Source organism: Ralstonia mannitolilytica, assembly GCF_905397375.1.
Lineage (GTDB): Bacteria > Pseudomonadota > Gammaproteobacteria > Burkholderiales > Burkholderiaceae > Ralstonia > Ralstonia mannitolilytica.
The window spans coordinates 1-48,645 of record NZ_CAJPVG010000018.1 but is presented as its reverse complement, the minus strand read 5'-3'; the positions used below and the strand labels follow the sequence as shown (position 1 = coordinate 48,645).

The window sequence follows — 48,645 nt, the reverse complement described above, 5'->3', positions numbered from 1 at the left end:
AACCACCCGGAAACCCGCACCACTTCTACTTCTCCACCGCTTCACACGCCCCGCCGTCGCTTTCGTTTCGGCGCTGCGTCGTGCAGCGAGGGGCGAATATTAGGGGGGTTTTCCGAACTCTGCAAGCCCTTTCTTCCTGTGTGGTCTTTCCGCACTTTTTTGCCGGCCTACGGCGCCCGGTGATCGCGCACCCAACGTAGTGACTTGGCGGCGCGTTTGCGGGCGGCAGCGGCGCGCTTGTGAAAGGTGCTCACTATGGAGGCGGGCGGCGCGGCCCTCACCAACCGCGCCATGCGCCCGAGGGCAACTTCAGCGTCGTGAACTTCGCCCAAGGCATCCTGCAGCTTGCGCAACTGCGCGCGATAGCGCTTGGGCGCGCAAACGCCCAGTGCGGGATAAAACGCCTCATAGAGATAGCGCCACTGCTTGGCTGCAATCCGGGCGCGGTGCAGGCGCGGCGCCGAGGCCCGGTTTGGCCGGCGACCGCGGCGGATCAGCTTCTTTCTTAGCGCCGAAGCGCGCGACCGGGCGAAACGCGGCTGGGAACCGGCCCCGCCGTCCCGCTTGAACGCAGCCACCGCGCACTCGAGGTCCACCAGCGCCTGCGGCACATCCTGGGCGGCAAGCTCAGCCCGCAGCGACTCCCAATCCCGGCGACGGGCCTCCCGGGATTTCCGCTCGGCCTCGTCCAGCCATGCTCGGGCGGCCTCATCGTCAGCGGCCAGACCATGCCGGGCGGCGGGCAGCCAGTCGGAGAGCAGCACATCCCATTCGCGCACGGGGCCGGTCGATGCGGCCAGCGCGCGCAGACGGGGCTTCCACTGGGTCATGAAGCGGCACGGCAGCACCGGGCCGAAGGTCACCCACGCCGAGCGAAGCCGCCTCAGCGTGACGCGAAACTGGTGCAGGTCCTCGTCCGTGGGGTTCGGCGCGGCGAGCCGGGACAGGGTGCCCCGCAACGAAGCGACGTGCTCATCGACGATGTGGGCGAAGATCGGACGAATTGCCGCATGTGAGTGCTTGCTCACGGTACGTCTGCCTGGGTGGACGCAACGACAGGACAGGCCGCACCGCAGGGTGCGCGCCTTGTCATTCCACTGTAGTCGACCGGGCAAAAACTGGGGACGGGCGATGCTGAGTCAGCGCGCCTCGCTGGCGACGACGACGTCGACTTCTGCGGCGCGGAAGACTTCGGCCATCGGTTCGGGCACCGGCACGTCGGTGAAGAACTTGTCGATCTGCGAGACGTGGCCGAGGCGGACCACGGCGCGCCTGCCAAACTTGGAGTGGTCGGCGGCAAGCCAGACTTCGCGCGACTGCTCGATGATGGCTTGGGCAACGCGCACTTCGCGGTAATCGTAGTCGAGCAGCGTGCCGTCTTCGTCGATGCTGGAGACGCCGATGATGCCGATGTCGACGCGGAACTGCTTCATGAAATCGATCGTGGCCTCGCCGACGATGCCGCGGTCGCGGTTGCGCACGAGGCCGCCGGCGACGATGACCTCCGCATCCGGGCTGCCCGAGAGGATGGACGCCACATTCAGGTTGTTGGTGATGACACGCAGGCCTTTGCGGCCGACCAGTGCCTTGGAGATCTCTTCCGTGGTCGTGCCGATGTTGATGATGAGCGAGCGGCCGGGCTCGACATGGCGCGCAACGACATCGGCGATGCGGCGCTTGGCCTCGATGTGCAGCACCTGGCGCTGGTCGTAGTCGATGTTTTCGACCGACGACGGCAGACCGACACCGCCGTGGTAGCGCGCAAGCAGGCGCTCGTCTTCGAGCTGGCGGATGTCGCGGCGGATGGTCTGCGTGGTGACGCCAAGCACGCGGGCAAGCGTCTCGACGGAGGCATCGCCGTGCTGGCGGACGTATTCGAGGATCTGGCGGTGTCGCGGAAGCATCAAGTCACGAAATGAACACAAACGAACATATGTGAGCGGATTAGGCGATTCCCTATGTTGCTTTATTTTCGCCCTTCACTAAACTATCCGCCAACGCGTCACTATTCGCAAGGAAAGGCGCGAAAATCAACAGATTCCAACCCATGCAACTCACTGACGCGTCGCATCTGGACTGTGATCTGCTGGTGGTCGGAGGCGGCATCAACGGGGTCGGCATTGCGCGCGATGCCGTGGGCCGTGGGCTTTCGGTGGTCCTGTGCGAAAAGGACGATCTGGCTCAGCACACCTCTTCGGCTTCCACCAAGCTGATTCACGGGGGGCTGCGTTACCTCGAATATTACGAATTCAGCCTGGTGCGCAAGGCGCTGCAGGAGCGCGAGGTGCTGCTGCGCATGGCGCCGCACATCATGTGGCCGCTGCGGTTCGTGATGCCGCACGACGCGGCGCAGCGCCCGGCGTGGATGATCCGCGCGGGCCTCTTCTTATATGACCATCTCGCGCGACGGCGTTTTCTGCCCGGCTCGGAGTCGATCAGGCTTGGGCAGCATCCGGCGGGCAAGCCGCTCAAGCCCGGTTACACGCGCGGTTTCGTCTATTCCGATGGCTGGGTGGACGACGCCCGCCTCGTCGTGCTGAACGCGCGGGACGCCGCAGACCGCGGCGCGCACATCCTCACGCGCACGCGCTGCCTGAATGCCGAGCGGCGCGCCGACGGCTGGCATGCGTCTCTGGCGGGGCCGGAGGGCATCCGCTCGGTGCGCGCCAAGGCGATCGTCAACGCGGCGGGGCCTTGGGCGGCGGAGTTCGCCCGCTCGGCGCACGCCTTGCCCAGCACGCGCGGCCTGCGCCTGATCAAGGGCAGCCACATCGTCGTGCGGCGGATGTTCGACCACCCGTTCGCCTATATCTTTCAGAACCCCGACGGGCGGATCGTCTTTGCGATCCCGTACCAGAACGACTTCACGCTGATCGGCACGACGGACCTGGAATACAAGGGCCCGCTGGACCAGGTCGCCATCGATGCCGATGAAATCCAATACCTGTGCGAGATGGCCAACCGCTATTTCGAGCAGCAACTGACACCGGCCGACGTGGTCTGGACGTACTCGGGTGTGCGACCGCTGCTCGATGACAGCGCCGCCAACGCGTCGGCCATCACGCGCGACTACCTCGTCGAATGCGAGACCGGCGCCGACGGTAGCAGCGCTCCGCTCATCAACGTGTGGGGCGGCAAGATCACTACTTACCGCAAGCTGGCCGAGGAGGCGCTGGACCAACTGGCGCCGCACCTGCCAGCCGCCGGCAATCCGTCGTGGACCGCCACGGCCTCGCTGCCGGGCGGCGACCTGGAAGCGCCAGGGCAGCTGGTGGCCGAGTACACCTTCACGGACTTCGTGACGCGCTTGCAGAAACGTTTGCCATGGCTGCCCATGCAGCTGGCCACGCGCTATGCACACCAGTACGGAACGCGCGTGAACACGCTGCTGGCGGGCGCCACGCGGCTCGAAGAGCTGGGCACGGAAGTCACGCCGGGCCTGTATGAAGCGGAAATCCGGTACCTGATCGAACACGAATGGGCCCGCACGGCGCAGGACATCCTGTGGCGGCGGACGAAACTCGGGCTGCACGCCGGCGAAGCCGACCGCAGCCGCCTGGAAGGCTGGTTGGCGCGGCATCTGCCGGAAAGCGACGCAGCGCCGGTCGCGCAACGGACGCCCTGAAGCCGCGGGGCCGGGGCGCCCGACGCAAGCAACCAAGAAATCAAAGCAGTAAGACGGGAGACATCAATTGATTCTGGAACTGGACCAGGTCACGGCTGTGGTCGGGGCACAGACCCATCTGTACCCGACCAGCCTGCGGCTGGCACCCGGCGCGATCAACGTGCTGCTCGGGCCGACGCAGGCTGGCAAGACCACGCTGATGCGCATCATGGCCGGACTGGACCGGCCAACCACCGGCCGCGTCCTCGTGGACGGCCAGGACGTGACCGGCGTGGGCGTACGCGATCGCAATCTGGCGATGGTGTACCAGCAATTCATCAACTACCCGGCGATGACGGTGTACGACAACATCGCCTCGCCGCTGCGCCTGCAGGGCATCAACAAGGGCGAGATCGATACGCGCGTGCGTGCCGTCGCCTCCAAGCTCCACATCGACCACCTGCTGCAGCGCCTGCCCGCCGAACTGTCGGGTGGGCAACAGCAGCGTTGCGCGCTGGCGCGGGCCCTGGTCAAGCGGGCGCCGCTGGTGCTCCTGGACGAACCGCTCGTCAACCTCGATTACAAGCTGCGCGAAGAACTGCGGGCCGAGCTGGCCTCGCTCTTTGCCGACGGTGGCACAACGGTGGTGTACGCCACCACCGAGCCGCAGGAGGCGCTGCTCCTGGGCGGCCACACCATCGTCATGCACGAGGGCCGTGTGCTCCAGGACGGCCCGACGCTGGAGATGTACGAGGTGCCGGTCTCCGTGGATGCCGCCGCGATCTTCAACGACCCGCCGATGAACGTGCTGGACGCCACCGTGGCCGAAGGCAACCACATCCGCTTGCCGCAAGGCATCGATGTGCGCTGGACGCGCCCGCTGCCGATGCCGGCCGGCGCGCGCTGCCGTATCGGCCTGCGTCCGAGCCACATCCGCCTGTCGCCGCGCAACGGTGGCGCGGTCGCCCTGCCGGGCACGGTGGAACTGGCCGAGCTGTCGGGGTCCGAAACGTATCTGCACGTACGGGCGCAGGCCGTCGGCCAATCGAACACCATCGGCCTGGTCGCGCAGTTGCCGGGGGTGCATCAGTTCGAACTGGGCGCGGCGCTGGACGTGTTTGTCGATCCGGCCGAACTGTTCCTGTTCGACGAAGCGGGCAAGCTGGTGAGCGCGCCCAAGCAGGGAGGCGCACATGGCACGCATTGAATTCCGCAACCTGGGGCACAGCTACCGCCCCAATCCGCAAAGCCTGTCGGACTACGCGCTGCAGCCGATGAACATGACGTGGCGCGACGGCGGTGCCTATGCATTGCTCGGCCCGTCGGGCTGCGGCAAGTCGACACTGCTGAACATCATCTCGGGGCTGCTGACGCCGTCCGAAGGCCAGGTGCTCTTCGACGACCGCGACGTCACGCACGCCAGTCCGCGCGAGCGCAACATCGCGCAGGTGTTCCAGTTCCCGGTCATCTACGACACGATGACCGTGTTCGACAACCTCGCCTTCCCGCTGCGCAATCGCAAGACGCCGGAAGCCGAAGTGAAGAAGCGCGTGGAGGAAGTGGCCGAGATCCTCGAGCTGCAGCACGCGCTCAAGCGCCGCGCCTCCGGTCTGGCGGCCGACGCCAAGCAGAAGATTTCGCTGGGCCGCGGCCTGGTGCGCAAGGACGTGGCGGCCATCCTGTTCGACGAGCCGCTCACCGTCATCGATCCGCACCTGAAGTGGCAACTGCGTCGCCAGCTCAAGAAGATTCACCAGCAGCTCAAGCTCACGCTGATCTACGTGACGCACGACCAGGTGGAAGCGCTGACCTTTGCCGACGAGGTGGTCGTCATGACCGAAGGCAAAGTCGTGCAGCAAGGCGGGCCGGAAGCCCTGTTCGAGCGGCCGGACCATACCTTCGTCGGCTACTTCATCGGCAGCCCGGGCATGAACCTCTACCCGGTGATGGTGGATGGCGATGTGCTTGCGCTGGGGGACCAGCGCCTGTCCGTGAGCACCGGCACGCTCGCCGCGCTCAAGAGCGCCAACGGCGCGCTGAAGCTCGGCATCCGCCCGGAGTTCGTCCAGCTGGCCGCGCCGGGTGAAGTGGGCGCCGTGGCCGCCAGCGTGCACCAGGTGCAGCAGCTCGGTACGCACCAGCTGCTGACCGCAAGCCTCGGCGAGGCCGGTGGCCTGCCCGTCAAGGCGAAGCTGCCGAACGAAGTGAGCGTGACCGAATCGCGCGTGTGGCTGCGCCTGGATGCGCCGCAGACGCTGTACTACTGCAACGACGAGAGGATCGGCCGATGAACAAGCCGCTCAACAACAAGGCGTGGTTCCTGATCCTGCCGGTGTTCCTGTGCGTGGCGTTCTCCGCCATCCTGCCGCTGATGACGGTGGTGAACTACTCGGTGCAGGACATCATCAGCCCCGAGCAGCACGTGTTCGTGGGCGTCGACTGGTTCCGCCAGATCCTGCGTGACGGCGACCTGCAGGACGCCCTCACCCGCCAGCTGATCTTCTCGCTGTGCGTGCTGGCGGTGGAGATTCCGCTGGGCATCGGCCTGGCGCTGTCGATGCCGTCCAAAGGCTGGAAGGCGTCGGCCGCGCTGGTGGTGCTCGCCATGCCGCTGCTGATTCCCTGGAACGTGGTCGGAACGATCTGGCAGATCTTCGGGCGCTCCGATATAGGCCTGGCCGGTTACTGGCTCAACCAGATGGGCATCGACTACAACTACACGGCAAACGCGTTCGACGCGTGGATCACCGTGCTCATCATGGACGTGTGGCACTGGACGCCGCTGGTGGCGCTGCTGGCCTATGCCGGCCTGCGGTCGATTCCGGATGCGTTCTACCAGGCCGCCGAGATTGACGGCGCCAGCCGCCTGGCCGTGTTCCGCTACATCCAGCTGCCGAAGATGCGCGGCGTGCTGATGATCGGCGTGCTGCTGCGCTTCATGGACAGCTTCATGATCTACACCGAGCCGTTTGTCCTGACCGGCGGCGGCCCCGGCAATGCCACGACGTTCCTGTCGCAGTACCTGACGCAGAAGGCGGTTGGTCAGTTCGACCTGGGCCCGGCGGCGGCATTCTCGATCGTGTACTTCCTCATCATCCTGCTGTTCTGCTTCGTCCTCTACAACTGGATGCAGCGCATGGGCAGCGCCAGCACGGCCGTGGGAGACGACCATGCCTAAGCAGAACAACAACAACGAGCACAAGCGCAAGATCGCCCGGGCGATCACGCTGGCGGTGTACGTGGCGTTTGCCGTGCTGCCGCTGTACTGGATGTTGAGCATGTCGCTCAAGACCAACGAGGAGACGCTGGCCGGCTTCTCGATCTGGCCGAAGCTCGTCACGTTCGACAACTACAAGATCATCTTCACCGACCCGTCGTGGTACTGGGGTTACATCAACTCCATCATCTACGTGACGATGAACACGGTGCTCTCGACCGTGGTGGCGCTGCCGGCGGCCTACGCCTTCTCGCGCTACCGCTTCCTGGGCGACAAGCACATGTTCTTCTGGCTGCTGACGAACCGCATGACGCCGCCCGCGGTGTTCCTGCTGCCGTTCTTCCAGCTGTATTCGACGGTCGGCCTGATGGACACGCACCTGGGCGTGGCGCTGGCGCACATGCTGTTCAACGTGCCGCTGGCGGTGTGGATTCTCGAAGGCTTCATGTCGGGCATCCCGCGCGAGATCGACGAGACGGCCTACATCGACGGCTACAGCTTCCCCAAGTTCTTCCTGAAGATCTTCCTGCCGCTCATCAAGGCCGGCGTGGGCGTGACGGCGTTCTTCTGCTTCATGTTCAGCTGGGTGGAGCTGTTGCTCGCGCGCACGCTCACCTCGGTCGACGCCAAACCCATCACCGCGGTGATGACGCGCACGGTGTCGGCCTCGGGCATGGACTGGGGCGTGCTGGCCGCAGCCGGTGTGCTGACGATCATCCCCGGTGCGCTGGTGATCTGGTTTGTGCGCAACTACATCGCGAAGGGCTTCGCGATGGGCCGCGTGTAATTCGCTTTGGGAGACAAGGACATGTTCAGCTGGATGGCCTGGACGCCCGAGGTGGCGATCTTCTTCGGCTGCATCGCGTTGATGCTGGCCAGCATGACGGTATGGGAGGTGGTCCGGCCGACCGTGGAGCGCAAGGGTTTCCTGCCCATTGCCACCACGCGCGGCGACCGCCTCTTCATCGGGTTGCTGACTGCCGCCTACATCAATCTGGCGTGGGTCGGGCTGACGTCGGAGGGCACCACGCCCTGGGGCGGTTTCGTCGCCTCGATGGTGGTGCTGGTTCTGATCATGTGGCGCGGCTGAGGGCCGCACGAGCTTAGAGGGCAGTCTCGATTTCGCAAGTCCGGAAGTGTCGGCAGAATGCCGCGCTTCCACGCCCGCATTGACGGTCGGGCACACGCATTCCACCACGCTCCCCGCGTCGGAATGTCGGATGTTTTCGCTGCGGGGAGAACAAAAGCACGAGGAGATACCGATGAAAACATCCTGGCGCATGACGCTACAGATCAGTGCCATTGCACTGGCGAGTGCCTTGGCAGTCGGCGCGGCCCATGCCGGTGAAGCCGAGGCCAAGAAATGGATCAGCAGCGAATTCCAGCCCAGCACGCTGTCGCAAGACAAGCAGATGGCGGAAATGAAGTGGTTCATCGACGCCGCCGCCAAGCTCAAGGCCAAGGGCGTCACCGAGATCCACGTCGTGTCGGAAACGCTCGACACGCACGCCTACGAATCGAAGACGCTGGCCAAGGCCTTCGAAGAGATCACCGGCATCAAGGTCAAGCACGACATCATGCAGGAAGGCGATGTCGTCGAAAAACTGCAGACCTCGATGCAATCCGGCAAGAGCATCTACGACGGCTGGATCTCCGACTCCGACCTGATCGGCACGCACTACCGCTACGGCGTGATCATGCCGCTGACCGATTTCATGGCCGGCGAAGGCAAGGAATTCACCAACCCAGGCCTGGACCTGAAGGACTTCATCGGCACGAGCTTCACCACCGCGCCGGACGGCAAGCTGTACCAGTTGCCTGACCAGCAGTTCGCCAACCTGTACTGGTTCCGCGCCGACTGGTTCGCCCGCAAGGACCTGCAGGACAAGTTCAAGGCCAAGTACGGCTACGACCTGGGCGTGCCCGTCAACTGGACGGCCTATGAAGACATCGCCAACTTCTTCACCAACGACGTGAAGGAGCTGGACGGCAAGCGCGTCTACGGCCACATGGATTACGGCAAGAAGGATCCGTCGCTTGGCTGGCGCTTCACCGACGCCTGGCTGTCGATGGCCGGCTCCGCCGACAAGGGCATCCCGAACGGCCTGCCGGTCGACGAATGGGGCATCCGCGTCGACGAGAAGGACAAGTGCACGCCGGTGGGCGCATCGGTCTCGCGCGGCGGCGCCACCAACAGCCCGGCCGCCGTGTACGCCCTCACCAAGTACATCGACTGGATGAAGAAGTACGCCCCGCCCGAGGCGACCGGCATGACCTTCAACGAAGCCGGCCCGGTGCCCGCACAAGGCCACATCGCCCAGCAGGTGTTCTGGTACAGCGCCTTCACAGCGCCGATGACCAAGCCGGGCCCGGTCGTGAACGCCGACGGCTCGCCGAAGTGGCGCATGGCCCCGTCGCCGCACGGCCCGTACTGGAAGGACGGCATGCAGAACGGCTACCAGGACGTCGGCTCGTGGACGTTCTTCAAGTCCACCCCGTTCGAGCGCCGCGCGGCCGCGTGGCTGTACGCGCAGTTCGTCACGTCGAAGTCCGTGTCGCTCAAGAAGTCCATCACCGGCCTCACGTTCATTCGTGACTCCGATATCCACAGCGACTACTTCACCAAGAACGCGGCCAAGTACGGCGGCCTGATCGAGTTCTACCGCAGCCCGGCCCGCGTGGCCTGGACGCCGACCGGCAACAACGTGCCCGACTATCCGAAGCTGGCACAGCTGTGGTGGAAGAACGTCGCCACGGCCGTCACGGGCGAGAAGACGCCGCAGGCGGCGATGGACAACCTCGCCAAGGAAATGGACCAGGTGATGTCCCGCCTGCAGCGCGCCGGCATGAAGAACTGCGCGCCCAAGCTGAACCCGGAGGGCGATCCGAACAAGTGGCTGTCGACCGAACACGCCCCGTGGAAGAAGCTCGACAACGAGCGTCCGAAGGGTGAGACGGTGGCTTACGACAAGCTGCTCGCAGCCTGGAAGGCCGGCAAGGTGCGTTAATTCGCATGCCCGCCGGTCGACCAACCATCGGCCGGCGGGCTACCATGCCTGCTTCCGTTTTACCCACCGCCGGACAGGTTCACTCCGGCCCGGCGGTCACCTGAATCTGCCTTATGGAATACCTCCTCGCGCTCGACCAGGGCACATCCAGCTCACGCGCCATCGTCTTCAACCGCGCCGGCCAGATCGTCGCCAGTGCCCAGCAGGAGTTTCCGCAGCATTTCCCGCAGCCCGGCTGGGTCGAGCATGACCCGTTCGACATCTGGAACAGCCAGCTCGCCACCTGCCGCGCCGCACTCGAACAAGCCAAGCTCTCCGCCGCCGACATGGCCGCGCTCGGCATCACCAACCAGCGCGAAACCACCATGGTGTGGGAACGCGCCACGGGCAAACCGATCTTCAACGCCATCGTCTGGCAAGACCGCCGCACCGAAGCCATCTGCGAGCGCCTGCGCGCCGAGGGCCTGGAAGACGAGGTGCGCAAGCGCACCGGGCTGATCATCGACCCGTATTTTTCGGCCACCAAGCTGCGCTGGATTCTCGACCACGTGGATGGCGCCCGCGAGCGCGCCGCGCGTGGCGAACTCGCCTTCGGCACCATCGACAGCTGGCTCGTCTGGCAGCTCACACGCGGCCGCCTGCATGTGACCGACGTATCCAACGCGTCCCGCACGATGCTGTGGAACATCCACACCGGCGAATGGGATGCGGACCTGATGCGCGCGCTCGACATTCACCCGAGCCTGTTGCCCGAGGTGCATCCGTCCGCGTATCAATTTGGGCAGACCGATGCCGACTGGCTCGGCGCCTCGCTCACCATTGGCGGCATTGCCGGCGACCAGCAATCTGCGTTGTTCGGCCAGGCTTGCTTCAAGCCCGGCATGGCCAAGAACACCTACGGCACCGGCTGCTTCATGCTGCTCAACACCGGCGACAAGGCGGTCCAATCGCACAACGGCCTCATCAGCACGGCCGCCTGCCAGAGCGGCACGACGCGCAGCTACGCGCTCGAAGGGAGCGTCTTCGTGGGCGGTGCGGTCGTGCAGTGGCTGCGCGACGGCCTGCGCGCCATCCAGCGTTCGGCAGACGTCGAAGGCCTGGCCGCCTCGGTGCCGGATTCGGGCGGCGTGGTGTTCGTGCCGTCGTTCACGGGGCTGGGTGCGCCGTACTGGGATCCCACCGCGCAGGGCGCCATCGTTGGCCTGTCACGCGGCACGACGATCGGCCACATCGCCCGAGCCGCACTGGAGTCGATTGCCTTCCAGAGCACCGCGCTGTTGCAGGCCATGACGCGCGACGCCGTCTCCACCATCTCGGAATTGCGCGTGGACGGCGGCGCCTCGGCCAACAACCTGCTGCTGCAGTTCCAGGCGGACCTGCTCGGCATTCCTGTCGTGCGTCCGGAGATCATCGAGACCACGGCGCTCGGCGCGGCCTACCTGGCCGGCATCGCCACGGGCTTCTATCGCGATGAAGCGGAAGTCGCGCAGCAATGGCGCGCCTCCCGCACGTTCCACCCCGTCATCAGCCGCGACGAGGCCGCGCACCGCATCGCCCAATGGGAAATGGCCGTCGCCCAGGTCCGCCTGCCGACCACGCGCGGCCACTGACGCCGACGTCGACGTGCCACGCAAGAAAAAAAAGGCGGCCCGAGGGTCGCCTTTCTTCATGGTGCCGCGAGCGGCTTACTTGCCTTCGCTGTTCGGCGTCTGGGCAGGGCCGCCCTGCTCCTTCATGGCTTCCTTGCGCTCGGCGCGGGCCTCCTTCCGCTGGGCCTTGCGGTTGGCCTTGGCGGCCTTCTTTTCTTCCTTGTAGGCGGCCTTGGCGTCGGCCTTGCGCGCCTTGTATTCGTCATTCGCGGCCTTGTCCTCGATGCGCTTCTGCACCAGCGGGTCGGGTGAGGACGTGGCCGGACCCTGGCCGCCCGGCGCGGTCTGCACGGTGCCGGTCGTCTGCGGGGAAGTCTGCGGTGCCGGCGTCATCTGGGCGAAAGCCGCCGACGCAGCCAGGGCGGCCGCCATGGCAAGCGCGGTTTTCAGTGTGGTCTTGGTCGGGCGCAGTTCCATCATGGTTGGGCTCCTTTCTTTTTACACGGTCATGGGAAGGTCTGACCGCATCGGTGGCGCGTAAGGCACACCGGAAGCGGTCTCGACGCGCTTCAAAGCGCACGCGCCGGGTGTTGCAATACACAACACCCTCAGTGCCGCAAGAAGCGCTCCCGGCCATCGACTACACTGCGCGCTGACATTCCTGCCACCGCCGCACCGTGCCTGAACCCACGTCTGATTTCACCCTGCTCGACCCACCCGCAGACGCCCTCCCGCTGGACGCCGGTGTTGCTGCCGACCACGTCGCCCGCGTACAGCGCTGGCTCGAAGACGCCGTCATCGGCCTGAACCTCTGCCCCTTCGCCAAGGCCGTGCACGTCAAGCAGCAGGTCCGCTACGTCGTGAGCCGCGCCACCTTGGACGGCGACGTGCTCGACCACCTGCGCGCCGAAGCCGAGCTGCTGCGCACCACCCCCGCCGCACAGATCGACACCACGCTGCTCATCGTCCCCGCGCTGGCGGATTTCCTGGGCTTCCACACCCTCACCGAGCGCGCCGAAACCCTGCTCGCCAAGGCCGGCTACGAAGGCGAACTGCAACTGGCCAGCTTCCATCCCGATTTCGTCTTCGCCGACGCCGCACCGGACGACATCGCCAACGCCACCAACCGCGCGCCGGCCCCCATCCTGCATCTGCTGCGCGAAGACAGCATCGCCCGCGCCGCCGCAGCCGTCCCCGATGCAGCCGACATCTACGAACGCAATATCGCGACGATGGAACGGCTGGGCCCCGAAGGCTGGGCAGAAATGGCAAAGAAGTTCGGCAAGATACCGCCCCGCGACTAACCAACTGACCAAAGGCAGCGACGGTCTGGCCGTTGATGCCCTAGATGGCGCCTTGAATTTCTGTTGCAGGGAGGAAAAAGGAAGGGAAACTGTCTGAGCGAAGCGAGTTTTTCCCTTCCCCTCCCTGCGACATAAATTCAAGGAGTGGGTCGCCATCTCGGGCGCGCCTTTCTTTGCTTACTTTCTTTGGCAAGACAAAGAAAGTGAGTCGCCCCCGGCAGGGGGTGAAACAAGGGATAGACCGGCACCAGCCATAAAAGCCGACGCCCGAAGAAACGACGCTCACACGCCTCGATCCACCGGCGGCGTCCACTGATACGCCCAAGTCTCAGACAGCAACCGCTCCCCCGACTGCAACGTCAGCGACAACTCAATCGGCGCATTGCTCGCATCCGGCACCACATCGAACATCGCCCGAACGCCATCGATGCTCGCCAGCGGCCGCGCCGACGCAATCTCCACCCGCCCGCGCGAGGCGCGGATGACGGGCTCCACAGTCGATCCCGCCGTGCTGCGCCCCAGCCGCGACAGCTCACCGCCGGCAAAGTCCACGACAAACCGCCACGAGAAGTACTTGCGCGGCTGCCCCACCACGCCGCCAATGCCCGTGCGCGTCGCGACCACGCGCGCCAGTGGCGAGGCCGCCGCGGGCTGCGCGCCCCACGTCAGCCGATAACCGAACGCCATCTCCTGCCCGGCCACGGGCGCCACCGCCGGCCGCCAGAACGCGACGATGTTGTCGAAGGTTTCGTCGTTGGCAGACAGCTCGACCAGCTCGACGGCGCCCTCGCCCCAGCCATGCGCGGGCTCGACCCACACGCTTGGGCGCTTCTCGTAGAAGACGCCGTCATCCTGGTAATGATCGGGATTGCGGTCGCGCTGCAGCAGGCCGAAGCCGCGCGGGCTGTCGTCGGCAAAGCGCTGGCTGCGCAGCATGGGCGGATTGGCTAAGGGGCGCCAGACCCACTCGCCCGAACCGCGCCAGATGGCCAGGCCGTCGGAATCATGGATCTCCGGGCGCCAGTCCGACGCGCGCCAGCGTCGCGCCGCGCTGTGGCGATCGCCTGCGCGGTCGGTGCGGTCGTTTTCGCCGTAGAGGAACATGCTGGTGAGCGGCGCAATGCCGAGCCGCTCGATCGGCTTGCGCACGAACAGCGTGGCGCCGACATCCATGACGAGCGTGTCGCCGGGGCGGATGTCGAAGCGGTAGGCGCCGGCCACGCTGGGCGAATCAAGCAGCGCATAGACCCGCACGACGTCGGCATCGGGCGCTGGGCGCACCAGCCAGAATTCGGTGAAGTCCGGAAACTCCTCGGCGCGCGGCAAGCCGGTGTCGATCGCCAGCCCCCGCGCCGACATGCCGTATTGCCACTGCCCGCCCACCGCGCGGAAGTAGCTCGCCCCCAGGAACGCCGCCACGTCGCGCGTCGGGTCCGCGCGGGTGGTCAGCCGGAACCCCGCAAAACCGAGATCGGCGGGCAGCGATGCGTGGTCGAGGCCGCTTTTGCCGTAGTCGAACATCGCCGCGTCGTAGGCGATGCGGTGCGCCCGGCCGTCCACGACTTCATACAGGCGCACGGGCGACTTGAAGAACAGGCCCAGGTGGAAGAACCTCGCCTCGAACGGCAACTGCTGCGCGGCCCACAACGCATGATCCGGGCGATAGCCGATCGACTGATATGCGTCCCAATCGAGCGCGGCGACGGCGGGCGGAAGCTGTGTGCCGCGCGGCCGGTATGGCCGGGCCGCCAAGGCCCGGGCGCGCGCCAGGAGGCGGGCTTCGTCAAACGGTTCCGACGCGCCGGGGGCGCTGCGGGACATTCCAGGTGCCAGGGCCAGGAGCCCGGCGGCCAACTGCTTGAGCAGGTCGCGACGATGCATGGAAGACAGCGGAGCCAGGGGTCACTCATCTTCGCACACCGCGCCCGGCCAGTCTCCCGGTCGAACCTTTCATTGGCCCCACAACCCTGCGGCATGGCCGGGAATGGCACGTTTCGGACAGATCGGCGTGGCATCGCACGGCCAGTTGGAGCACAATCCCGAGTCCGTTCACACGTGGAACGCCCGTGCGTCGCCTATGGTGAACTGACTCCCGCTCCCGCCGGCCGAGGCACGCACCGCTGAGGCCCGGCGCCACGATCATCACGGCGCACATGTTTCCAACGCCCTCCTCGCCCGCCCAGCCCGATCCGGCCGAGCCGTCCGCCGCGCTTGCGGCTGCCCTGGAGTCCTTCGACCGGTACTACGACGACGTCCTGCTGCCCATGTGGCTCGGCCCCGGCTGGAATGCACAGGCCGGCCTTTGCTATGAAGCGCTCGTCCAGGGCAGCGATGCGCTGGTGCCTGCCTCTGCCTCGCGCTACCGGGCGATGGCGTGTGCGCGGCAGCTGTACACGTTCGCCCGCGCGACGCAGCTTTCCGCCCGGCACCGCGATGTCTGCGCCGAACGCGCCGCCGCTCTGTGCCACGCACTCGACACACGGTTTCGCGACACCCTCCACGGCGGGTGGGTGTTCGCGATCGACAGCGCGCTGGCGCCGCAAGACACCACGAAGGATCTGTACACGCACGCGTTCGTGCTGTTTGCGGCGGCCCACTGGCTGGCCGTGAGCGACGACCCGCGTGCCGCCGCGCTCATGCGCGACGCGCACGACGTGATCACACATCGCTTCACGCACGTGGGCACGACGCCGCTACCCGTGGCAGCAATGGACGCCACCTTCAGCCAGACCGTGTCAGGCGTCGCCCAGAACCCCGTGATGCACCTGACCGAGGCGTACCTGGCCGCCGCCGCGCTGCGCGAGGCGCCCGCCTGGGCCGAAGCCCGCGTGCACGCCCTGGCAGAAGGCATCCTCGCGCGCTTCATCGACACGCACACCGGCAGCATCACCGAGTTGCCGATCGACGCGCCGAACACCGACAACCGCATCGAGCCCGGCCACCAGTTCGAATGGTTCTACCTCGTGCGCGCGCATGCCGAGGTGTTCTCGCGCGCCGGCGCCGGGCGCCGGCTGGCCGAGACGCTGGCCCGCGCCGTCGACAGCGCCTGCCGCCTGGGCGTGGATGCCGACACCCATGGCGTCTGCCTGGCGCTCAACCTGGACGGCACGCCGCGCGACGCGAGCCAGCGCATCTGGGCGCAAACCGAGTACGGCCGCGCGCTGGCGCTGTGCACCGGGACGCACGGTGCGATGCTCGCGCAGATGCTGCCGGCGTGGTCGGCGCGCTTCCTGCACGCGCACGGCTGGAACGAGGTGATCGACGCCACGGGCCAGCGCCTGCGCGCCGACATGCCGTCGAGCACGCCGTACCACATCACCACGTTCTACGAGGCGATCCGGGCAGCCCTGTCCGGCTCGTCCGCACGTTGTACCCAAGCTGTTGAGTGAGACACATCATGCATACCCACAACCCCAATGAATCCAAGGCCCGCGCCATCTTCCGGGTGGTCAGCGGCAACTTCCTGGAGATGTACGACTTCATGGTCTACGGCTATTACGCCAAGGCCATTGCCGACACCTTCTTCCCGGCCGGCAACGAGTTCCTCTCGCTGATGCTCTCGCTGGTGACGTTTGGCGCGGGCTTCCTGATGCGCCCGCTGGGCGCGATCTTCCTCGGCGCGTACATCGACCGCCACGGCCGCCGCGCGGGGCTGATCCTCACGCTCGCGCTGATGGCATGCGGCACGCTGCTGATCGCGGCGGTGCCCAGCTACGCCAGCATCGGGCTGGCCGCGCCGCTGCTCGTGCTGATCGGACGCCTGCTGCAAGGCTTCTCGGCGGGCGTGGAGCTGGGCGGCGTGTCGGTCTACCTGGCCGAAATCGCGACGCCGGGCCGCAAGGGCTTCTTCGTGAGCTGGCAGTCAGGCAGCCAGCAGGTGGCCGTGATGTTTGCCGCGCTGCTGGGCGTGCTGCTCTCGCTGGCGATGCCGCCGACTGAAGTGAGCGCATGGGGCTGGCGCATCCCGTTCGTGGTCGGCTGCCTGATCGTGCCGTTCCTGTTCATCATCCGCCGCTCGCTGCGCGAGACGGAAGAATTCGAGAAGCGCAAGCACCGCCCCGACATGGCGGAGGTCTTCCGCTCGATGGTCGAGAACTGGCGCCTGGTGGGTGCAGGCACGCTGCTGGTCGTGATGACCACCGTGTCGTTCTACCTGATCACCGCGTACACGCCGACCTTCGGCAAGAGCGTGCTGCACCTGTCCGACATGGACAGCCTGATCGTCACGCTGTGCGTGGGCGCATCGAACCTGTTCTGGCTGCCGGTGATGGGCGCGGTGTCCGACCGCGTCGGCCGCCGTCCGCTGCTGATCCTCTTTACGGTGCTGATGCTGCTGACGGCCTATCCGGCCATGGTGTGGCTGGTGGGCGCACCGTCGTTCGCGCGACTGCTGGCGGTGGAGCTTTGGCTGTCGTTCCTGTATGGCAGCTACAACGGCGCAATGGTCGTTACCCTCACCGAGATCATGCCGCCGGCCGTGCGGACCACGGGCTTCTCGCTGGCATACAGCCTCGCCACCGCCATCTTCGGCGGCTTCACGCCGGCGATTGCCACGTGGCTCATCCACGCCACCGGCAACAAGGCGATGCCGGGCGTGTGGGTGTCGTTCGCTGCGCTGTGTGGGTTGATTGCCACGCTGGCGGTGGTCAAGCCGGCCGGCAAGCATGTGCATGGGGCGGCGACTGTGTCCTGATTGGCTGGTGCTGAATGCTGTGTATGGAGGTCCCCTGGGGTGTTGGCTCTGGGGGATTTTTTTGTTTGTGGTGCATCCGTTGTTTCACCCCCTGCCGGGGCCGATACAAGGGATGCACCACCAGCAACAAAATCAAGCAACAAACCCCCACCCCCCAAAACCCCTACTGAATCACCAACCCATTAGGCCCCACCACCCCCAACTCCACATAGTGCGACCCAGGCCGAGACCGGTCCGAAAAATCCACCACAAACCCACCGCCCACATCAAAGTTGCGCAGGTGCGCCAGTTCGCGACGCACCTGCTCCCGCGTAGGCTTGGGCCCCGCACGCCGCATCGCTTCAGCGAGTACCTTGGCGGCAACAAACCCCTCCACTGCCCGGAACGACGGCTCAACATCCTTGGCGCCCACCACGGCACGCGCCCGGTTGAATTCTCGGATGATCGGGTTCACGGCCTTGCCGGGGTTGGGCATCACCAACGCGAGCGAATAGCCGCGCACCGCATCGATGCCCGCCACCTTGAGCAGGATGCCGGGGTCGATGGACGACAGTCCCAGCAGTTGCGCGCCGCCGCCGCGCGCGCGGTATTGCTTGACGAACTGCGCGGCCGGCTCGGCAGTGGCGCCAAGGAAGATCGCCTGCACATCGGCGTCGAGCAGCTTGTCGACAGCCGCACCCACCGCTGCGGTATTGCGCGGGTACGAGGCGGTGGCCGCAATCGCCAGCTTGTGGGCCTTGAGCGTGCCCTCCACGCCGGCCAGGGCTTCCTTGCCCAGCGCATCGTCCTGGTACAGCACGCCGATGCGCGTAATGCCGATGGTGACGAGCGCGCTCACCATCTTGTCGATCTCCTGCTGGTAGCTCGCCTTGATGGGGAACACGAGGGGGTCGCCGGTCATGGTCGAGGCACCGGTGGCCGGGCCGACGAGCGGCAGGTTCGCTTCGGCCAGCACGCGGTTGCGCATCAGCGCTTCGACATTGGCGGTACCGACCACCGTGAGCACCGCGACAGGGTTGTCGATGCGCGCCATGTCGCGCACGTTGCGCACGGTCTGCTCGACTTTTTGTTCATCGTCGCGGGCGACCAGGCGGATGGTCTCGCCATTGATACCGCCTTCGAGATTGAGCCAGTCGAAATACAGCCGCGCGCCGGCGTGGAGCGCCCGCCCCGTCGCGGCCTGTGAGCCCGTGAGCGGCAAGGACTGGATGACGCTGATATCGGCCTGGGCGGCCGATGCCGACAGCATGGCGCCCGCCGCAAGCACGGCGCCCCATGGCCGGCGCAGGCCCGCCAGCCAGCGCGCGCTCCGGCAGCGCGCGTGATTTCCCGTTTGCATGATTCGCACCCTTCACCGCGGCCTCATGGGCGGCGGCGTTTTGTCGAGATCGCGGCGGTTGTCCGTCCTGCGATCCACTTTGTCGTTGTATGGCGTCCAACACGGTGACGCGGCCGATAGCCTGCCATCGCGCAGGGGCTTTCGACAAGCCCCGCCAGCCGTTTTAGACTCGCCGGATCGTCCCTGTCGCAAACCCGCCATGCCGCAGCGCATCCTGCCCACCGACATCGAAGGCCGCACGCCGCCCACGCCGGCACGGCCGGTGCGGCTTTACACGCGGCAGATGGACGCCAACACGCGCTTCCCGCGCCACACGCATCCGTGGGCGCAGGTGGCGTACAGCCACAACAGCGTGCTGCGCGTGCAGGCCGGCGATACGGCGTGGGTCGTGCCGCCCTCGCGGGCGATCTGGATTCCGCCGGGTATCGAGCACGAGGTGTGGGTCGTGGAGGCCGCCTTCCTGCGCACGCTGTATGCCGACCCGTCGGTGGTGACGGGCACGCTCACGCAGTGCCGCGTCATGGAGGTCTCGCCGCTGCTGCGCGAGCTGATTGCCGCGATGGACGTGCGCCAGCCCTTGCCCGCGGCGCGCGAGCAGGCGCTCGCCACGCTCATCCTCGACGAGCTGCGCCGTAGTGCGCCGCTGCCGCTCGATCTGCCGATGCCCGCCGACAAGCGCCTGCGCGCCCTGTGCGAGCGCGTGATGGCCGACCCCGGCACATCGCTCACCTTTGACGATCTTGCCCGCCACGTGGGCGCCAGCACGCGCACGCTGGCGCGGCGGTTCCGCGATGAACTGGGTGTGAGCTTCTCGCAATGGCGACAGCAGGCCGTGCTCGCCAGCGCCATCCCGATGATGTCGCAGGGGATGCCGCTCGCGCAGGTGGCGCAGGCGCTCGGCTACAACAGCCAGAGCGCGTTTTCGGCGATGTTCCGGCGCGCCTTCGGCAGCAGCCCGAGCGCGTTCCTGCACCGGCCCGGCAGCGACGAGCCCAACTGAGCCGCCGCGAAGCCGCGGGGCTAAATCAGCGGCATCGCCATCGCAGGCAACTGCACCGCAAAGCGTGCGCCGCCACCGGGCGCCGCGTCGAGGTGCACCTCGCCGCCGTGCACGAGCGCAATGCGGCGCACGATCGCCAGCCCGAGGCCGAAGCCGCCGGTGTGCCGATCGCGGCTCGCATCGAGGCGCAGGAACGGTTCGAACACGCGCGCGCGGTCGGCAGGCGGAATGCCGGGCCCGTCGTCCTCCACCGTCAGGCACAGCGCACCTGCCGGGCCCGCTTCGGCCCGGATGATGATGGTGTGCTGCGCATAGCGTGCGGCGTTGCGGATCAGGTTGAGCAGCGCGCGTGCCACCAGACGCGGGTCGCATACATGGTGCGTAGGTGCGGCATCGGCGTGTACCACCAGCGCGAGCTGGCGATCGGCCACGTCATTGGCAACGCTGCCGACCACGCTGTCGAGCCATTCGCCCACCGCCACGCGCATCAGCACGAGGTGCGTGGCGCCCTGCTCGAGGCGGCTCAGCGCAAGCAGCTCGGTCACCAGTTCATCGAGTTCCCGCACGTCGCGGCGCAGGGCATCGACGCGGACGGCGCGCTGATCGTCGGACAGCGGTGACTGCAGCAGCGCGATGCCGAATTCCAGCCGCGCGATCGGCGTCTTCAGCTCGTGCGAGATACCGTTCATCATCTCGCGCTGGTGCTGGATCGAGCCCTGGATGCGCTCGGCCATGTCGTCGAACTGCCGCGCCAGCGCATACACGTTCGAGCGTTTGCGCAGATTGGCGCGCGTGGACAACCTGCCGGCACCAAAGGCGCGTGCGGCCTCTTCGAGCGTGCGCAGGTCGCGCCAGTGCGACCACACCCACAGCATCAGCGGCAGCAGCGCGGCAATGGCAATCAGGCCGTAGGCCATCGCCTTGATATGGCTGTAGTCGATGTCGTCGGCGTGCGCGTGCAGCACGGCGCCGTCCCGCAGCGGCAGGTAGTAGTCCTTGCCGTTCGTCAGCAGCACGAGCTTGTCCTGGGCGAGGTCGCGCCGCTGTTGCGCGGACAACGCAGGCACGGCGGCCGGATCGACGACATCGAATCTCTCCCACGCGTTGTCGTTCAGCCGCGCGATGGCAGCCTCGCGGGCGTCGCCGGCGCGATCGAGGTATTCCCGCAGGGCGAAGGCGTAGCCTTTGCGCAGTTCGCGCTCGCCGTGCGTGAGCGTGTCATGAAACAGCAGGACGAACGACTTGTTGACGGCGACCAGCGCCAGCGCAGCCGCCAGCACGACCATCGCATACAGCTTGAACAATGACTTGAACACGCTCAATCCTCCCAGGCCGAGGGGCTGAACAGGTAGCCGCGCCCCCAGATCGTCTTGATCTTGTGCGGCTCGGGCGACGCGTCGCCAAAGCGGCGGCGCAGGCGCGAGATGCCGGAATCGACCGTGCGGTCCAGCCCGTCGAATTCAATGCCGCGCAGCTGCTTGAGGATGTCGTCGCGGCTGAGCACGGTGCCGGCGGCGCGCGCCAGGATCAGCAGCAGGTTGAACTCCGCCGTCTTCAGATCGACCGGCTGCCCGCGCCACGTGACGGTGCGGTTCGGCGGCGAGATGACGAGTTCGCCAAAGACCAGCGTGTCGTCGCGCGGCGTCGCCGGCTCGGACGTCGACATGGCCGGCGACGCGCGGCGCAGCAATGCGCGCGCGCGGGCCACCAGCAGACGCGGCTCGATCGGCTTGAGCACGTAGTCGTCGGCGCCGATCTCGAGGCCCGCGACCTGGTCGTACGTGTCGACGCGGGCGGTCAGGATCAGCACCGGCACGCGCGAAAACGCCCGGATGCGCCGGCACACCTCCATGCCGTCCATGTGCGGCAGCATCAGATCCAGGATCACCAGCGCCGGCTGGTGCTCGCGCACGGCGGCCACGGCGATGTCGCCGCGGCGCACCACGTCGACCGCAAATTCGTAGTTGCCCAGGTATTCACTGACAAGCTGCGCGAGGCGATCGTCGTCCTCGATCAGCAGCACCTTGGTCTTGAGCGGCCCCTCGGTCATCGCTCATACCCCCGTTTGTTCTTTTGATGGCCGGCAGTGTATGCGCGCTGCCTTGCGAGTGGTTGGCCCGGAAAAACTTGCAGACACTCGCACACAATTGCGCACAACTTCCCGGCAATTTCCAGACAGACGTGCGGGCGGCCACTGGCCAGACTGCGGGCTCTTCCTTCTTCCGAAGATCCTTCAAGAGGTCCCGACCGTGTCCAAACGTCTCTCCCGTCTTTCCCTGCGGTTTTCCGTGCCGTGTCTGGCCATGCTGACCGGCCTGTGGCTGCCGTCGCCGGTCCATGCCGACGAGGCGTCGTATTCGCTGTCGCTCAACGTGGGGGCGGCGCCGCGCTACGAAGGCAGCAAGCAGTACACCGTGACCGCCGGGCCAGGCTTCCGGGCGGACTTCGGCAACGGCTGGTTCATCGACCCGCTGCAGGGCGGTGCCGGCTATGCCATCCGCTTCCTGAACGGCATGTTCGCGTCGGCCGCGCTGTCGTACGACGCCGGCCGCACCGAGCGCAACCGCTACGGGCGCGCAGGCTCGGACCACCTGAAGGGGATGGGCGACATCAAGGGCGCGTTCCTGGGCGTGTTCACCGTCGGCACCAAGGTGTGGGGCGACGCCACCGCCAGCGCCACGTTGGAAGTGCCGGTCAGCCACCGCGAGCGCGGCTGGTCCGGGCATCTCGACCTGAACACACCCGTCGTGGAATGGGGCAACGACACGATCAGCGTGAACCCGAGCCTGCACTTCGGCTCGCGCAAGTACATGCAGACCTATTTCGGGGTGACGCCGCAACAGTCGGCCAACAGCGGCTTTGCCGAGTACGACGCCAAGGGCGGCGCCACGGCCGTCTCCGTCACGGTGGCGTGGCGGCATACCTTCTCGCGCCACTGGGCACTGCAGACCGCCGTGGGCGCCACGCGCCTGCTCGGCAACGCCGCCAGGAGCCCGATCGTGCAGACCAGGCAGAGCTACTTTGGCGGCACGGGGATCGTCTACACCTTCTGAGGCGGCACGCTCAGGCGAGTGCATCGAGCCAGGCGATGGTCTCGCGCCACCACGGCGCCCCCGACGACGCACGGAAGAAACCCATGTGGCCGACGGCCTTGGCGCCCAGCGCGGCGCCACCCACCTGCCGCCGCGTGACACGGGCGGCCGGAAACTGTGCGACGAGCGCATCGATGGCGCGCGCGGGCGCGAAGGCATCGTCGTCGAATCCCCAGGCAAGCAGCGGCACGTTCAGCCGCGCGTAGCGGGACGTGTCCAGACCGGCGCGCGGCGCGAACACGTAGCCGCGCCGACGCGCCAGCCTGGCCCAGTCGGCGAGGATGGTGGAAGGGATCTCCATCGGCCCCATGCCGATGCTCGACAGCGGCAGACAGCCGCCGCGCGCGGACCGCACGGCCAGCGGAATCCGCACGTGCAGCAGCCACGCAAACTGCACGCGGCCCAGCCCGCCGCCCCAAGGCCACAGCCGCGCATTGGCCAGGGAAGACGCCACCTGCACGAGCGCATCGGCATGCACGATGTGTGGGGCCAGGGCCGCCAGTTGGCCCCCCGCGCTGTGTCCGAGCACCACCAGCCTGCGGCCGCCGCAGCCTTCGGGGACGAGCGTGTCGCGCACCCACTTCAGCACGGCGTCGATGTCGTATCGGCCCCAGTCGGCAAAGCGCGGCACGCCCGGGCCGCTCGCAAGCGCCGGCCCGATGCCGCGATAGTCGAACGTCACGACGCGCCAACCGGCCAGGCACAGCGCCCGCGCGAAGGCATCGTAAAACTGGCGCGGCACGCCGAGCGCCGAGCAGATCACCACCGTGCCGCGCGCGCCCAGGCCGGGGCTGGCGACGGTCACCGGCAGCGTCCAGCCGTCGGCGGTGCGAACGTGGTCTTCGCGGGTGGGAAGCGCATCGGCGGGGTAGTCGATGGGATCGCGCTGCATGGGCACTCCACTGGGCGGGTCGAGGTGCCTGCAGTATTGGCGGCGCCCGGCGGGGTCACAATTACGCGACAGGTAATCGCGGCACCTACTTCCGTCTGCTTCAATACCGCCATGAACCCGCGCCAGTCCGAAGACACGCCCGCCATGCTTGATGAAGCCCGCAGTGCCCCGGTGCCCGCCGAGCCGCCCGAGGCGGCAGGCTCCCGCTTTGCGCAACTGCTGCGCTTCTGGCGCAACCGGCGCGGCTACAGCCAGTTGGCCCTCGCGCTGGCGGCCGGCGTGTCGCAGCGGCACGTGAGCTTTCTCGAATCGGCCCGCGCGGCCCCGAGCCGCAACATGATCCTGCAGCTTGCCGAAGAGCTGAACGTGCCGCTGCGGCATCGCAACCAGATGCTGCTGGCCGCGGGCTTCGCACCGGCCTACCCCGAGCAGGGCCTGGGCGCCCCGGCCGACGAGGCCTCCCCCATGATGCAGGCCGTGCGCCACGCGGTGAAGCTCATCCTCGACAAGCAGGCGCCGTATCCGGCCATCGTGCTCGACCGCTTCTGGCACCTGCTGGATGCCAACACCGCCCACCGCCGCCTGATGCGCTGGGCCATCGGCGACGACCGGTCCGAAGGCGCGCCCGGCGCGGTCAACATGATGAAGCTGGTGTTCGACCCGACGGCGCTGTGGCCGGCCATCGTCAACCGCGAGGCCGTTGGGCGCTACCTGGCCCGGCGCGTTCGGCAGGAGCTGGCGCTGCACGCCATCGACCCGGCCACGCAGCGGCTGCTGGACGACATCCGGGCGCTGCAGCCGGCGCTGTTCGAAGCGGCCGATGCGCCCCTGCCGACCGGGCCCGCGTCCGATGCCGGCGACCCGCCGCCGTTCCTCCCCGTCACGCTACAGCGCGATGGCCTGACGATCTCGCTGTTCACCACGCTCACCACGCTGGGTACGCCGCGCGACGCCGGGCTGCAGGAGATGCGCATCGAGTGCTTCTATCCGGCCGACGAGGCGTCGCGGCGGGCGCTGGAGCGTATGACGTTGTAAGACACGCCGCATTGCAACGAGAATCATTCTCATCTATATTGGCCGGTCGATTTTGCCCTTCGTCCGGCGGCCGTGGCGCCGCCAATGTGCTCGATGACCGACCTGTCACATCCCCCGCTTTCCACCCAACCGGCCGCCCGCCCTGCCAAGGCCAAGGCCGATCACCCGGCCAATCGCCGCGCCACGGTCGTGCGCTGGCTGCGCAAGACGCATGGCTGGTTTGGCCTATGGGGTGCGGTGATGGGGCTGATCTTTGGCGTGTCCGGCATCTGGCTGAACCACCGCGCGGTGATGAAGCTGCCGGTGGCGCAGCAGCGCACCAACACGCAGATCGCGCTGCCTGACCCCGTGCCGGCCACGCCGGAGGCCATGAACGCCTGGCTGCAGCAGGCGCTGAAACTGCCGGAGCCGGCCGCCCGCGTGCGCGTGGAAAAGGCCAAGCCGGTGGCCTGGGCCGAGCGCCCCGCCAAGGGCAAGGACGGCGAGACCGCCGCCGCCAAGCCGCTGATGCAGCCCGAGCAATGGACATTCAACTTCGGCAGCGCCACCACGCAGATCCAGGCGGAATACTGGGCTGGCAACCGCTCGGTAGCGATCCGCCAGACCGACAACGGCTTCCTCGGCACGCTGATGAACCTGCACAAGGGCGTCGGCATGACGGTGCCGTGGATTCTGCTGGTGGATACGCTGGCCGGCTGCCTGATCTTCCTGTCGATCTCAGGCCTGTGGCTGTGGGTGTTGACCACCAAGCGCCGCACCGTCGGCTGGACGATCTTCGGATTGGGCAGTCTGCTGGCGATCGGTCTGGCCATCGCGCGCCTGTAGCGCGCTAGGCCGGCGGTGCGGACGACGCCACCGCCGCCGTCTCGCGCTTCTCGCCGGCCGGCCCAACCCGCGTCATCCACTCCTCGAACGCCGGCGAAGTCTGCAGCACCGTCGCCGGCGTCGCCAGCGCGACTTTTTCCTTGTCGAACGTGTCCTTCACCACGACGTTGAAGGCGCGCAGCACATCGGCCTGCTTCTGCGGCAGCGTCTTGAAGCGGCCCTTGACGATCATCGCGCCGCCCTCGAAGCGGTCCAGCCCGAAAATCTCGGCCCCGCCCAGCAGCGTGTACGCAAAGCGCGGTTCGCCGGCCACCTGGTCCGCGGCAGCGCGCACGAGCTCGATGGCCTTCTGCGGATCGGCATCCATGGCCACCCGCACTTCGAAATCGGCAAACGAGTAGTCGCGCGAGAGGTTGCGCACGGTCTTGATCTGGCTGAACGGGATCGACAGCACGGCGCCCGTGCCGTCGCGCAGGCGCACCGTGCGGATGGTCAGGTTGACGACGCTGCCGGAGGCCACGCCCACATCGACCACGTCGCCCACGCTGATGGTGTCCTCCATCAGGATGAAGATGCCGGTGATCAGATCCTGCGCCAGCGACTGCGCGCCAAAACCCACCGCAAGGCCGATGACCCCCGCGCCGGCGACCAGCGGCGTCACGTTCACGCCGAGATTGGCCAGCACGCCAATGCCCGCCGTCACCACGAGCGTGACCTTCAGCCCGTTGCGCAGCAGCGGCAGGATCGTGCGCGCCCGCGTGCTCGGCTGCGCGCGCGAGGTGGCCGGCGAGAGCGCCTGCAGGATCGCCGTATCGAGCAGGATCCACACGAGCCACGTGGCAAACACCGTGCTGATGAGCCCGACCAGCGCATCGGCGATGCGCTTGCCGTTGACGGAGCTGTGCGTCACCTCCACCAGCGTGTGGCCCCACACGCGCAGCGCCAGCTCGACGAACACGATCCAGATGCCGAGCTGCAGCAGCGCGGTGAAGAACTGCTTGAGCCGCTCCACATACGGCGACGTGCGTGCCATCCGCAGGCGCAGGCGCCAGCTGGCGCGCGGGCGCACCACCACCGTCAGGAAGAGGGCTGCCACCAGCAGCAGCGACGTCATCACCGCACGGCGCGAAACGGCGTCGACGTTGTCGGGCATGGTCAGCGTGGCGAGCAACGTCACGCCGGCCAGCAGCACCACCGGCACCGGCCATAGCGTCGCCATCAGGCTGCGGAGCTGGTTGCCGGCATGCTCGCCCTGGCGCAGCTCGAGCGGGCGGTTGGCGATCAACTGGCCGACAGCGCGACGGGACCACAGCGCGCCCACCGCGAGCATCAGGGACGAAACGGCGTTGCACGCGGTGGCCAGCAGCAGGCTGAGCGCACCACCCAGCACCAGCGCGACGCGCGGATCCACCAGCGCATCGCCGCAGGCGCCCAGGCTCGCGGCCAGGAAGATCGGCCACATGCAGCGGCGCAGCAGGTACTCCACCGCCACGCGCCGGTGCGCGCTGCCGGCAAACAGCGAGAACAGCATCGCCACGCCCGCCGTGATGATCGCGCCCCACACGATCGCGTAGGCCAGCACCACCGCCAGCACGAAGCCGGGCGAGGCGCTCTCGCCCAGGCGCATCAGCACCGCGAACGACACGGCCCACGGGCCGATCTTGCGCAAGGCGTCGATGAACAGCGCCCGCGTGGTCGGGTGCCGCCCCAGCCCCGCCTGAATGCCGAAGACGCGGCGCAACACCCAGCCCAGCCCGAGCAGGCCGCCGGCAATCGCCGCCCAGATGCCCACGGTGCCGACAAAGTCGGCCGCAAGACGCGCGCGCTTGTCGGGGGCGAGGAGGAGGCTCACGTCGCCGCTGGCCGCTTCGATGCGGCGCAGCCAGTAGCGCGGAGCGCCGGCCTCGACGTCGGCCTGCAGCGAGCCGTTCTCGATGAGCGAAGCCACCGCGCCGAGCAGCCCCGGCGCCTGCTCGGCCTGCGCATGCTGCTGGGCCGCCACACCGTCGCGCAGCTGCTTGAGCTCGTTGACGAGCGCGGCGCGCTGCTGGTCGTTGTCGAGCAGCGTGATGACGGTATCGAGCGACTGGCGCGTCTGCGCAGGATCGGCGGCAGGCGCCGAGGCAGCGGAGGTGGACGTCGGCAGCCCGGCAAGCCTGGCAAACGGCACCGGTGCCGACTGCGCCGTACCGGCCATCATGAGAAACCATGCCGCGATCCACCATCGCCGGCAGCAGAACAGGATACGAGTAGGCATGACGAAAGAAAGCGCGATCGTGCAGACAACAATCACGGCACGATACGCGAATTCGCGCCGGGCGCGTCGGCGTTATCGCCTGGCGCCAGGCGGCAGCGGTGCACGCCGCCACAGCCACGCCGCTGTGGCAAGCGCACTCGCCATGCACGTCATCACCAGCGCGACCACGCCGGCCCAGCCCCACGGGGCGTAGAGCTTGCCGCCCGCCGTGCCGATCAGGCTCGAGCCGAGGTAGTACGCCAGCAGATACAGTGCCGCAGCCTGTCCCTTGGCCCGCTGCGCGCGGCGCCCGACCCATCCGCTGGCCACCGCATGCGCGCCGAAGAAGCCAAAGGTCAGCAGCGCAATGCCGCCAATGACAAGCGCCAGCGGCACGGCCAGCGTCAGCAGCACGCCGGCCGTCATCAACGCCGTGCCGGCCATCAACATGCGGCCCCGGCCATGGCGGTCGGCCAGCCGTCCGAACCACGTCGATGCGCCGATCCCCAGCAGATACACCATGAAGATGCCGCCCACCGCAGTGTGGCTCAGGGCGTACGGCGGACCGAGCAGCCGGAAGCTCGCATAGTTGTAGACCGTGACGAATCCGCCCATCAGCAGGAACCCCATGGCGAACAGCGCACGCAGGCCCGGTTCACGCAGATGCGCGGCCAGCGTGTCGAACAGGTCGCCGGGCGACACACCGTGGCGCGGCACGAAGCGGCGCGACGGCGGCAGCAGCCACAGGAACGCCAAGGCGGCCAGCAGGCCGAGCGCGCCGGTGAAGCCCATGGCGGCGCGCCAGCCGGCGTAGTCGGCGGCGGCGCCCGTGAGCACACGTCCGGCCATGCCGCCGAACGCCGTGCCGCCCACGTACAGCCCCATCGCCAGGCCCAGGCCCTGCGGATGCACCTCTTCCGCCAGATACGCCATCGCCACGGCCGGCACCCCGCCCAGCGCGATGCCGAGCACGGCCCGCGTGGCGAGCAGCCCATGCCAGCCCGGCAGGACGGCCGCCGCCAGCGTCAGCGCCGATGACAGCAGCAGCGACACGCCCATCAGCGTCTTGCGATGGATCGACTCCGAGAGCAAGCCCGCAAACAGGATCGCAAACGCCAGCAGCAGCGTCGACACCGACAGCACGAGGCTCGTCTGCGCCGGCGTCAAGGCAAAGTCGTGCGCCAGCAGCGGCATCAGCGGCTGCACGCAATACAGCAGTGAAAACGTGGAGAACCCCGCTGCAAACAGCGCGAGGTTCGCCCGCAGATAGCCGGGGTGGCCGCGCACGAGCCAGCGGGAAGGATCAGCGGGCTCGATGGGCGCCACGGCTGCGGAAGCGGAAGAATCGGTCACGTGAGGGCGGTGGGAACAGGCGCGCGGGGCAGGCGCCTATTATCGTTCGCAAGCGCCGTGCTTGCCGTGCCGCGCGACGCACGGGGCGCGGCATCGGTCTTGCTGCGCGCCAGCCTCTGCATGCTTCTGGCCCAACCATGGACACCACCACGCTCTACTACTGGCCCGAAATCCAGGGCCGCGGAGAATTCGTCCGCCTCGCGCTCGAACAGGCCGCCGTGCCGTACGTGGACGTCGGCCGTGAAGACGAAACCGCCATCGAGGCCTTTCTCGACGACGCCGGGATCGCCACGCCGCCCTTCGCGCCGCCGTTCCTCGTCGTGGGCGACCTGGTGATCCCGCAGACGGCCAACATCCTGCTCTATCTCGGCCAGCATTACGGCCTGGCGCCGCACGACGAAGCCGGAGGCCTCTGGACGCACGGCCTGCAGCTCACCCTCGCCGATTTCGTGGTGGAGATCCACGACACGCACCACCCCATCGCCGCAGGTGCCTATTACGAAGAGCAGCAAGCCGAAGCCAAGCGCCGCGCGGCGGATTTCCTCGCCCATCGCGCGCCCAAGTTCCTGCGCTACTTCGAGCGCGTACTCGATCGCAACCCCGCCGGCCCGACCTGGGCCGTGCGCGATGCGCTGACGTACGTGGATCTATCGCTGTTCCAGATCGTGGCGGGGCTGCGCTATGCGTTCCCGCGCCACATGCGGCGCTACGAGCGGGAACTGCCGCACCTCGTGGCGCTGCACGATCGGGTGGCCGCGCTGCCCAACATCGCGGCGTATCTGGCATCGCCACGGCGCATTCCGTTCAACACGATGGGCATCTTTCGCCACTATCCGGAGCTCGATGCCGGCCAATGACAAGCCCGGCACGAGGCCGGGTCGATGCGATGGCGCGGTGCGTTCAGGCCGGCAACCGCTGCCGCACGTCTTCGAGCGCGGCCGGCCAGCCTTCGACGGCGTGCAGATCGTGGATGTCCTGCAGATCGATCAGCAGATCGACCACGCGGTCGTCGTCCACGTTGATGCCGGAGGCGCGCAGCGCGCAGGCGAGCGGGTCATCGCTCGGCACGCGCAGCAGGCTCACGCCCAGGCGCTCGATGGCGCTGCAGTAGACCGCATCGTCGATGAGGATGCCGACACCGCAGCGGCGGTTGTCCAGCCCACGATAGCGCGGCTCGCCGTCGGCGTCTTCGGAGCGGCAGCGCTGCGTGAGCAGATGCGTGCGCACGCGTTCAAAAATGTCCTCGATGGCGAGGAACGTCCCCTTCCCTTGCATGGGTGTCACCTTATGTGCGGTGATCTGGTGCCGGTCTGGCGTCAGAATGTATCGACGAGCGCGCCGCTCAAGCCAAACTGGCGGGCAATCGAATGCAGGCGTTCCTTCCACTCCCACGTGCCGAACACGTCATGCGCGTTCTGCAGCTTGGAGAGCAACTCGACGGTGTCGCGGTCGTCCACGTCGATGCGGGCCTTCTTGAGCGCGCGGCGCAGCGCCACGACGCCGGCGTCCATGTAACGCGGAATCTCGTTGGCAGGCTTGAGGATGTAACGCACCGGCACGCTTTCCATGGAGGTGGTGTAGTCCTGCACGCCGATCAGGTTGCCGATCGGGCAGCAGCGGCCGCCCTGGCCCCGGTACGCCGCGCCGCCGCGCGGAAGGATCGCCGCGCCGCCCTGGCCGAACAGATGGCGGACGGCGCCATCGTAGATTTCCTGTTTGCTGAGATATTGCGTCTTCATGTTCTTTCCCCTGACCCCAGGTCTGCATGCGTCGCCGATTCGGTGTTTCCCTTCCGGTCTGACGTTGCGTGACAGGCCGTCCGTGCGACCTATCTTGGTTCAGGATGCACCAGAACCATGGGCCGAAAAAGGACGGGAATGTAAGTCATTTTTACCGTTTGCTTTTTGGCAACGGATTTCCCGCAAAGGTGCGCTGGGCAACGCTTTGCGGGTGCTTCCCGCTCCACGCGCATGACCCATTTTCCGGCCTTGTGATGCGCGATCGCAACAGCGTGTGCGTGACGGTGCGCGCAGGTGGCGTAGGCGTCGTAGGCCTCGCACTTACATCCCGATGGGCTGGTCTGCGTGCCCGAGGCAGAAGCCGCGATGATCGTGGTGGGCGCACATCGGCATCACTTCGTAGCCGGCGGCGCGCAGCAGCACGGCGCGCGTTGCGACCTCCACCGGAGGCAGCGGCCGACCGGAGTGGCGGTCGCGCACAAGACGGCCCAGCTCGCCAAACGGCTGGCGCAGCAGATGGTCCAGATCGAGCGAACCGCAGTACCGCATCACATCACCTACAGAAGAAAGCCGTGGCCACCGGGCGCCGGGGCATCACATCGATTCGTCGGCCAGTACGGGCGGAGCGACCAGCGTCTCGCGCACGCGAGCGTACGCGGCACGCTGCGCCCAGATGGCCTCTGCCAGCGCGGCGATGAGCCGCTCGCGTGGCAGGCCGAGGGGCGCTGCGCCGACTTGTGCCTGCACTGTGCGGAGCGCTTGCGTCACTTCGGCACGCCATCGCGCATCGACACGCTGGGTCATGTTGTTCTCGCTGATCGACTGGCGGGTTGGCGGATGGGATTCCGCTCTTGCCCGGGAAAAACGGCACCCGGCGCCGAAACTTGATTGCCGGCCGACGGCGTGCAGTGCCCCCGGGGCTCCTCCAAACGGGTCTCCCCCATTCGCGCAGCAACTTCGGCGCGCGCATGCGGCCCAACCGGTTCTGAAAACCGCACCCCGGGCCTGTTCACCGCTGTGGACGCCCCCTGCAATGGAGTGTCACGTGTCTCGATCATCCTTCCTGCGCCGTACGTTGCTGGGCTGCGCCTGCGCGCTGGCCCTGCCCGCCATTGCCGCCGGCGCGCCGGACCCGCGCCAGTACATGCATGGCATTGGCGCGGTGCCGGCCGGCGCGCCCAATACCTTCAACGTGTTCTTCAGCTCATCGGGCCTGCCGCCGCGCGGTGCCGACCGCTCCGGAAGCTGGCCCCACGACGTGTATGTCGCGCAATGGCACGCCGATACGGGCAAGCTCGACACGCCGCGCATCTTCATCCAGAAGCCCGAGGCGCAGGAGCCGGTGAGCGTCGCCCGCAACCGCGCGGGGCAGGTCATGGTGTCGTTTGAAGACGGCTGGAATGCGCCCGAGAACGTCAACCAGCGCTTCGGCATCTACGACACGGCGCTGCGCCCGATCAAGGCGTATCCGCAGCAGGTGGAATCCGGCGGGCACTCGGGCCACATCGCGGCGGTCGGCGACCGCTTCGTGGTGTTCTATTCCGATGGCTGGGTCAACGGCGGCGGCGTGGACAACCTCGGCAGCGGCAACGGCGTCTACGTGAAGGTCTACGACGGGCGCGGGCGCCGGCTGCACAGCGTCGACATCGCCGACGGGCGCCGCGAATGGTGGCCCATGGTGGCCGGTGGCAGCACCCATGCGCTGCTGGCCTGGCAGCAGTTCGTGCCCGATCGCACCGAGGCCAACCTGAAGATCGCCATCCTGGACCCGGCCACCGGCCGCGTGAACGGCGAGCAGCTGCTGCACCAGCACGTGCAGTACTACACGTACAGCGTCACGTGGATGCCCGCCATCGAGCGTTTCCTGCTGGTGGGGGTGGCCAAGGGCAATGGCTTTGCCGACCTGATCGACAGCACGGGCAAGGTGCGCGCCTCGATCCCATGCATGCCGGCAACGGTGCGCGAGGCCGGCATCGCCGTGAACGACCGCACCGCCTACACCCCCGCCGCCGATGGCCGGCTGCTGCAGCTGCAGGCGGGCCCCGATTCCCTCACACTGTCGGGCACGCTGAGCAACGCCGACGGCAAGCCCGCGCGCTGGCGCCCGGTTGGCAGCATCGGCCTGCTGCGCACCTCGGGCACGCTGGACTGGCTATCGCTGACGGAGCAAGGCCTGGAGCAGCTGCACTTCGACCCCAACAAGGCGCAGCCCGCCAACGCGACCGATCAGTGCCGGTGACGATTCACGCGTCGCTGGCCAGCACGCGCAGGCGCACCAGGCCGCCCCAGCGGGCGTACATGGCATCGGCAATGCGGGCACGCTCGGCGGCGAGCGCAGCCGGCAGGATGAGGTCCACCTCCACGGCGCCATCGACGTAGTGCAGCACGCAGTGGCGGGCGTCCAGCGGCGTGCCGGCCGGCAGCAGCTGCGCCAGGGCCGCGCGCAGGGCGTCGCGGTCAGGCAGCGGCCCCGGGTCGGTGGCGATGCGCTCGCGCGGGTCGACGTGGATCTGCACGTCGAGCACGGCCATCGCCGTATGGGCGGCCAGCGCGTTCGTGCGCGCCCGCACGGCAATCGCGTGGCCTTCGCTCACAGAGACACGCGGGTCCACCTCGATATGCGCGTCGACCAGCGCCTGGTCGCCCGTCACGCGCGTGCGCAGATCGTGTACGTTCATCACGCCCGGCGTGGCCGCCAGGCTCGCGCGGATGGCCTCGACCTGCGCCGGCGGCAGCGCGCGGTCCATCAGGTCGTTGAGCGCCTCCCACCCGAAGCGCACGCCCACGCGTCCGATCATCAGCCCCACCACGCACGCGGCGACCGGGTCCAGCCAGTGATAGCCGAGCAGGTTGCCCGCCACGCCAATGGCCGCCACCAGCGACGACACCGCGTCGGAACGCGCATGCCACGCATTGGCGATCAGCATGCGTGAGCCGATGCGCTTGGCCACGGCCAGCATGTAACGGAACAGCCCTTCCTTGGCGCCCAGCGCAACGAGGGCCACCACCAATGCCAGCCCATGTACGGGCGTCGGCCCCTGCGGCGAGCGCAGGCTCTGCACCGCGGCCCAGATCATGCCGGCGCCCGCCCCCACCAGCAGCAGGCCCAGCCCCAGCGATGCGGCGTTCTCGTAGCGCGCGTGGCCGTACTGGTGGTCTTCGTCCGGCCCCTTGAGGCTGTTGCGGTTGGCGACGAAGACGATGCCGTCGGCAATCAAGTCCGACAGCGTATGCAGTCCGTCAGCGACCAGGCCCTGCGAATGCGACCACAGCCCCGCGGCGATCTGCCCCGCCGAGAGCAGGCAGTTCACGCCCGCGCTCACCAGCGTGGAGCGTTCGGCGCCTTGTTGGCGTGCCGTGGCGGACGGCGCAGTCGGCTGATTTGACGTCATGGAGGTCGATACCGGAAACCGCCCGCATTGTGCCACGCGCCCTGCGCGGCGCACGGCACGGGCTGGCGGCGCAGGCTGAGCAGGGTCCAACAGATTTGCACAGATCTGCACCAGAAGCGCGCAGATCGGCGCCAATGAATAGGACTTTTCCGATGTTCCCGGCCTGCAGCATCAGCGATTCTCAGCAGCGCGGCCAACACGTTGCCGCGTGTTACGTGCCTTCGGAGATTCGCCCCCATGCAGCATCCCATTCAACTCGTCATTGCCGATGATCACCCGGGCGTGGTGGCCGCCGTGCGCAGCCTCGTGTCGGCGGCCGGCGGTTTCGAGGTGGTCGGCGAGGCCGGCAACGCCGACGAACTGCTCGCCCTGCTCGGCCGCGTGCGCTGCGACCTTGCCATCACCGACTACGCCATGCCGGGCAGCCGCTACGGCGACGGCATCCTCCTGCTCGAGTTCCTCGCGCGCCGCTACCCGGACCTGCGCGTCATGGTGCTGACCATGCTCGAGACGCGCGCGCTGATGAGCAACATCCTGCGCGCAGGCATCAAGGTCATCGTCAGCAAGGCAGACGAGCCGCAGCACATTCTCGAAGGGATCCAGGCGGCGCTGCACGACCGCATCTACCTCTCGCCGCAGCTCGATGCCAAGCTGATCCGCCGCGCGCGCGCGGCGGAACCCCCGGCCGACGACCCGATCGCCCTGCTCGGCAAGCGCGAGCTCGAGGTGCTGCGCATCTACGTCACGGGCAAGACGGTGACCGAGATCGCCGTGCAGATGAATCGCAGCGTCAAGACCATCAGCACGCAGAAGCAGCACGCCATGCGCAAGCTGGGCCTGCATACCGAGGCGGCGCTGTTCGACTTTGCCGTGCGCCACGGGCTGCTCGGCAGCGCAGAGGGCTGACGCGATGGCGGGCACGCGCGCAACACCGTCTGCCTCGATGCGGCAGCGCATCCGCCTCGGCGTGGGCGTGGGCACGCTGGTGTGCGCGGCCGTCCTGGCCTGGGCCGGCAGCCTGACCGACGCACATGCCGAGGATGCCGCACATGCCGTGCACAGCGTGAACCAGGTGCCGCCCCAGATCACCGTCGGCGTGATCGGCAAGACGATGATGCCGCTCGAAGGGGTGGCGGCCGACCGGCTCACGGGCTTCTCGGGCGACCTGCTCATGCACTTGATTCCGCAAGACCAGGTGCGCGTGGTGCCCCGTGTGTTCCAGCGCCGGGATGAACTGCTCATGGCTGCGTGCCGCGGCGATGTTGACGTCGTCATGAGCGTGGCGCCGCGCTCGCAGTACGATCACTGCCTGGAATACTCGGCCCCGTACCTCGAGCGCGCCACCGCCGTGGTGGCTCGCAGCGACAATCCGCAGGTGGCGCGCAACGCGTTCTCCGCCGGCATGCGCATCGCGGTGGAACAGGGTTCGCCGCTTGAAGACGAGCTGGCGCGTGAACACCCCGACGTGCACCTCCTCAGCCTGCCCACGGCCGCCGATGCGCTCGACGCCGTGCGGCACGGCACGGCCGACACGTATGTGGGCATCACGCATACCACGCGGGAGCTCCTGTCGCAGATGCGGTACAGGACGCTGTCGATCGTCGAGCTCGTCAACCAGCGCGTCGATGCGCTGCACTTTGCCGCGCCCCGCTCCGAGGCCACGTTGATCCGCTATCTCGACCGCCGTCTCGCGCAGTTACCCGACAGCACCATGGCCGATCTGCGCGCGCGCTGGATCGCTCAGCCCAACGCAAGGCCGGCACTGCCGCTGTCGGCCGCAGAACGCGCAATGCTGGCCGCCCTGCCGCCGCTGCGCTACGCCGCCGATCCGAACTACATGCCGTACACCTTCAGCGAGGTCCAGGGCGATGTGTTCGGCATCCTGCCGGAGTACCAGAGCTATCTGGGGCGCACGCTGGGCCTGCGTTTCGAGCGCGTGACGGTACACGACTGGACCGAGGCGCTCGAGAAGGCGCGCGCGGGCGAGATCGACATCCTGCTCGGCATGTCCGACCAGGACGCCCGCCCGCCGGGCTTCGTACTGAGCCACCCGATCGACGCCACGCCGATGGTGATCGTCGGACGCAACGAGGCGCTCACCGTGGCCGCGCTTGCCGAACTCGCAGGCAAGACGGTGGCGCTGCCGAGCAGCGATTCCCTCGCTGCCCTGCTGCACCGGAACGTGCCGAAGATCCGCATCGTGCCGGCCGACTCCGTCAAGGACGCGCTGACCATGGTGGCGACAGGGCAGGCGGATTTCACGATCGCCAACCTGCCCGTGGCCGATGCGGTGATCCGCCATCACTTTCCCGGCGAGCTCAAGGTCACAGGCTCGGCCAACACCATCGAGAACATTGGCGTGGGGGTCTCGCCGCGCTATGCGGCCCTGGTGCCGCTCATCAATCGCGCGCTGTTCGCCATGCCCGAGGGCGAGCAGGTCAGCATCCGCAACAAGTGGCTGTCGGTCAGCTACCAGCTTGGCCCGTCAGCCTCCGCCATGCTGGCGAAATTCGGGCCGGCGGCCGCGCTGGTGCTGTTGGCGCTGGCGGCGCTGTTCATCAAGCAGACGCAGCTGCGCCGCGAAAACCGCCAGCGCCGCCTCGCCGAAGAGACCCTGGCGCGCCAGTTGAGCTTCCAGCGCGCGCTGATGGAAGCCGTGCCGTTCCCGCTTGTCGCCAAGGATGCGGCGCACCGCTACGTGGCCGTGAATGCGGCGTTCTGCACCATGTTCGGCCGGACACCCGCGTCGCTGCTCGGGCGTACGCCGCAGGAGCTGGGACTCCATACGCCCGACAACACGTCGCCGCTGTCCGATATCAACCGGCGCGCCGAACAGAACAGCGAGAGCACGCGCGAAGAACTCATCATCGAGACACCCGACGGGCCATCGCGCAACGTTCTGTACTGGATCGAACCCTTCCACCTGCCCGACGGGCAACCGGCCGGCACCGTGGCGTCGCTGGTCGACATCAGCGAGATCCGCGACGCGCAGGCACGCGCCGAACGCCTCGAGCGGCGCCTGCGCGAGGTGACCGAATCGCTGCCGGCCCTCGTCTATCAGTTTGAGCTGTCACCGGGTCAGAGCCGCGGTCGCATCACTTACGTAGCCGGCAAGGCGCACGAAACCCTGGGCGTCCAGCCGCAGGATCTGCTGGGCTACCTCTCCACGCCCGAAATGCTGATTCACGAAGACGACCGACAGCGCATGCTCGACATGGTGCTCGTCTCGGCGCAGCACCTCACGCCCTTCGATCAGCAATTCCGCCACGTGGGCGAAGACGGTGCGGTGCGCTGGCTACACGCGCGCTCGATCCCGCATCGCGAGCCCGATGGCCGCACGGTCTGGAACGGCTACCTGAGCGACGTCACCACGGAGCGCGAGCAGGCCGATGCGCTGGAGGCCGCCAAGAACGCGGCGGAATCGGCACTGCATGCCAAAGACCGCTTCCTCGCGATGATGAGTCATGAGATCCGCACGCCGATGAACGGCGTGCTCGGCCTGATCGAACTGCTGCGCCAGACCCGGCTCGACGGCGAGCAGAAACAGATGGTCTCGTTGGTGCAGGACTCGGGGCGTGCGCTTCTGCACATCCTCGACGACATCCTCGATTACGCGAAGATCGAAGCCGGCCGCCTCGACATCTCGCCCGCGGCGACGGATCTGCGCGAGATGTTCGACAGCACGGTCGGCCTGCTGGCGAGCCGCGCGCACGAGAAATCGCTGTCGGTCCGAGTGGACGTGGCGGCCGACGTGCCGGCCAGCGTCTCGGTCGACAGCGTGCGCGTGCGGCAGATTCTGTTCAACCTGCTCTCCAACGCCATCAAGTTTACCGACACCGGCAGCGTGCGGCTGTGCGCCACGTGCGCGGGCGTGAGCGGCGACACGGCGCGTCTCGCCATCTGCGTGGCCGATACGGGCATCGGCATCTCGCCGGAGGTGCAGGCCACGCTGTTCGCGCCGTTCGTGCAGGCCGAGCGTACGACCACGCGGCGCTACGGCGGCACGGGCCTCGGCCTGGCGATCTCGCGGCAGCTCGCGGAGCTGATGGGCGGCAAGCTCGTCATGGAGAGCACGCCCGGGCACGGCACAGCCGTCACGCTGGAACTGGCCGTGCCCATCCTGAAGGCGCGATATGCCCTGCCCAAGCTGAGCGGGCGCAGCATTGCCATTGCCGTGGACGATGCGGCCCTGCGGCACAGCCTGACGGCGTTCGCGGTCGCCGCGGGCCTGCGCGTCACCGCGGCCGACGACGCCACCGCCGACATCGTCCTGAGCCTATCGGCGCATGCGCGCGACGGCGCCGTCCGCCTCATGCTCGAAGCCGGCTATGCCGAACCGGGCAACGCCTTGAGCGTCAACCCGCTGAACTGGCATGCCTTCGTGCAGGCGTGCGAACGCGCGTTGCCGCAACCCGAGCGCGGGCGCACGCCGAGCGCCACGGCGCCCCCCTGCCCCAAGGCCACGTCCAGTGAAGCGCCGGGGGCGCACATCCTGGTGGCGGAAGACCACCCGATCAATCGCGAGCTGATCGCCAAGCAACTCCGCCTGCTGGGCTACCGGGTGACGCTGGCCGAGGATGGCGCCGTCGCGCTCGAGCGGCTGCGCGAACACCGCTTCGACGCGTTGCTCACGGACTGCCATATGCCCGGCATGGACGGCTTCGACCTGGCCCGGCACATCCGCCGCGAAGAAGACGGCGGCCCGCGCTTGCCCATCATCGCGATCACCGCAACGACGCTCGCCGAGGAGCACGCACGGTGCCGGGCCGTGGGCATGGATGCGAGCCTGCTGAAGCCGACCACGCTCGCCACGCTGCAGGAGGCGCTGTCTGCGCTGCTCAGCCCGCAGGCCGGTGCGCAGGCTCCGGCGGAAGAAACGTTCGCGCTGGCGCTCGACGACCTGCGCGCCGCACTGGGGACGGACGCCGCCGCCGCGGGCCTGGCGCGCGTGTTCCTGTCGTCGCTGACCGATGACGCGCAGCGGCTCGAGCCGCTGCTGGATGCAATGGATCGCGCCGAGCTGCGCGAGTGGTCGCACCGCACGGGCGGTGCGTTGGCGCTGCTGCACAACGCGTGCGTGGACGCGGTGGCCGCAGCCTTCCGCGACGCCGTGCACCACGGCACGCACGCCGACGTCCGGACGGCTGGGGCGAGAGTCAAGCGGCTCCTCGACCACATCAACGCGCTGCTCGATGCATTCATCTCCGCATGCGGCACGATGCTGCACCGCACGCAAGTGACGGATTCATAAGGGAAAACCGTTTCAAGCGGCGCATGCACCGCTTTTAGACGAAGTGTTCCAATCGGTCGATTGACTCGGCCAGAAGCGCCTCCTACGATGACATCGACCAATGTCACATTAAGAGGCGCCCCAGTGGTGCCCACGGAGACACCACGTGAACGCACGGACCGACTTCCCGCGCGCCGACGCCGTTGCGCCGGCCCCGCACCGCCCCGACGCCCCTGCCCTCATCGAGGTCGCCATCATCGGGACGGGCTTTGCCGGCCTGGGCATGGCGATCCAGCTCAAGCAGAACGGCATCGACGACTTCCTGGTCTTCGAGAAGGCCGGCTCGGTGGGCGGCACCTGGCGCGACAACCATTACCCGGGCTGCGCGTGCGATGTGCAGTCGCACCTGTACTCGTTCTCGTTCGCGCCGAACCCGGAGTGGTCGCGCATGTATTCGCCGCAGCCGGAAATCCGGGCGTACCTGGAGCGCTGCACCGACCAGTTCGGTGTGCGGCCGCACGTGCGCTTCCACCACGAACTGGTGCGCGCCGCTTTCGACGATGCCGCCGGCGTGTGGAATCTCGAGATGGCAGACGGGCGCCGCTACCGCGCGCGTACACTCATCTCCGGCATGGGCGGACTGAGCCGCCCCGCGTGGCCGAACATTCCCGGCATCGAGACATTTCAGGGCAAGGCGTTCCACTCGCAGCTCTGGGACCACGACTACGACCTGCGCGGCAAGCGCGTCGCCGTGATCGGGACGGGGGCTTCGGCCATTCAGTTCGTGCCGCAGATCGCGCCCAAGGTCGGCCGGCTCGACCTGTACCAGCGCACCCCGCCGTGGATCCTGCCCAAGCCCGACCGCAAGGTCTCGCGCCTGGAGCACTGGCTGTTCCGCCATCTGCCGTTCACGCAAAAGCTGGTGCGCACCGGCATCTACTGGGTGCTCGAATCGCGCGTGCTCGGCTTCGTGATCCACCCGAAGCTGATGAAGGCGGTCGAGCGCATGGCGCGTGCCCATATCAGGCGCCGCATCGCCGATCCCGAACTGCGCCGGAAGGTGACGCCCGACTACACCATCGGCTGCAAGCGCATCCTGATCTCGAACGACTACTACCCGGCGCTCACGCGCGAGAACGTCGACGTCATCACCACCGGCATCGCGCGCGTGGAACCGAACGCCATCGTCACCACCGACGGCACGCGGCGCGAGGTCGACTGCCTGATCTTCGGTACGGGCTTTCATGCGACAGACCCGTTCCCGCGAGGCGTGCTGCTCGGCAGCCAGGGCGCCGACATCGTCGACGTGTGGGACAGGCACGGCGCCGAGGCCTACCTTGGCACCACGGTGGCGGGCTTCCCCAACTTCTTCATGGTGGTGGGCCCGAACACGGGGCTCGGCCATTCGTCGATGGTGTTCATGATCGAGTCGCAGGTGGCATACATCGTCGACGCGCTCAAGTCGATGCGCGCACACAACGTGGCGGCCATCGACGTACGCCCCGATGTGCAGCGCCGCTTCAACGACGGCATCCAGAAGAAGCTCTCGCATGCGATCTGGTCGGCCGGCGGCTGTGTGAGCTGGTACCTCGATCCGAAGACCGGCAGGAACACCACGCTGTGGCCGGGCTTCACGTGGCAGTTTCGCCGCGCCACGGCCCATTTCCGGCTGGCGGACTACCGCACGCGCCCGATGGCCGTGCCCAAGGGCGTGCCGCTGCGCATCCCCGCCCGCACGGTGCCCGCCGCCGTCCAGAACACCCCCAACGAAGAAGCGCTCGACCGCGCCTGACCTCTGACGCGCACCGGCCATCAGGAGACACGCCATGAAGTCATTCAACAACCAGGTTGCCGCCATCACCGGTGCCGCGTCGGGCATCGGCCGCGCGCTGGCGCTGGCGCTGGCGCGCGAGGGCTGCCACCTCGCGCTCGCCGATCGCAACGAAGCGGCGCTCGCGCAGACCGTGAACCTCATCCGCGCACATGAGGGCGACCGCATCCGCGTGACCACGCATGCCGTCGACGTGGCCGACCGCGGCGCGGTGTACCGCTGGGCCGAAGAAGCGGCGGCCGCGCACGGCAAGGTCAACCTGATCTTCAACAACGCCGGCGTGGCGCTGTCGAGCACGATCGAAGGCATGGAAGACGATGACCTCGCCTGGATCATGAACATCAATTTCTGGGGCGTGGTGCATGGCACCAAGGCGTTCCTGCCGCTGCTCAAGGCGAGCGGCAACGGGCACATCGTCAACACGTCGAGCATCTTCGGCATCTTCGCGCAGCCCGGCATGGGCGCGTACAACGCCAGCAAGTACGCGGTGCGCGGCTATACGGAAGCGCTGCGGCAAGAGCTCGACCTGATGAACTGCGGCGTGTCGGCCACGTGCGTGCACCCGGGCGGCATCAAGACCAACATCGCCAAGTCGAGCCGCGTGTCGCCGAGCATGAACGGCTTTCTCGTGCGCGACGAGCAGCAAGGCAAGGCCGAGTTCGAGAAGTTCTTCATCACCACGCCGGAGAAGGCTGCGCAGGTGATCCTCGACGGCGTGCGCAAGAACAAGCGCCGCGTGCTGATCGGGCCCGACGCCTACGCCGCCGACGCCATGGCGCGCATTCTGCCGGCCGCCTACCAGGCGCTGGTCGTGCGCGAAGCCCGCCGCACCCGCAAGAAGGCGCTGCGCGAAGACACCGCGCCCGCCACCGCCCGCGCCAAATAGCCCCGGAGCCGATCGATGAAGACCGTCGCGTCCCACCCGCCGCTCCATGCGGTCTCCGGAGAAACGTTCGCCAGCCCCCCGCGCGCGAACCTGCTGCACGTCGCGCGCGCGATGCTGCGCCCCGGCCGCATCGGCCTGCGCAGCATCGGCCGCGACGTGCTGATCGCACGTTACGCCAAGCCGCAATCGCGCTACCTGCCATTGATGGGCACGCGCGTGCATTACACCGACGAAGGCGCTGCCAACGCCGAAGGCACATTGCTGCTGATCCACGGTTTTGGCGCGTCGCTGCATACGTGGGACGGCGTGCTGCCGCAGCTCACGCGGCGCTACCGCGTGATCCGGCTCGACCTGCCGCCGTTCGGCATCACCGGCCCGCTGCGCGATGCACAGGGCCGCCCGCGCACGATGGAGCTGCCGCTGTACCGCGACTTCATCGACGCGTTTGTCGACACGCTCGGCCTGTCGAAACTCACGCTGATCGGCAATTCGCTGGGCGGCATGGTGTCGTGGGATTTTGCCGTGCGGCACCCGGGCCGCGTCGAGAAGCTCGTGCTGATCGACTCCGCCGGCTTCCCGATGAAGCTGCCGATCTACATCGATCTGTTCAATCACATTGGCGTGCGGATGACGTCGCCGTGGATGCTGCCCGAGGGGATCATCCGCGCCGCCACGCGTGATGTGTATGGCGACCCGTCGCGCGTGTCCGAACCCACGCTGCGCCGCTACGCCGATTTCTTCTATGCCGACGGTGCACGACAGGCCATCGGCAAGATGGTGCCGAAGTTCCGCTTTGACGATGTCGATACCAGCGGGCTGGCCTCGATCCGAGTGCCCACGCTCATCCTCTGGGGCCAGCGCGACCGGTGGATCCCGCCCGCGCATGCCGGCGAATTCGCCCGCCGCATTCCCGGCGCCACGCTGCGCATGTACCCGGCGCTCGGCCATATCCCGATGGAGGAAGACCCCGTCCGCGTGGGGACCGACCTCTGTGCATTCCTCGATCAGGGGCGCGCATCGACGCGCCTTTCAGAAACCACATTCCAGGAGAACCGCCCATGATGCCAGTCCGCCGCGACGTGCATCCTCACCTGCCGGCTGATCGCATCAGCAACTGGCACGAGCGAGGCCCGCACGTGACCCACTTCCTGAACGCGCTGTCGATCTTCTTCCCGACCGGCGAGCGCTTCTTCATGGACAGCGTGCGCAACTACCGCCACCTGGTGACCGATCCCGAACTCAAGCAGGCCGTGGCCGGCTTCATCGGGCAGGAAGCCATGCACACGCGCGAGCACGTGCTGTACAACGACCTGCTCGATCGCGCCGGCCTGCCCGCCACGCGCATCGACCGCTTTGTCGGCAAGTTCCTGAACCTGCTGCGCAAGTACACGCCGAAGTCGCACCAGCTGGCGGTGACGGTGGCGCTGGAGCACTACACCGCCATGCTGGCCGGCCAGGTGCTCGCCAATGAAGACGGCCTGGGCCGCAACTCCGAGCCCGGTTACCGCCAGGTCTGGCTGTGGCACGCCATGGAAGAAACCGAGCACAAGGCCGTCAGCTACGACGTATGGAACCTCGCCATCAAGCCGGGCGTGGGCCGCTACCTCACGCGCACGCTGACGATGGTGCTGACGACCCTGACCTTCTGGGCAATGGTGTTCTACGTGCACCTGCGGCTGATCTTTGCCGACCGCACCATCAAGCACAAATTCCTGGGCCTCGGCAAAGCGTTCCACTTTCTGTGGATTCACCCGGCGCCGCTGCGCAAGATCATCCCCGAGTTCTTCGATTTCTTCCGGCCGTCGTTCCACCCGTGGGACGAGGACAACCGCGCCGCGCTGGAACGCCTGCCCAAGCTGATCTCGGAGATCGAAGCCTATGCCGCAGCCCATGGCGAAGCACCGTCGCCGTCGATCCGCCGCAAGCTGTCGACAGCCGGCGCGGCCGGTTCCTGAACAGGCATTCAAAACGCCTGCGGCACCCGTGGTATCGGGATCAAACTAGAAATAGATAAGGCGCACCCGACGCATGGGCGCGCCGGAGACACTAACCCTTGTCCGACGCGGGCGACTGGCCCGACGGCTCGTGCATGTGCTCGATGACTTGCGCCACGCGGTCGCCGAGGTACTTGTTGGCGGCGATCTCCAGCGCGCGCATCAACTCGGCTTCGACCGCCACCAGCGCCAGCGGGCGGATGCGCCAGATCACGTCGACCAGACGCGGCACGTCTTCGACCGGCGGCAGATCGCTGCCGTACTTGTCGAGTTCGCGCACGACCATGGAGACCAGGTCATCGGCCACCGCCTGCGTATGCGGCCGGGCACGCTCGATGATGTCGAGCACTTCGACCAGCGGGAAGCCGGCCTTGGCCATCTGCGCGCCGGCCATCAGCGCCTTGGGGCTGCGCGCGAGATAGCCCAGGCCGTCAGGCTCGAGCAGGCCAAGCGAGATGGCCCGCCCCAGCGCCTCGCGTGACATGGAGCGCCCGAACAGCTTGGCCAGCGCCAGCAGCGAATAGTGCTTGGGCGCCTCGTCCGACCACGGGCTGCTGATGGCCGATTCGAGCCCGAGGATCGAGCGCAGGTCGTGGCCCTCGACGATGGCCTTGAGCAGTTCCTGGATGTTGGCGAGCGTGTAGCCGCGCGCCAGCAGATGGTTGATGAGCTTGAGCCGGCCGAGATGCGCCTGCGTATAAATGCCCACGCGCCCGCGACGCTCGGGCGGATCGATCAGGCCGCGGTCCTGGTACGAGCGGACGTTGCGGACGGTGGTGTCAGCCGCGCGCGCGAGTTCATCGATGGTGAACTCACGGGCAGGTTGAGCAGCGGGCGGACCGGCATCGCCGGTTGGTTTGCGGGCGGGCATGGAAAAAATTCTACACGAGCGCGGCAAGGTGACGGATCGCCATGAACGCGCCAGTCGCCGGGTGGTTTCCGGCCTCTCACGACGAGGAGACCGTCGATGTGGGAATCGGTGTTGCATTTGCGTTGGCTGCTCGGCTCGCCGTCTGCGGGCGGTATGGGTGCATCGCTTGTTTCGTCCCCTGCCGGGTCCGACCTACTTGCTTTGTCTTGCCAAAGACAGGTAAGCAAAGAAAGGCGTGCCCAGGATGGCGACTTCCCCTTGAATTTGTGTCGCACAGAGGGGACGTGGAAAACTCGCTTCGCTCAGACAGTTCCCCCTCTTTTTTCCGCCCGCCTACGAAAATTCAAGGCGCCCCATAGGGCAGGGTACGGCCAAACCGTCGGCGGGCAGGGGTGGGCCGGGTGGTTTCGGGTTGCCGGGGTGTTGATGACGGCGTTGTTGCTGCAGAGCTGTGCCAGTGCGGGGGACGACCACGGCGGCATCGAGGCGGAGAAGGCCAAGCAGCTGGAAGATGCCCGGGCGCAGGCGCGGGCGCCGTTTCAGGCCGGAGCGCTGGCCACGCGCGCGGTGCGGCCGGTGACGTTGCGCGATTCGGGGCAGCCCGATGCGATCTCGTATCTGCGGCATGTGGATTTCCGCTTCGACGGCGGTGTGGGCTTCGTGATCGATGAACTGGCGCTACGCATGGTGCCACGTGAGGCGGGCGATCCCGTGTGGCTCGATGATGTGTCGTCGTACACGCTGCAGCCAGTGAACGGGACGGTGCGCGTGACGGCCGACAGCATGGCCGCGTTGTTCAACACCGTGGTCTTTGCGCGCGGGCCGCGCAGTGACCCGCCCCTGCGCAACTTCAGGTTCTCGCTGGAGGACAACGCGCTGGACATGCACGCCGAGATGCGCCGCCGCGGCGCATGGGTGCCGATCGAGCTGCGCGGCCCGCTCGTGCTGCGCGACCCGCAGACCATCGTGTTCCGGCCCAACGTGGTCAAGGTGCGCGGCCAGGACGCGGGCCCGCTGATGGGCGCCGCGCGCATCGAACTGGCCGACCTGCTGCCGGTATCCACGCCGTCGGTGCAGCTGGCCGGCAGCGAGATCGTCATGCAGGTGCCCAGGCTGTTTCCGCCGCCAGCGCTGGACCTCAAGCTCTCTGCCATCCGCGTCACGCGCGACGGGCTCGTCATGCAGATCGGCGACGGCCGTCCGCAGATGCCGCCGTTGGCCAACGCCTCCGATGCGCAGCGCCCGTACATCCTCTTCCGCGGCGGCGACATCCGCTTCATGCGCTCGATGCCGATGAACGCGCGCATCGACATCGTGGTTGCCGATCCGGCCAGGCCGTTCGTCTTCAACCTGTACCGTTACCGCGACCAGCTCGTGGCCGGCTCGCTGCGGTTTTCGCCCGATGGCGGCATCCGCGTGCGGATGCCGTCGTTCGGCACGCTCGCCGCGGGGCAGACGCCGAAAACCGCCAGGCCTGCCGTACACCTCGCCCGGAGGACCGCGCCATGATCGCCTCCGCCCTCACCTTCGCCGCGTTGACGCTGCGCCTAGCGCTGGTGGCACTCGGCTTGGCCGCCCTCGTGGCGAGCGCCCTCGGCCGTGCCGCCGAAGCGCCCATGGCTAGCGCCCAGCGCAAGACGCTCGACACCGCGCGCCAGCAATGGACGCAGCGCTGCGATCCGTCCTCCGGTGCGCCCAACGCGAGCGGCCCGGCCGTGGCCCGCAATTCCGGCACCGCACCGCCCGTCGTGCAGATGCGCAATGTCGATTTCCGCATCACTGGCGACATCGGCTTTCACGTGCACCAGCTCACCGCGCAACTCGTGCCGCGCACGCCGGGGCAGGCGGTCGATCTGGACGATCCGGGCCAGTTCGACATCCGCATCCTCGGCGGCGATGTGACGGTACCCAAGGCGTCGCTCGACGCGCTGTTCAATACGTACCTGCTGGACTATTCCCCGCGCTCGCTCAATGCGTTGTCGCTCACGCCGGGCGATGGTGTGCTCGACGTATCGGGCGGGCTCAAGCTGCGCAACCATGTTCCCGGCGTGTGGATGCCGTTCGGCATGCGCGGCACCCTGGAGTTGAAGGAGTCGCGCTATCTCGTCTACACGCCGACCGAGGCGCGCGTGATGGGCATCCAGACGCTGGCGCTGCTCAAGGCGCTGGGGCTGCAGCTGTCGCAGCTCGCGCCACTGGACCGCGGCGGCGCCAAGCTGGAGGGCAACACCATGGTGCTCGATCAGTACACGGTCTTCCCGCCGCCCCGGCTGATCGGCCAGATGAAGACGGCGCGCGTGACGCCCGACGGGCTCGTGCTCGGCTTTGGCCCGGCACCGGCCCTGTGCGCGCCCGCTCCGACCGATGCCGAGAGCCGCATCTGGATCCAGTCCGGTGACCTGAAGATGTACAACGTGCTGGTGACCAACAGCCGCGTGCTCGTCACCGATACGTCGACGCGCGGGCCGCTGCGCTTCGACCTGTATCACTACCGCGAGGCCGCCGCGCGCGGCACCACGCGCATGGATGCGGATGGGACGCTACGCGTCGACCTGGCGCCGGCAGCGTCCATCCAATAGCGCCCGGCCCTTCCCGCGCCGGCTTTACTTCTGACACACGGCGCGCAGGATCGCCTCGCCTTCGGAATGCGGCACGATGGCTTCCCAGCGCGGGCCGTCGATGGTCTTGGTAAGCACCGTGCCGTGCTGGCTGTCCTGGATCAGCGCGCTCACGGGGAGGATGCGGTCGTTCTTGCAGTCGTAGAGCGACGTGCGCGTGTCGTACTGATAGGCCCTGCCGTCGGAGAGCTTGCGCGGCGCGTCATAGGCATCGCGTGTGGTGGCGCGCACGGTGCCGTCCTTGTTGTGTTCGATCGAGTCCTTGTCCAGATACAGCGTGCCGGCGTTGTCGGCCAGCGGAGCCAGCTTGACCCAGTTGTCCGCCGCCACGACCGTCGAACTGGCCACAGCCAGCACGGCCGCGACCCAGCAGGCCGGCGTCATTTGCGCTTTTCGCATCGCAACCTCCATGTGCATCATCGTTGGCGCGTGCGGGGCGCTGCCGCGGGCTGCAGCGTTCTCCGCACATCGAGAATCGACGTAGCAAACCAAGTGCCGGCCATACAACGCTGCCGCGACAGCCGATAAAAAAGCCCGCGCGGGGCGGGCTTCTTGGCGGAAAGTGCGGCCGTTACTTGGCGGCAGCGGCCATGTAATCGACGGCGGCCTTCACGTCATCATCGGAGCCGGCGTACGTGCCCTTGGGCGGCATCGCGCCCTTGCCGTGCAGCGCGATGTCATACATTTTCGCCTTGCCCTCGGCGATGCGCGGCGCCCAGGCGGCCTTGTCGCCGAACTTCGGGGCGCCTGCCACGCCGGCGGCGTGACACATCTGGCAGGTCGATTCATACACCTTCTTGCCGACGTCGCCGGCAGCGGCTTGCGGTGCAGCGGCGGCAGCCGGCGCCGCAGCGGCAGGTGCCGGAGCCGCCGGCGCTGCAGCGGCAGCGGGGGCAG

The 48,645-nt window shown here is 67.7% G+C and carries 43 protein-coding genes; 25 read left to right on the top strand and 18 right to left on the bottom strand.

The genetic code is table 11. From position 1 onward, the window contains the following. Window positions 1-167: 167 nt before the first annotated feature. Both KHN96_RS21755 and KHN96_RS21750 read right to left on the bottom strand, forming a co-directional pair. On the bottom strand, window positions 168-1,028 hold the full coding sequence (locus tag KHN96_RS21755; RefSeq protein WP_062739635.1) for a CHAD domain-containing protein: 861 nt from the start codon (window positions 1,026-1,028) through the stop codon (window positions 168-170). A gap of 111 nt (window positions 1,029-1,139) precedes the next feature. Beyond that, entirely contained in the window at window positions 1,140-1,904 is a 765-nt protein-coding gene (locus KHN96_RS21750; protein ID WP_045785074.1) for a DeoR/GlpR family DNA-binding transcription regulator, read from the bottom strand. 143 nt (window positions 1,905-2,047) lie between these two features. Between KHN96_RS21750 and glpD the strand changes: the two genes are divergently transcribed. The 8 genes from glpD (at window position 2,048) to glpK (ending at window position 11,439) form a co-directional block, all read left to right on the top strand. Then, entirely contained in the window at window positions 2,048-3,625 is a 1,578-nt protein-coding gene (glpD, locus tag KHN96_RS21745) for a glycerol-3-phosphate dehydrogenase (RefSeq protein WP_062739634.1), read from the top strand. Between the two features lie 67 nt (window positions 3,626-3,692). After that, window positions 3,693-4,811 carry an ABC transporter ATP-binding protein gene (locus KHN96_RS21740; protein WP_062739633.1) on the top strand — a complete coding sequence of 373 codons (1,119 nt, stop codon included), beginning with the start codon at window positions 3,693-3,695 and terminating at the stop codon, window positions 4,809-4,811. After that, window positions 4,798-5,895: an ABC transporter ATP-binding protein gene (locus tag KHN96_RS21735; RefSeq protein ID WP_062739632.1), complete on the top strand. Its 1,098-nt coding sequence runs from the start codon at window positions 4,798-4,800 to the stop codon at window positions 5,893-5,895. Before KHN96_RS21740 ends, KHN96_RS21735 begins: the two co-directional genes overlap by 14 nt. Then, window positions 5,892-6,782 (top strand): carbohydrate ABC transporter permease, encoded by an 891-nt coding sequence (locus tag KHN96_RS21730; protein ID WP_045785078.1) that lies wholly within the window; start codon window positions 5,892-5,894, stop codon window positions 6,780-6,782. Before KHN96_RS21735 ends, KHN96_RS21730 begins: the two co-directional genes overlap by 4 nt. Next, the gene (locus tag KHN96_RS21725) at window positions 6,775-7,608 is read left to right on the top strand and encodes a carbohydrate ABC transporter permease (protein WP_027680527.1); all 834 of its coding nucleotides are present in this window, start codon (window positions 6,775-6,777) and stop codon (window positions 7,606-7,608) included. The genes KHN96_RS21730 and KHN96_RS21725 overlap by 8 nt, the downstream gene beginning before the upstream one ends. Before the next feature lie 21 nt (window positions 7,609-7,629). Next, window positions 7,630-7,911 carry a DUF2160 domain-containing protein gene (locus KHN96_RS21720; protein WP_045785080.1) on the top strand — a complete coding sequence of 94 codons (282 nt, stop codon included), beginning with the start codon at window positions 7,630-7,632 and terminating at the stop codon, window positions 7,909-7,911. Window positions 7,912-8,083: 172 nt separating this feature from the next. Beyond that, window positions 8,084-9,829 (top strand): ABC transporter substrate-binding protein, encoded by a 1,746-nt coding sequence (locus tag KHN96_RS21715; RefSeq protein WP_062739631.1) that lies wholly within the window; start codon window positions 8,084-8,086, stop codon window positions 9,827-9,829. A 113-nt stretch (window positions 9,830-9,942) separates the two neighbouring features. Next, the gene (glpK, locus tag KHN96_RS21710; protein ID WP_045785082.1) at window positions 9,943-11,439 is read left to right on the top strand and encodes a glycerol kinase GlpK; all 1,497 of its coding nucleotides are present in this window, start codon (window positions 9,943-9,945) and stop codon (window positions 11,437-11,439) included. A 75-nt stretch (window positions 11,440-11,514) separates the two neighbouring features. On the opposite strand, the gene KHN96_RS21705 is transcribed toward glpK, so the two are convergent. Continuing rightward, window positions 11,515-11,898, bottom strand: a complete 384-nt coding sequence (locus tag KHN96_RS21705; protein WP_045785083.1) for a hypothetical protein — start codon at window positions 11,896-11,898, stop codon at window positions 11,515-11,517. A 197-nt stretch (window positions 11,899-12,095) separates the two neighbouring features. Here KHN96_RS21705 and KHN96_RS21700 point away from each other — a divergent pair, with 197 nt between their 5' ends. Then, window positions 12,096-12,722, top strand: a complete 627-nt coding sequence (locus tag KHN96_RS21700; protein ID WP_062739630.1) for a DUF1415 domain-containing protein — start codon at window positions 12,096-12,098, stop codon at window positions 12,720-12,722. 282 nt (window positions 12,723-13,004) lie between these two features. Here the strand turns inward: KHN96_RS21700 and KHN96_RS21695 are convergent, their stop codons facing one another. Next, entirely contained in the window at window positions 13,005-14,603 is a 1,599-nt protein-coding gene (locus KHN96_RS21695; RefSeq protein WP_062739629.1) for an OpgD/OpgG family glucan biosynthesis protein, read from the bottom strand. Between the two features lie 272 nt (window positions 14,604-14,875). Between KHN96_RS21695 and KHN96_RS21690 the strand changes: the two genes are divergently transcribed. Further along, window positions 14,876-16,111 carry an AGE family epimerase/isomerase gene (locus KHN96_RS21690; RefSeq protein ID WP_062739628.1) on the top strand — a complete coding sequence of 412 codons (1,236 nt, stop codon included), beginning with the start codon at window positions 14,876-14,878 and terminating at the stop codon, window positions 16,109-16,111. Window positions 16,112-16,119: 8 nt separating this feature from the next. Then, on the top strand, window positions 16,120-17,415 hold the full coding sequence (tcuC, locus tag KHN96_RS21685; RefSeq protein ID WP_045785086.1) for an MFS transporter: 1,296 nt from the start codon (window positions 16,120-16,122) through the stop codon (window positions 17,413-17,415). A 163-nt stretch (window positions 17,416-17,578) separates the two neighbouring features. Here the strand turns inward: tcuC and KHN96_RS21680 are convergent, their stop codons facing one another. Beyond that, the gene (locus KHN96_RS21680; protein WP_045785087.1) at window positions 17,579-18,754 is read right to left on the bottom strand and encodes an ABC transporter substrate-binding protein; all 1,176 of its coding nucleotides are present in this window, start codon (window positions 18,752-18,754) and stop codon (window positions 17,579-17,581) included. 199 nt (window positions 18,755-18,953) lie between these two features. Here KHN96_RS21680 and KHN96_RS21675 point away from each other — a divergent pair, with 199 nt between their 5' ends. Continuing rightward, on the top strand, window positions 18,954-19,754 hold the full coding sequence (locus KHN96_RS21675; RefSeq protein ID WP_045785088.1) for an AraC family transcriptional regulator: 801 nt from the start codon (window positions 18,954-18,956) through the stop codon (window positions 19,752-19,754). Between the two features lie 20 nt (window positions 19,755-19,774). Here the strand turns inward: KHN96_RS21675 and KHN96_RS21670 are convergent, their stop codons facing one another. Next, window positions 19,775-21,070, bottom strand: coding sequence for an ATP-binding protein (locus tag KHN96_RS21670; protein ID WP_062737750.1), 1,296 nt, complete (start codon window positions 21,068-21,070; stop codon window positions 19,775-19,777). Window positions 21,071-21,072: 2 nt separating this feature from the next. Then, window positions 21,073-21,804, bottom strand: coding sequence for a response regulator (locus tag KHN96_RS21665; RefSeq protein ID WP_045785090.1), 732 nt, complete (start codon window positions 21,802-21,804; stop codon window positions 21,073-21,075). Between the two features lie 199 nt (window positions 21,805-22,003). On the opposite strand from KHN96_RS21665, the gene KHN96_RS21660 reads away from it, so the two are divergent. Then, entirely contained in the window at window positions 22,004-22,807 is an 804-nt protein-coding gene (locus KHN96_RS21660; RefSeq protein ID WP_238587543.1) for a MipA/OmpV family protein, read from the top strand. Between the two features lie 10 nt (window positions 22,808-22,817). On the opposite strand, the gene KHN96_RS21655 is transcribed toward KHN96_RS21660, so the two are convergent. After that, entirely contained in the window at window positions 22,818-23,738 is a 921-nt protein-coding gene (locus KHN96_RS21655; protein WP_062737748.1) for an alpha/beta hydrolase family protein, read from the bottom strand. A 144-nt stretch (window positions 23,739-23,882) separates the two neighbouring features. On the opposite strand from KHN96_RS21655, the gene KHN96_RS21650 reads away from it, so the two are divergent. Both KHN96_RS21650 and KHN96_RS21645 read left to right on the top strand, forming a co-directional pair. Further along, window positions 23,883-24,773 (top strand): helix-turn-helix domain-containing protein, encoded by an 891-nt coding sequence (locus KHN96_RS21650; RefSeq protein WP_115044416.1) that lies wholly within the window; start codon window positions 23,883-23,885, stop codon window positions 24,771-24,773. 93 nt (window positions 24,774-24,866) lie between these two features. Beyond that, entirely contained in the window at window positions 24,867-25,598 is a 732-nt protein-coding gene (locus KHN96_RS21645) for a PepSY-associated TM helix domain-containing protein (protein WP_062737756.1), read from the top strand. Between the two features lie 4 nt (window positions 25,599-25,602). On the opposite strand, the gene KHN96_RS21640 is transcribed toward KHN96_RS21645, so the two are convergent. Further along, entirely contained in the window at window positions 25,603-27,855 is a 2,253-nt protein-coding gene (locus KHN96_RS21640; RefSeq protein ID WP_062737746.1) for a mechanosensitive ion channel family protein, read from the bottom strand. Between the two features lie 72 nt (window positions 27,856-27,927). Next, window positions 27,928-29,187: an MFS transporter gene (locus KHN96_RS21635; protein ID WP_045785095.1), complete on the bottom strand. Its 1,260-nt coding sequence runs from the start codon at window positions 29,185-29,187 to the stop codon at window positions 27,928-27,930. Window positions 29,188-29,324: 137 nt separating this feature from the next. On the opposite strand from KHN96_RS21635, the gene KHN96_RS21630 reads away from it, so the two are divergent. Then, the gene (locus KHN96_RS21630; protein ID WP_062737745.1) at window positions 29,325-30,044 is read left to right on the top strand and encodes a glutathione S-transferase; all 720 of its coding nucleotides are present in this window, start codon (window positions 29,325-29,327) and stop codon (window positions 30,042-30,044) included. Window positions 30,045-30,087: 43 nt separating this feature from the next. On the opposite strand, the gene KHN96_RS21625 is transcribed toward KHN96_RS21630, so the two are convergent. The 4 genes from KHN96_RS21625 to KHN96_RS21610 form a co-directional block, all read right to left on the bottom strand. Next, on the bottom strand, window positions 30,088-30,462 hold the full coding sequence (locus KHN96_RS21625; RefSeq protein ID WP_062737744.1) for a hypothetical protein: 375 nt from the start codon (window positions 30,460-30,462) through the stop codon (window positions 30,088-30,090). A gap of 41 nt (window positions 30,463-30,503) precedes the next feature. Next, window positions 30,504-30,926: a hypothetical protein gene (locus KHN96_RS21620; RefSeq protein ID WP_045785098.1), complete on the bottom strand. Its 423-nt coding sequence runs from the start codon at window positions 30,924-30,926 to the stop codon at window positions 30,504-30,506. A 321-nt stretch (window positions 30,927-31,247) separates the two neighbouring features. Next, entirely contained in the window at window positions 31,248-31,475 is a 228-nt protein-coding gene (locus KHN96_RS21615) for a hypothetical protein (RefSeq protein WP_062737743.1), read from the bottom strand. Window positions 31,476-31,520: 45 nt separating this feature from the next. After that, window positions 31,521-31,730, bottom strand: a complete 210-nt coding sequence (locus tag KHN96_RS21610) for a hypothetical protein (protein WP_045785100.1) — start codon at window positions 31,728-31,730, stop codon at window positions 31,521-31,523. Window positions 31,731-31,971: 241 nt separating this feature from the next. On the opposite strand from KHN96_RS21610, the gene KHN96_RS21605 reads away from it, so the two are divergent. After that, entirely contained in the window at window positions 31,972-33,165 is a 1,194-nt protein-coding gene (locus tag KHN96_RS21605) for a hypothetical protein (RefSeq protein WP_373994656.1), read from the top strand. Window positions 33,166-33,169: 4 nt separating this feature from the next. On the opposite strand, the gene KHN96_RS21600 is transcribed toward KHN96_RS21605, so the two are convergent. Then, entirely contained in the window at window positions 33,170-34,318 is a 1,149-nt protein-coding gene (locus KHN96_RS21600) for a cation diffusion facilitator family transporter (RefSeq protein ID WP_045785102.1), read from the bottom strand. Window positions 34,319-34,555: 237 nt separating this feature from the next. Here KHN96_RS21600 and KHN96_RS21595 point away from each other — a divergent pair, with 237 nt between their 5' ends. From KHN96_RS21595 to KHN96_RS21570, 6 genes are all read left to right on the top strand, one after another. Further along, entirely contained in the window at window positions 34,556-35,224 is a 669-nt protein-coding gene (locus KHN96_RS21595; RefSeq protein ID WP_045785103.1) for a response regulator, read from the top strand. 4 nt (window positions 35,225-35,228) lie between these two features. Beyond that, window positions 35,229-39,569, top strand: a complete 4,341-nt coding sequence (locus KHN96_RS21590) for an ATP-binding protein (protein WP_238587542.1) — start codon at window positions 35,229-35,231, stop codon at window positions 39,567-39,569. Between the two features lie 145 nt (window positions 39,570-39,714). Beyond that, window positions 39,715-41,340: a flavin-containing monooxygenase gene (locus tag KHN96_RS21585; RefSeq protein ID WP_062737741.1), complete on the top strand. Its 1,626-nt coding sequence runs from the start codon at window positions 39,715-39,717 to the stop codon at window positions 41,338-41,340. 34 nt (window positions 41,341-41,374) lie between these two features. Further along, window positions 41,375-42,265, top strand: coding sequence for an SDR family NAD(P)-dependent oxidoreductase (locus KHN96_RS21580; RefSeq protein ID WP_045785105.1), 891 nt, complete (start codon window positions 41,375-41,377; stop codon window positions 42,263-42,265). A 15-nt stretch (window positions 42,266-42,280) separates the two neighbouring features. Continuing rightward, window positions 42,281-43,327: an alpha/beta fold hydrolase gene (locus KHN96_RS21575; protein WP_115044106.1), complete on the top strand. Its 1,047-nt coding sequence runs from the start codon at window positions 42,281-42,283 to the stop codon at window positions 43,325-43,327. Continuing rightward, window positions 43,324-44,220: a metal-dependent hydrolase gene (locus KHN96_RS21570; RefSeq protein ID WP_062737739.1), complete on the top strand. Its 897-nt coding sequence runs from the start codon at window positions 43,324-43,326 to the stop codon at window positions 44,218-44,220. The genes KHN96_RS21575 and KHN96_RS21570 overlap by 4 nt, the downstream gene beginning before the upstream one ends. Window positions 44,221-44,311: 91 nt before the next feature. Here the strand turns inward: KHN96_RS21570 and KHN96_RS21565 are convergent, their stop codons facing one another. Continuing rightward, the gene (locus KHN96_RS21565; protein ID WP_045785108.1) at window positions 44,312-45,130 is read right to left on the bottom strand and encodes a MerR family transcriptional regulator; all 819 of its coding nucleotides are present in this window, start codon (window positions 45,128-45,130) and stop codon (window positions 44,312-44,314) included. A gap of 426 nt (window positions 45,131-45,556) precedes the next feature. On the opposite strand from KHN96_RS21565, the gene KHN96_RS21560 reads away from it, so the two are divergent. Then, the gene (locus tag KHN96_RS21560) at window positions 45,557-46,639 is read left to right on the top strand and encodes a hypothetical protein (protein WP_062737738.1); all 1,083 of its coding nucleotides are present in this window, start codon (window positions 45,557-45,559) and stop codon (window positions 46,637-46,639) included. Then, the gene (locus KHN96_RS21555) at window positions 46,636-47,709 is read left to right on the top strand and encodes a hypothetical protein (RefSeq protein WP_045785110.1); all 1,074 of its coding nucleotides are present in this window, start codon (window positions 46,636-46,638) and stop codon (window positions 47,707-47,709) included. The genes KHN96_RS21560 and KHN96_RS21555 overlap by 4 nt, the downstream gene beginning before the upstream one ends. Before the next feature lie 24 nt (window positions 47,710-47,733). Here KHN96_RS21555 and KHN96_RS21550 read toward each other — a convergent pair whose 3' ends face one another. Both KHN96_RS21550 and KHN96_RS21545 read right to left on the bottom strand, forming a co-directional pair. After that, window positions 47,734-48,147, bottom strand: coding sequence for a surface-adhesin E family protein (locus KHN96_RS21550; RefSeq protein ID WP_062737754.1), 414 nt, complete (start codon window positions 48,145-48,147; stop codon window positions 47,734-47,736). A gap of 172 nt (window positions 48,148-48,319) precedes the next feature. Beyond that, on the bottom strand, window positions 48,320-48,645 hold a 326-nt coding region (locus KHN96_RS21545; RefSeq protein ID WP_211888736.1), incomplete at its 5' end, for a c-type cytochrome.

Coding starts and splice junctions, on each gene's coding strand:
- KHN96_RS21750 (WP_045785074.1), bottom strand. CDS start 1,904: ATGCTTCCGCGACACCGCCAGATCCTCGAATACGTCCGCCAGCACGGC.
- glpD (WP_062739634.1), top strand. CDS start 2,048: ATGCAACTCACTGACGCGTCGCATCTGGACTGTGATCTGCTGGTGGTC.
- KHN96_RS21735 (WP_062739632.1), top strand. CDS start 4,798: ATGGCACGCATTGAATTCCGCAACCTGGGGCACAGCTACCGCCCCAAT.
- KHN96_RS21730 (WP_045785078.1), top strand. CDS start 5,892: ATGAACAAGCCGCTCAACAACAAGGCGTGGTTCCTGATCCTGCCGGTG.
- KHN96_RS21725 (WP_027680527.1), top strand. CDS start 6,775: ATGCCTAAGCAGAACAACAACAACGAGCACAAGCGCAAGATCGCCCGG.
- KHN96_RS21720 (WP_045785080.1), top strand. CDS start 7,630: ATGTTCAGCTGGATGGCCTGGACGCCCGAGGTGGCGATCTTCTTCGGC.
- KHN96_RS21715 (WP_062739631.1), top strand. CDS start 8,084: ATGAAAACATCCTGGCGCATGACGCTACAGATCAGTGCCATTGCACTG.
- glpK (WP_045785082.1), top strand. CDS start 9,943: ATGGAATACCTCCTCGCGCTCGACCAGGGCACATCCAGCTCACGCGCC.
- KHN96_RS21705 (WP_045785083.1), bottom strand. CDS start 11,898: ATGATGGAACTGCGCCCGACCAAGACCACACTGAAAACCGCGCTTGCC.
- KHN96_RS21695 (WP_062739629.1), bottom strand. CDS start 14,603: ATGCATCGTCGCGACCTGCTCAAGCAGTTGGCCGCCGGGCTCCTGGCC.
- KHN96_RS21690 (WP_062739628.1), top strand. CDS start 14,876: ATGTTTCCAACGCCCTCCTCGCCCGCCCAGCCCGATCCGGCCGAGCCG.
- tcuC (WP_045785086.1), top strand. CDS start 16,120: ATGCATACCCACAACCCCAATGAATCCAAGGCCCGCGCCATCTTCCGG.
- KHN96_RS21680 (WP_045785087.1), bottom strand. CDS start 18,754: ATGCAAACGGGAAATCACGCGCGCTGCCGGAGCGCGCGCTGGCTGGCG.
- KHN96_RS21675 (WP_045785088.1), top strand. CDS start 18,954: ATGCCGCAGCGCATCCTGCCCACCGACATCGAAGGCCGCACGCCGCCC.
- KHN96_RS21665 (WP_045785090.1), bottom strand. CDS start 21,804: ATGACCGAGGGGCCGCTCAAGACCAAGGTGCTGCTGATCGAGGACGAC.
- KHN96_RS21655 (WP_062737748.1), bottom strand. CDS start 23,738: ATGCAGCGCGATCCCATCGACTACCCCGCCGATGCGCTTCCCACCCGC.
- KHN96_RS21650 (WP_115044416.1), top strand. CDS start 23,883: ATGCTTGATGAAGCCCGCAGTGCCCCGGTGCCCGCCGAGCCGCCCGAG.
- KHN96_RS21645 (WP_062737756.1), top strand. CDS start 24,867: ATGACCGACCTGTCACATCCCCCGCTTTCCACCCAACCGGCCGCCCGC.
- KHN96_RS21640 (WP_062737746.1), bottom strand. CDS start 27,855: ATGCCTACTCGTATCCTGTTCTGCTGCCGGCGATGGTGGATCGCGGCA.
- KHN96_RS21630 (WP_062737745.1), top strand. CDS start 29,325: ATGGACACCACCACGCTCTACTACTGGCCCGAAATCCAGGGCCGCGGA.
- KHN96_RS21625 (WP_062737744.1), bottom strand. CDS start 30,462: ATGCAAGGGAAGGGGACGTTCCTCGCCATCGAGGACATTTTTGAACGC.
- KHN96_RS21620 (WP_045785098.1), bottom strand. CDS start 30,926: ATGAAGACGCAATATCTCAGCAAACAGGAAATCTACGATGGCGCCGTC.
- KHN96_RS21615 (WP_062737743.1), bottom strand. CDS start 31,475: ATGCGGTACTGCGGTTCGCTCGATCTGGACCATCTGCTGCGCCAGCCG.
- KHN96_RS21610 (WP_045785100.1), bottom strand. CDS start 31,730: ATGACCCAGCGTGTCGATGCGCGATGGCGTGCCGAAGTGACGCAAGCG.
- KHN96_RS21600 (WP_045785102.1), bottom strand. CDS start 34,318: ATGACGTCAAATCAGCCGACTGCGCCGTCCGCCACGGCACGCCAACAA.
- KHN96_RS21595 (WP_045785103.1), top strand. CDS start 34,556: ATGCAGCATCCCATTCAACTCGTCATTGCCGATGATCACCCGGGCGTG.
- KHN96_RS21590 (WP_238587542.1), top strand. CDS start 35,229: ATGGCGGGCACGCGCGCAACACCGTCTGCCTCGATGCGGCAGCGCATC.
- KHN96_RS21580 (WP_045785105.1), top strand. CDS start 41,375: ATGAAGTCATTCAACAACCAGGTTGCCGCCATCACCGGTGCCGCGTCG.
- KHN96_RS21575 (WP_115044106.1), top strand. CDS start 42,281: ATGAAGACCGTCGCGTCCCACCCGCCGCTCCATGCGGTCTCCGGAGAA.
- KHN96_RS21570 (WP_062737739.1), top strand. CDS start 43,324: ATGATGCCAGTCCGCCGCGACGTGCATCCTCACCTGCCGGCTGATCGC.
- KHN96_RS21565 (WP_045785108.1), bottom strand. CDS start 45,130: ATGCCCGCCCGCAAACCAACCGGCGATGCCGGTCCGCCCGCTGCTCAA.
- KHN96_RS21560 (WP_062737738.1), top strand. CDS start 45,557: ATGACGGCGTTGTTGCTGCAGAGCTGTGCCAGTGCGGGGGACGACCAC.
- KHN96_RS21555 (WP_045785110.1), top strand. CDS start 46,636: ATGATCGCCTCCGCCCTCACCTTCGCCGCGTTGACGCTGCGCCTAGCG.
- KHN96_RS21550 (WP_062737754.1), bottom strand. CDS start 48,147: ATGCGAAAAGCGCAAATGACGCCGGCCTGCTGGGTCGCGGCCGTGCTG.